The sequence below is a fragment of the Neobacillus solisequens genome, from assembly GCF_051233465.1.
Classification (GTDB): Bacteria; Bacillota; Bacilli; order Bacillales; family Cytobacillaceae; genus Neobacillus.
Genome location: NZ_JBKFGJ010000023.1, coordinates 1 through 57,671 on the forward strand (window position 1 = coordinate 1; position 57,671 = coordinate 57,671).

The following is a 57,671-nucleotide window of genomic DNA, read 5'->3' on the forward strand; positions in this document are numbered from 1 at the left end:
AGGTCAGAGGTGGAAGCGTGGTGACACGTGGAGCTGACTGATACTAATCGATCGAGGACTTAACCAAGTCAATGCGATCTTGTTTTTACCAAGTTTCTTCTACATTATCTAGTTTTGAGAGAATGAAATTTTTAAAATTTCCTCTTGAAAAATTTAAAAAAGACATTATAATAAAATAGTGTCAATTAACTGGTCTGGTAATTATGGCGAGAAGGTCACACCCGTTCCCATACCGAACACGGAAGTTAAGCTTCTCAGCGCCGATGGTAGTTGGGGCATTGCCCCTGTGAGAGTAGGACGCTGCCAGGCCGGTATATATAATTTAATTATTCCGCAGTAGCTCAGTGGTAGAGCTATCGGCTGTTAACCGATCGGTCGTAGGTTCGAGTCCTACCTGCGGAGCCATTTTACTTTTCTATGTATTATAAGCTATGCTTCCATAGCTCAGTAGGTAGAGCACTTCCATGGTAAGGAAGAGGTCAGCGGTTCGAGCCCGCTTGGAAGCTTACCTATATTTATAAAACGGCCCCTTGGTCAAGCGGTTAAGACACCGCCCTTTCACGGCGGTAACACGGGTTCGAATCCCGTAGGGGTCACCATTTCGGAGGATTAGCTCAGCTGGGAGAGCATCTGCCTTACAAGCAGAGGGTCGGCGGTTCGATCCCGTCATCCTCCACCATATTATGCCGGGGTAGCTCAATTGGTAGAGCAACTGACTTGTAATCAGTAGGTTGGGGGTTCAAGTCCTCTCGCCGGCACCATTCTTTTTTTGAATGTGGAGGGGTAGCGAAGTGGCTAAACGCGGCGGACTGTAAATCCGCTCCCTCCGGGTTCGGCGGTTCGAATCCGTCCCCCTCCACCATTTATATTTTTCATCATAATTGGACATGCTATTAATGTTCAGCTATTGGGCTATAGCCAAGCGGTAAGGCATCGCACTTTGACTGCGACATGCGTTGGTTCAAATCCAGCTAGCCCAGCCATTAGAGCCATTAGCTCAGTTGGTAGAGCATCTGACTTTTAATCAGAGGGTCGAAGGTTCGAGTCCTTCATGGCTCATGCGAAAATAAAAACCCTAGGATGGATTGATCCTAGGGTTTTTCCTATTATTTCTGCGGTAGTAGTTCAGTGGTGGAACTCCACCTTGCCAAGGTGCGGGTTCGAATCCGTCTTCCGCTCCACTACAATATATAAAAATACTGCCTTAAGCTGTAAAAAAAGCTTAAGGCTTTTTTGTTTAAAAGGAAAGTAAAAACGTTCCTTTCTAGCATAAATGCAACTACGCCTCAGTATTCGCTTAATAGGCCTGCCCGTCGGCGAGTTTTTCATGTTTATTTAATGAATATTGAGAGGCTATCAAATTTGAATGTTTTCCCTGCAAATTAGAGAAGATTCCCACAAAATTTATAGATAAGTCCCCCCATTTGTCTAAATATTCCCGCATATATATACAAAATTTTGTCGAGTTGAGTCATTTGGTTGAAAGCGGTTAAAATATAGATATTAAGGGCTCTAGGAGGAATTTTTGATGAATAAAAAACTTTCAATTATTGGAATGCCAATGGACCTTGGTCAAATGCGAAGAGGGGTCGATATGGGACCAAGTGCCATCCGTTATGCTGGGATCAATGAAAGGTTAAAGCCATTATTTGATGAGGTCCACGATCTAGGGGACATCCCGATTGGTCGCCCAGAGGTAGCCGTCGATAAGGAGTCTAATTTAAGGAATTTGGATTTAGTTGCTGAGAAAAATACTCTTTTAGCTGAAAAAGTAGACGAAGCGATACAGTCAGGAGCTTTTCCGCTTGTATTAGGGGGAGACCATAGTATTGCGATTGGAACATTGGCTGGTGTAGCGAAACATTACAAGAATCTAGGGGTCATCTGGTATGATGCCCATGGTGATTTAAATACAGCTGAAACAAGCCCATCAGGAAATATTCATGGAATGCCGCTTGCGGTCTGCATTGGTTTAGGACATCCATTATTAACGGACATCGGAGGTTACTCGCCAAAGATTAAGCCTGAAAATGTGGTCATCATCGGAGCGAGATCTCTTGATGAAGGGGAAAGAATCTTAATCAGGGAAAAAGGTATTAAAGTTTATACCATGCATGAAATTGATCGGATGGGCATGACAAAGGTTATGGAAGAAACGATCAATTATCTGAAAGAAAGAACAGATGGGGTTCATTTATCGCTTGATTTGGATGGGCTAGACCCAAGCGAATGCCCTGGAGTAGGAACACCAGTTATGGGAGGAATCAGCTACCGTGAGAGCCATTTGGCAATGGAAATGCTAGAAGAAGCTAAACTGGTCACTTCTGCAGAATTTGTGGAGGTTAATCCAATACTCGATGAAAAAAATAAAACTGCCTCTATTGCAGTTGGGTTAATGGGCTCTTTGTTTGGAGAAAAACTTCTATAATATCGAAGGTGCAGCTGTATAATAAATGCAGCTGCATTCTTTTTATTTGGCATACAAATGTAAAAAACTTTTAGCAATTTTTACTATTTTTTTGATAAAATGATTGGTATTGAGAATTTTTTTCGCCATATTTGAAACTTTTTTGCTAACGGTTCGTATTATCGTATAGCCAGCATTGGAGCTGAGATAATTTCATGGATGCAATTGTTAAAAAGAGAATAAAACAAGTCATAAAAGGTGATCAGGACGCATTTGGAGAAATCGTGGAGATTTATAAAAATAGTGTCTATCAGCTGTGTTACAGGATGCTTGGAAATCGGCATGAAGCTGAGGATATGGCACAGGAAGCGTTTATCCGGGCGTATGTTAATATAAATACATTTAATCAGGATTTAAAATTCTCCACTTGGCTTTTTCGAATTGCTACGAATTTGTGCATCGATCGAATTCGCAAAAAAAAGCCCGATCATTATTTGGATGCTGAAGTAGCTGGGACGGAAGGATTAACGATGTATTCGCAAATACCTTCAGACACGCCGCTGCCGGAAAAGGAGCTGGAAAGTCTCGAACTCCAGGAAACAGTTCAAAAGGAGATTTTAAAATTACCTGAAAAATATCGATCAGCTATCGTATTAAAGTATATTGAGGACATGTCCTTAAACGAAATTAGTGAAATACTCGATCTTCCAGTAGGAACAGTGAAAACCAGAATTCACCGGGGAAGAGAAGCCTTAAGAAAACAATTACGATACGTGTGATAGAGGTGAAATTAGATGTGTCCGGAACAAATCATTGAACTGATGCATGATTATTTGGACGAAGAGATCGAGCCAGATAAGGAGCAAGTATTAAGAGAGCATCTCCAAAACTGTAAAGAGTGTGAAAGCATTTTTAATGAATTAAAGAAATCAATCGCTTTTGTAAAAGGTATGTCCCGTATGCAAGCTCCTCCGGATTTCACGGTAAATGTACTAGCTCGTCTGCCGAAAGAAAAGAAACAGGTTTGGATGCAGCGTTGGTTAAAAAACCACCCATTTCTTGCAGCGGCCTCATTATTTATCTTATTAATGGCTAGCGGTATTTATTCGACATGGAGTCAAGATCAGGAGTTTTCGGTTACGAAGCAAAAGAACTTGATTGTTCAAAACAATACGGTCATTGTTCCTAAAGGTGAAGTGGTCAAAGGCAATGTAGTGGTGCGCAATGGAACCCTGAAAATTGAAGGGGAAATCCAAGGAGATGCTACCGTGATCCATGGTGAAAAATACCTAGCTTCCGCCGGACATGTAACAGGAGATATTGAGGAAGTAAATGAAGTTTTTGACTGGATTTGGTATCATATGAAAAATGCACTAAATATTTTCGATTAAAAGCAAATCGCTCATGATGAGTGATTTGTTTTTTTCATCTGCAACATATAATAAAAACAAGCTGGATTTGTGATATAATGTATTGGTTATGTTTTTACATTTGTTTTTAAAGGAATAGTTACGGAGGAAAAACTATGCCGTTTACCGATTGGGCCTTTTGGAAATATATATCGAGCGCTGTTGATATACTTCTTGTATGGTATGTTATTTATAAATTAATAAATGTGATAAAAGGAACAAAGGCAGTTCAATTATTAAAAGGGATCCTTGTTATTTTGATTGTACGGGTAGCGAGTGATTTTTTTGGATTGACCACCTTAAGCTGGATGATGCAGCAGGTCATCACTTATGGATTTTTGGCGATTATTATTATCTTTCAGCCTGAATTAAGGAGAGCTCTTGAGCAGCTGGGGAGAGGGAAGTTTTTTTCAAGGAGTACGAATCCTGACGATGATGGACAGGAAAAGACCGTCGAAGCAATTATCAAAGCGACGGAGTACATGGCCAAACGTCGAATTGGTGCGCTCATTTCAATTGAGCGTGAGACAGGGATGAGTGACTACATAGAAACGGGAATTCCATTATATTCAAAAATTTCATCTGAATTATTGATCAATATTTTTATCCCGAATACACCGTTGCATGACGGGGCGGTGGTCATTCAAAAGAATAGTGTTGCGGCTGCGGCCTGTTATCTCCCGTTATCAGAAAGCCCGTTTATCTCCAAGGAATTAGGAACACGACATCGGGCTGCCTTAGGTATTAGTGAGGTAACAGATAGTGTGACTGTTGTCGTCTCAGAGGAGACAGGCAGCATTTCGTTAACTAAAAATGGTGAGCTCCATCGTGATTTAGGAGCCGAAGAATTTAAGGAAATTCTTGCAAGGGAATTATTAGATGTAATAAAAACAAAACAGGCTTCTTCAGCTCGTTGGAACTGGAGGGGGAAAAACAATGGATAAGTTAATGGATAATCCATGGTTTATAAAAATACTGGCATTAGTATTGGCTGTTCTCCTATACTCCTCTGTGCCTCATGCAGGGAGTAAGTTTACCGATGTAAACGTACCGAGTGAAGAAACATCTGCTACGATCAAGAATATGCCGGTGAAGGTGTACTATGATACGAAAAACTTGGTGGTTTCAGGGATACCAAATACTGTAAATGTCACCATAAAAGGTCCGATTACTCATGTACAATCGGCAAGAGCTTTAAGGAATTTTGAGGTTTATGTGGATTTGACTAAAGCAAAAATCGGGAAACAAAAGATAAAGATAAAAGTTAGGAATTTGTCTGATAAATTAAGTGCGACGATTAAACCGTCATCTGTGAATGTATCTGTTCAGGAGAAAATATCCAAAGAATATAAAGTGTCTGCAGAATTTAACTCCAATCTCGTGGACGAAGGTTATATTGCCGGGACACCTTCCATCGAACCGAAAAGGGTGAAAATTACCGGGGCAAAAAACCTGATGGATCGAATCGCTTATGTAAAAGCAGTTGTTGACGGCAAAAACAAATTGAAAGAAACAACGACCACAGAGGCTACTGTACAGGTTTTAGACAAAAATTTAAATAAATTAGACGTAGTGGTGGAACCTGGTACAGTCAAAGTAACTATACCAGTAAAATCCAACAGTAAAACGGTCCCAATCGATCTAGTGAAAAAGGGAACTCCCCCATCCGGAATCACAATTGATTCGATCACCCTAGATACAAAAGAAGCGGTGATAACTGGAAGTGAGGACGTTTTAAAAAATACAGAAAGTGTTAGGGTTGAAGTGGATGTCAGCAAAATTTCAGATAGCACCACACTGAATTTACCAGTCATTATTCCAAATGGAATCACAAAGGTCAGCCCGCAAATGGTAAAAGCAACCGTAGTGGTAAATCAACAGGGTGAGAAAACAGTTTCAGGAATACCTATAAAAATTACAGGCTTAGCTGATCAATATAAAGCAGAAATCAATGACCCATCTAATGCGACAGTCAATTTATCGATAAATGGACCTAGCGGATCTGTTGATGATGTGGGTCCAGGCGACTTTAATGTTTTTATCGACTTATCCAATCTTACTGAAGGCAGTCATAATGTAAATATTCAAGTGGAAGGTCCCCCCAATGTGAAATGGAAGGCTGATCAAAGCACAGCAAAAGTTACAATTATAAATAATGCATAAAATGTAGCAATATACATGGTTGAAGGAGCGGATTTTGAAATGGGTAAATATTTTGGTACTGATGGTGTTCGCGGAGTCGCAAACAGCGAATTAACACCTGAACTTGCCTTTAAACTAGGCCGTTTTGGCGGATATGTGTTAACAAAGAATAAACCACGTCCAAAGGTTTTAATTGGACGTGACACACGTATATCAGGACATATGCTTGAAGGAGCTCTTGTAGCGGGTCTGTTATCGATTGGTGCTGAAGTCATGCGTTTGGGTGTTATTTCCACACCGGGCGTATCGTATTTGACAAAGGCCTTGGGAGCCCAGGCTGGCGTTATGATTTCTGCCTCCCATAACCCGGTTGCCGATAATGGGATTAAATTTTTTGGACCTGATGGCTTCAAGCTATCAGATGAACAGGAATTAGAGATAGAAGAGTTAATGGATTTACCTGATGACCAATTACCTAGACCAGTTGGAGCTGATCTTGGTCAAGTAATGGATTATTTTGAAGGCGGCCAAAAATACCTGCAATATTTGAAGAACACTGTTGATGAAGATTTTTCTGGAATCCATATTGCGCTAGACTGTGCACATGGTGCTACTTCTTCCTTAGCAAGCCATTTATTTGCTGATTTGGATGCTGATTTATCTACCATGGGGGCATCACCAAATGGGTTAAACATTAATGCAGGAGTAGGGTCAACACATCCAGAAGCATTGGCTGCTTTAGTAAAAGAAAAAGGCGCTGATGTAGGGTTAGCCTTTGATGGTGATGGAGATCGTTTAATCGCTATAGATGAACAAGGGAACATAGTGGATGGGGACCAAATCCTCTATATTTGTGGAAAGTATATGAAGGAGCATGGCCGCTTAAAACATAATACAGTTGTCTCAACAGTAATGAGTAATCTCGGATTTTATAAAGCGTTGGAGAGCCATGGTATTACCAGTGATCCAACAGCAGTTGGGGATCGATATGTTGTAGAGGAAATGAAGAATAATGGATATAACCTCGGTGGTGAGCAATCCGGGCACATTATTTTCTTGGATTACAACACAACCGGTGATGGGTTGTTAACAGGACTACAATTAGTCAACATCATGAAGGCAACGCAAAAGCCATTATCCGAACTGGCAGGAGAAATGAAAAAGTATCCGCAAAAGCTCGTGAATGTAAGAGTGACGGATAAGCATCATGTGACAGACAATGTGAAGGTTAAAGAAATCATTGAGCAAGTGGAATCAGAAATGAACGGAAATGGACGGATTCTTGTTCGCCCTTCAGGCACAGAACCACTTGTCCGTGTTATGGCCGAAGCAGCAACAGAAGAGCTTTGTGAGAGTTATGTTAGCCGTATTGTCGCTGTTGTAAAAGAAGAAATGGGATTACAAGAATAGAGAATAAAGCTATGCATAAGGGAACATAATGCTTCTCTTATGCATATTTTATTAGGAAAGGTATTTAATTTGCCTTTTTGGGAGTAAACTACACCCAGTCATTTCCTGTTGAAACTACCTCTATTTCCATTTTAATGGTTGACGGACCTTTGTAAATCAGGTAGTATTAACTTGCTTTGTTTTAAACAAAACGAAGCACTCACATCTAATGAAAAGGAGGATAGTAAGAAACAGAACTTTTTAAAAGCGCCAGAACTAACTAAAAGAGAGTTTGGTTAGTTGACGAGGAGGAGGGTTATCGAAATGTTCGGCGGATACCTCCCGGTTGATCGCACAACCGTTGATTTCCACTTTAAAACACAAAGGCAACTTTGTGCACAAAGAGGGGAAAATGCGATACTAACATGTAAGGTATAGACAGATACCTATAAAAAATAGAGATAAGGGGGCAAGTACGCCTCCAAGCTTCCTTGCCCCCTTTAAACAGGGAGGAAACGGAATAAATGTGCGGAATTGTTGGATATATTGGAAATAATGATTCTAAGGAAATTTTGTTAAAAGGCTTAGAAAAGCTTGAATATAGAGGATATGATTCAGCAGGTATTGCTTTGAAAAATGAACAAGGTATTCATGTTTTTAAAGAAAAAGGACGTATTGCTGATTTACGCAGCATTGTGGACGAAAACATTGTTGCTAGCGTAGGAATCGGTCATACCCGCTGGGCCACTCATGGGGTGCCAAGCCAAGTGAATTCACACCCTCATCAAAGTGCCTCAGGCCGCTTTACGCTTGTTCATAACGGCGTCATTGAAAACTATGATTTGTTAAAACGTGAGTACCTCTCTGACGTTTCTTTTAAAAGCGAAACAGATACTGAAGTTATTGTTCAGCTTGTTGAAAAATTCGTTAACGAAGGCCAAAAGGTTTTGGAGGCTTTCCGAAAAACATTATCCCTTTTACATGGTTCATATGCCCTTGCCCTTTTAGACGAACAGGATGGGGAAACCATTTATGTAGCGAAAAATAAAAGCCCGCTATTGGTTGGTTTAGGTGCTGATTTTAACGTTGTCGCGTCTGATGCGATGGCAATGCTACAGGTTACCGATCAATATGTGGAATTAATGGACAAAGAGATTGTCATTGTTGCGAAAAAAGGAGTCGTCATCCAAAATCAAAATGGCGAAGTTATTTCTCGTGCCCCATATAAAGCAGAACTTGATGCCAGTGATATCGAAAAAGGAACGTATCCGCATTATATGTTAAAGGAAATTGACGAGCAGCCTTCTGTATTGCGTAAAATTATTCAAAAGTATCAAAATGAGCAGGGGCAATTAACAATAGACCGTGACATTATTCATGCCGTAAATGAATCTGATCGGATCTATATTATTGCTGCAGGTACATCCTATCACGCAGGATTAGTCGGAAAGCAATTCATTGAAAAATTAGCGAAGGTGCCAGTGGAAGTTCATATCTCCAGTGAATTTGGCTACAATATGCCGTTGCTTTCTGAAAAGCCGTTATTTGTATTCATTTCACAAAGCGGCGAAACAGCAGACAGCCGTGCCGTTTTAGTTCAAGTCAAGGAGATGGGCTATCCAGCATTAACGATCACCAATGTTCCGGGTTCAACTCTATCCCGTGAAGCGGATTATACGCTTTTGCTTCATGCTGGCCCTGAGATTGCCGTTGCCTCAACAAAGGCATATACTGCACAGCTAGCTGTATTGGCTATTTTTGCAGAAGTAACAGCAAAAAGCCGCGGATTAGAAGTGGGCTTTGATTTAATTCATGAACTTGGTTTGGTCGCTAATGCTGTGGATGTTCTATGCGATTCTAAAGAGATCATTGAGATGATCTCCAGAGAGTTCTTATCGGTTACCCGTAATTGCTTCTTTATTGGTCGTGGCATTGATTTCTATGTAGGATTAGAAGGTGCCTTAAAGCTGAAGGAAATTTCCTATATTCAGGCTGAAGGCTTTGCCGGCGGTGAACTAAAGCACGGAACCATTGCCCTAATTGAAGAAGGAACACCGGTAATTGCTTTAGCTACTCAGGAGAATGTTAACCTTAGCATTCGCGGAAACGTAAAAGAAGTCGTTGCCCGCGGTGCGAACCCTTGCATCATTTCGATGAATGGTTTGAACATGGACGAAGACAGTTTCGTCATTCCAGAAGTAAACGAATTATTAACACCACTTATCTCTGTCATTCCATTACAACTGCTTGCATACTACGCAGCTCTGCACCGCGATTGCGATGTTGATAAGCCGCGTAACCTTGCAAAGTCGGTGACTGTGGAGTAGTTTACTCCTTATCTCAAATATTTTTGTTGATTGACAAAAAAGTCGAGTACCGTACAAAAAAGTCGAATACCGTACAAAAAAGTTGAGTACGGTTTTCAAAGTAAGGTATCGCTCAAAGTCATTCAATTATGTATGATTGTTTCATGCGTTGAAATGTGTAGAGAAAAAATTACCGTTCCTTAACTAAAAATAACGGTGCTTAAATAAAATGAACACTCCAAGAACCGAAGTTTTTCTGATCCAATTCAGGAGACCTTCGGTCTTTTTTTTGCCCGAAAAAGGCAGGGAAGGAAGGAGAAAAATGGCATGAAGATAAGCGGGAGAAACCAGTCATATCAACGCATTTGAAAGGATAAAAAAGGAGGAATTGCGGGAGGAAAAGCGAGAAAGAAGGCGGGAAGAATCAATCCTCAACCCTTAATACTACTCTGTTATTATTATGTCGGATTCAGTGAAAAATCGTTACACAAATGAGGAAAAGGCGAGAGAAAAGCGGGAACGTTATTATTCTTTTGCGGGATTTAGAAAAGGGGCGAAAAAAGGCTTGAGGTAAAGTGGGAGAAGGGATTGAAGGGTTTAGGGGGAGGAGGAGAGCGGGAACGTTATTAAAATCGGGGGACATGAAAACCCAAAAGTTGCTAACAATTTTGAAATTGTTTTGCGCATAAAACTTACGAGGGCTTTTCAATGATAAGACTCAATCCAATTATAGGGGTTGAGTCTTTTTTTCTTCAATTTCTTTCAATATTCATGTTGAATGGCAAGATTTTTCGTGACGGACTTGGTAGCAAGTTATCTGGCTTTTACTAGGACATAAGTTGGTAGCTGCCCAGCAAAGTAGGTGCCTTTGTTTTATTGTAGTTTTGAAATAAAGCCGCGATGTTTATAAAAAAGTTGCGAAGCTTTACCCCTTTAGATATGGTTATCTAAAGGGGTATTCTTATAGTTAAAGGAAAAGTATTTCTGAACCAAAAGGTGTATTAGAGAATTGTTTAGTAACAATAGGGTTGTTCAGCAATCGGGCCATATTATGGGGTATAAAATTAGCCTCAATTGAGGTGAACCGTATCATAAGTAAATGAGGTTTTAACGAAAAAACAACAGCACCCTCTAATTTGCTGGAGAGGTGCTGTTTTGTTATTTGAATGGTTTACGTTAATATGCTCCTTTAATTTGAATGGTGGCAGCACCTTTTATTAGAATTGTCCCCTTGGTTTAACAAATGCTTTTTTGTAAATAATATGTTTGTTAAACAATTAATTAAGGGGGACTTGTATGCCACAGGATCGAAAAGCAGAAGTTCAAAACGATGCATACGAAGGAAAAGAGATCATGCCAGATAATCCACAATATCTACCGCGTCACGTGCAAATGGAGTTGCCTCACGAATTTTCTATAAATCCTCTGTTTGCCCGTGAAGGAGAATCAGTCGTTCCGCGCTTTCACATGCATGATAAAGGCATGTTACCAGAAACAGCGTATCAAATCGTCCATGATGAAATTGCTCTTGATGGCAATGCCCGCTTGAATCTTGCAACATTTGTTAGCACATGGATGGAGCCTGCCGCAGAGCACTTATATGCCAAATCATTCGACAAGAACATGATTGACAAGGATGAATATCCACAGACAGCCGAAATTGAGGAGCGGTGTGTCCGCATTTTAGCCAACCTCTGGCATTCGCCCACCCCCCTTACGACTATGGGCGTTTCAACAACTGGATCGTCGGAAGCATGTATGCTCGGGGGGCTTGCGTTAAAGAGACGCTGGCAAAACGCACGCAAAAGCGAAGGGAAGCCGGTGGATCGGCCCAATATTGTGTTTAGTTCTGCTGTTCAAGTCGTTTGGGAAAAATTCGCGAACTATTGGGAGGTTGAACCACGCTATGTGAAGGTTAGCCCAGAGCATCCCCAATTGGATCCTCAGGGGGTCCTCGCTGCCGTGGATGAAAATACGATTGGTGTGGTACCGATTCTCGGTGAGACTTATACCGGGCTTTACGAACCGGTTGCCGCCATTGCGAAAGCGTTGGACGATTTACAGGAGAGAACGGGCCTCGACATTCCCATGCATGTGGATGCGGCTTCGGGGGGATTTATAGCACCGTTTCTTCAACCAGATTTAGTCTGGGATTTTCAATTACCGAGGGTGAAGTCCATCAATGTATCCGGACATAAATATGGATTAGTCTACCCTGGGTTGGGTTGGATAATTTGGCGGGAAGCTGAAGATCTCCCTGAGGATCTAATCTTCCGCGTCTCCTATTTGGGCGGGAACATGCCGACTTTTGCCCTGAATTTCTCTCGTCCTGGCGCACAAGTGCTCCTGCAATATTACAATTACCTGCGTTTGGGGAAAAGTGGGTACTATGATGTCCAAAGGGCTTCTCAGAAAGTCGCTCTTTTTCTTAGCAAGGCGATTCAGAAGATGGAACCGTTCGAACTTTTGTCCGATGGTTCGGATATTCCGGTTTTCGCTTGGCGACTGAAAGATGGTTACACATTAAACTGGAATCTTTATGATTTATCTCGACAATTGCGTGTGTTCGGCTGGCAAGTACCTGCCTATCCATTGCCTCCAGATATGGAAGCGGTCACGATTATGCGCGTTGTGGTTCGAAATGGATTTTCCATGGATCTCGCGCATTTATTTTTGATGCACCTCAAACAGGCCGTTGCCTTTCTGGATTCTCTGGACGGGCCAATGCCACATGATACGAAACGTGATAATGGGTTTCATCACTAAGTAGGGACAGATCCCGTAGCCATTAAGTTGAGCTAACCACCGGTGAAATCAACTATCTTAGATGAATCCCTCCATTAAGAAATTCATTGGAGGGAGTTTTCATGGAGATTAAGTCGACCAATAAGGATATGCTTTATACAGAAGAAAAGTTTATATCTCTTATCGATTGGGGGAACGGGTTAAGCACCCGATCTGATAAATAGACGGAGAAATTCCGCCTATTGACTCGAAAAATATGAAAATGAGTAATTTTACTTTGCATAATCGGAAAACCTCCCTTTATAAACCCTAGAACGAGCTCTATTCTGCATCTAACCGAAAAATCTGCGCTTATTTTACTATCGCTGGTTACTCAATTAAGGACAAGACTTCATATTTAAAGGAAGTGAGAGGGGGGAGGGCGATCCAAGAGAACCTCATTTAGATACCTCACGGTGAACCGTACCTTAAGTAAGTGAGGTAAATTGCCCTAGGTATTTATATAATTTTCCAATGGTTATTTTTATCATGTTAAAATGAATGAGAAACGCAAACAAAGAAAATCGTATATTAGAAGGTGAGGTAGCATATGTCATTAGCCAATGATTTTGATATGTATACTGATGAGATTGAATTGATACAAACTCAAAACCGTGTGGAATGCGATTTGTATTCAATAATCGCCTGTATCATCAGAGAAAGAAAACAAAGTAACAAGATTTCTTTAAGAGATGTTTCTGCGCGACGAAAATCTGAATTTTCAACATCATTTATAGGAAATTCGGGATTTCCAGACTTCGTGATACGAGAAAGAATTAAAAGCAATAACGCAGCTACTCTTGGAGCGATTGAAGTTAAGCGTGTAGGTCAAGATTTAGACAAACATTTAGAACAGGTAAAAGGTCATCTAATTTCCTATAAAAGAGTTATCTATACGAATGGGCTCGAATGGAGGTACTATAAAGGCTCTATTGACAGCCGTCGATGGAAGGTTGAACTTGGAAAAAAAAGCAGTGATGGAAAAATCACATGGGATAACGACAATAATTGGAAAAAATTATTGGAAGAATTAGATAAGATTGAATGGATAGAGTAAGAGTGGTTTTGCGAATTCCAATTTACATATTTCTAAAAACATACGTTTAAAAAAATGAAATTCATAGAATAATAATTATCAAAAGTGATGCTATATTACAACCTCATTTAGCAATGCCACGGTGAACTGTATCATAAATAATATTCAAAATAGTATTATTCAACAATCGGGCGCTTTTCTTTAGTAAGAAGGCGTCTTTTTTATATGCTCTACACAAAAGATTGTGAAGATTTTCACTTAAACTATAGGGTGCGTTAATCTAGGTAGGATTAACGCACTTTTTGTTGAATTCCTTATTGAACAAACGGGGCAGGTTAGTTGAAGAAGGAGTATTTAACTTTAATCTCGAAATATTAGGCATAATAAGCAAAATAACGGAGGAAGAAATGGTTAAAAATGAATTAAATGAGTCTGCATTAGAAATGATTAGACGCTCAAAGATTTCAGCTAGAGTCGCTTCAGTTACAGAAATTAACTTACTCAGGGATGAACTTGGTGAAAACCTACCAGACTGGTTAATTAACTTAATGTCTCAAGTACCTATATGTAGCAGTCAACTTGTTGTTCCCTGTACAGTAGAAGACGAGGAATTTGAGTTATTAATCGATTTTCTGGACCCAAAAGAATTAATTCAGGAAAATAAATCTCTAGTACCTGGATGTGCTGTTTTCAATAAAGGTTATCTCTGTATTGGTGTAGAGAGTGGTATAGGTAATCCTTATGCGATAAATATTAGAGAAGGAAATAATCCACCAGTGTATTTATTGGACCACGAGTATGGTGAAGATACAGAGCAGATTATAAATAATAAGGAAGTTATCGTAGAGAGATTATCGGACCTGTTTTCAATAGCTTTTATTAATGAGGATTAACCCTTTAATGATATGTCAGCCTGAAATTACAATTACATTAAAGTCCTTATACCTCTTACTTTTTCAGAATCTGTTTTGACAAGATGATGAAATTTTTATAATAGACTCAGAACTAATTGCTTGTAATAGAGTTACCGTATTTCCTTGGGATAGCGAACAGTACCTAACAATGTTCACTATCAATACTTCCTTAGTTCTTGATAAGATCCATGACATCTCGTCTCATGGTTTGCTGAGCCAATTCGGTTGGTTTCCCCATACGAACTAGCATTTGAATGACTTTTCCATTTGGTGCATATTCCATATGGATTTTCGTATGCGGTTCCTTCATTTCTGGGTACTCTTCCAACACTTGACTTGGCGGCTGCATCACAAAGCCCATATTATGTGCTTCCAATATGAGACGACTATAGAGCATACCTGCTTTTACCTGATTACTACGGCTATTATCTTTTGTAATAATCATCGCATAGATTGGTGTATGTTCCACGGCAATCTGTGTGGACTTCACAAACAAATCAGCTGATGCTTTCTCATTGTTGATGGAAGGAAATAGGGTGATCATTCCTTGCATCACATTTTTCTTCAATCCTGTAATTCCTTCCCCTTCCAATGAAAATCCATATCTGTACTTGTTCTTTTCATACTCATTCGCCCGAAAAATATTTGCAGATTCTTCATTAATACGATGTACAGCAGACTCAATTTTAGCCCCTTCCATAGCGTATTGACCAAGTCTATCTAAATTCTCTTGATCTGAAAAAATTTCTAATGTCACACCTTTTTCATCAGAGATATCTTGTAGCTTATTTACTTGGGCTTTCGTTAATGTCGTTGTCTTATAGGCTCCTCTGTTTGTATCTGGAAGAAATATGTATGGATAAAGTTCATTTTTTATTGTTTCCACTTTTGTCAGAGAAATTTTTGCAACTGGTTTTGCATCCATGCTTTCTTTTAGGTTCGCTTCATCATAATTGCCGTTTGGAAAAAGAACGATGTCTGTGTGATAGCCTAATTGATCACCTGTCTCTTTCACATATTCTAAAAAAGTCCCTTGTGTCACCATCGTTTGACGAGCATAAGGATCCACTTGTGGAGCTAACCGATTTGAATCGGCATACAGGTAAAAGACATTTGCATCTTTTTGATCCAGACGTACAATCCATGGCTGCATATTATGTCCATTCGCAGCTAGTAAACCATGGGCAGCAAGGCGTACTCTTATATCCTTAAATTGTTGTGAATAGGTAGTCTTCCATGGATCTAAATAATGTTTAGTCGAAAAAATGCCACTTTTTATCATTAAAACAGAGAAAACACCTACGATGATCATGACAAAAGTTAAGAAAAACATAGTCATCATCTTTAATCCTTTCTTTTTCATTTTTCTCGATCACATCCTTAATTTTTAATAGATGTAAGTAGTAATTCAAACGCTTCAGGTATTAGCTCTTCGGAATTTCTATGGTGATAATGTTTGATATAATTAGCTTTCTTCTTCGCTACATTAAAGACTCCAATTGTGGTTGACCATAAAATCACTGCTGTATTTAAAAGATCCAAGTCTTTTCGTATGGAACCTTCCTCCACTCCCTGTTGTAATGTAGTCATCAAAAACCTGAAAATTTTTTCCCCTTCGGCATAGCATTCTTCTCTCGATTGATCGGTGATCCCTTTTTCAAAATCTCGTTCACTCGTTTCATATTCTACAATTGCCTCAAAATAGTTTGGTTGTAACTGGCTAAATGTAAAAAGAGTTGTTCCGATTTGTCTTAATCGTTGCAAAGAATTCCCATCCAGTAATGTGTTGAGGTCTTCTTCTAATACGTTATTTAATAATTTCCATCCTCTAATCATAATTTCAAAATAGAGTTGCTCTTTGCTTTTAAAATAAACGTACACAGTTCGTTTGCTAAACTCTGCTTCTTTCGCTACATCGTCCATGGTCGATGTAGAATATCCCTTTGTAAAAAACACTCGTTCAGCAGCTTCAATAATATCGGTCCTTCGAATTTCCTTTTCCCTTTGTTTTCGTTCAGATAACCCCATTTGCTCAACCCTTTCACTATAATGATATAAAGTATACTATTAGTTTACTTTATATCATCCTGTTGCATAAAACAATACTTATCACCAAAATTGTCCATTTTTTAATCTATTTTTAGTAGACTATGTTCTTTAACTTTATTAGGGTAAATTACGGAATGACAATTAAATCAATTGCGAAAAGGGGAGTTGAAATAAGTGGAAAAACTTATTGCCATTCAATGGAAAAAAGCCATTTGTGATTATTTTATTAAGTATCACAGATGGCTTTTTATTTTAGAATAATCCAGCTTCCCTTGCGGCAGATATACTATTTCTAGCAAACTCTTCTGCGGACATGCCGACATTCTCCCAATGTATATACATTAAACGTGGATTTTCAAACAGCCAATGATTATGAAAGGCCGTTACGATAAGGCCTCTTTTCCGTAATGCGGCAATAAATCGATTAAGTTCCCTTTGGAGAACCACCGATTCACCAAGATTTAGACCATTATTTTCAAAGGATAACATAAACGGAAGTGCAAGCGGTGAACGCGTGCGGCGACCTAAAATAGTCGCATTTAGATCTCGAAGGCGCATTACAGTACACACTGGTGCTGCTGAAACAACCTCGCCGCCAATAATATCGGCCAATCTTTGGCATGTTGAAGCAGTTATATTCCTAACATTACCACGATCGGTACGTGTCATTCGTTTGCTTGACCTATGTCCCGTAGAATGTGAACTAGATTCAATTTCAATATCCATCTGATTGCTAACACTATTGTTTGACTGATGTCCAGTTGTTCTTGATCTGGATTCTAATTCTTCATCCATCTGATTTTTCCTGAAAGAGCTTGTATCAATATCAGGATTAACCATTCCGAACCAATTATCAAAAATGTCTCTTCTTTCCATTAAAATCACCTCCTGTTCTTAAACAAAAAACAAAATTTTAGAAGAAACCTGCTTCTTTTGCAGCTTCAAAACTATTTCTAGCAAACTCAAACGGATCTCCAACGTTCTCCCAATGCATATACATTAACCGTGGTTTTTCAAAAAGCCAGTGGTTATGGAAAGCAGTTACGATAAGACCTCTTCTTTGTAAGGCAGACATTAGAGCATTAGCTTCTTTTTGAAGGAGTACAGTTTCCCCAAGGTTAAGGGTTCTTCCTCTTATATTGTTTTCAAAGGAAAGAGCAAATGGAAGGGCTAATGGGGATTCTGTGCGGCGACCTAAAATCGTAGCATTAATATTTCGAAGGCGCTGAACGACGCATGCTGGCGTTGATGCGATGACCATACCTCCGATAATATCTGCTAATTGTTGGCATGTTGAAGTGCTGATTCCTCCAACTGAATTACGGCTATTATTGCTCCTTGCAGGACGCCATACACCTTGAGGACCTGATCCCCATTCATGATGAAATTCATTTTTCCCCAATTCTATCACCTCCTTGTCCACTGTTCACTTAACATATCAGGAAAAATGGACAAGAGTGTACTATTGACTCGGGACAAATATCTTTTTTTAATTCATTTTTTGAATAATGATGTTTCCTTCAATTTAGATTCCGTTCATTAATTGTTGATCAATTGATGCATATGTTAAATAGGACAGGTTGCTGAGGCAACCCCTTTTTCTTATTCCACGAACAGGGTAAGTTAGTTCAATAAAGAGTTTACATAAATTCACTAATTTTATATCCCTTATTGTAATTTTATGGTAAAATCGTCGGAAACAAGGAACATTCGATAGTTTAAAGGGGATCGAATATGCCTGTAAAAGAAACAATAAACTACTATTCTCCAGTATCTGAATTTCTACCAATAACAGCTGTTGTATTGGCTGTTGGCTTAATTAGTTATTTCATATTCCATTACAGGAGTAAAATCCGAAAATAAGGCTGTCATTTGGGCAGCTTTTCTTATTGAATGAAAAGTGAAGGTTAGTGGAACAAGAGCTAATAGCTTTTTTCAACAATCGGTCCATTTAATGGAGTAATGCTTATGGGGATACTTTGAAAAAATTTAATGAAACATTGGGTAATGGGGGGAGTAAAAGATGCGAAATTTTAAAGGGTATTGTTTATTTATAATTTTCATCTTGTTGTTAACAGGGTTGTAACAGTGTAGAGAAAGAAAAACCGTCATCAAATACGAAAATATCCATTGAGCCATATAACATGAGTGAAAGAGAAAAACTGCTTATTAGCAAGACAGGTGTAGGGCAAATTGAATTTTTCAAGCTGAATGGCACTCTGAAAGAAGATGATCAATTGCAATTTTCGGTGGTCGAGTTTGAAAACGGTAAGTTTAAAAAGGAGTTGCTAAATACTTCGGGTGGGCCGGATACAAAATTTAAAGACAACCTCATTTCTTTTGGAATAAGTAGTTCCGAAGATGAAGACCATTCTTTAAAGCTGTTAACAGGTGTACCATCTGGACTTGCTTCAACAGAGTATTCAAATAAGATGACAATGTCTTCCTTTAGTAAATTGATAGGAGAAAAGGTTACTTTAGAGAAGAATAAACCTGCATATTTAGTAGCTTGGTTAGGCGCAACTAAAAACAGTTTGCGTTCTGTTGAAAGCGAAAATGGCGAATTACCTACAGGTATTGAAGAAGCTGAGGTTGCACTTTTATACAAAGTTTTATGGACCGATAAAGAAAAGAAATAACTTTCTTTTGTTAACAATCGTACGTATCCTTAGAAAGAAGGGTCTATTTGAAATGTCCCTAAAATATAAAGGAATTAGACTTTGTTAAGGCGAAAAAATAGTGAACATTGCACTTAAACTCCCGCAGTTAAATACGATTTTTCTCTCAAATACTCACTTATTCGCAGAATTTTAAAGCACTTGTAATAACATTAGGGGACTATTGAAATAAATTGTTAGGATTTTGGCAACATGAAGGCGTACTTAAATATAGGAGGTAATGAAACCCTATTGATATCCATATATTGTACGTATTCTCCACGCCACCCCTGGAGGTTTTCGCTCCCATGTCTCAACGGGTCAAATGCCCTTTCATTCCTTCGTCATAGGTATTCCAAGTGGTAGATGCCGGTTTTCTAACGGACAGCATACATATCTTTTGACGTTCATGTCATAATTTAACATTATGACTCGGAGTTTTTCAAAGTTTCTAAGACGGGCGAATAAAACGAATAGTATCTATTCTTCACCTTATCAGCAATAACTAAGGTTCTTTTTTATCACTTTTGGATTGAGAGTTATCCCGATTTTCCTTATTCCTTTTCACAAGGTGGGGGTTTTACTGTCACTACCTCAATGCTCCTTTCATAAAGCCTTTTTGAAAGATTTCCTCAGTTATGTCCGGTTGGTTCCATGCCAATAATCGTAGTATCCAAGCCCTTTAAGGCTTTAAAAGGTTAATCCATTGTATTATCTAGCAATCCTTCTTTCATTATTTTCGAACGTTAGAGGATCTCAATAACAATTCCATGGAAGTTTACGGCACAAAGCAACGTGAAACTGTTTTGCTATATCGATTCCGACATGTCTAATCGGAATTCTTCAATTAGTTGATTTTATTTGTCTTACTTTTTAAACTTCATTGTAGAGTTTCTTCTTAAGAATGATTTTGTGTTGTGTGTGTATAATCTTATTACTGAGGGGCTCTATTTTAATCGTGAAAAATAGCTCGCTACAGGAATTCTAACGGTGGGCGTTTAATGGAAGAACCAGTAGCCGTTGTTTTAGCTCCTTTTCTTCTTGAGCTAAGGGTGAAAGAAGGAGTTGCGAAGTAAAACATCTAATAGAGAAAAAAAGGAATATTTTGAACTAATAAGGAGTAACTCATCTTTTTGTTGGACTATTATTTTACTAAAGATACATGATTTAGGGTAGGGGGAGTAAAATGGAGATTTTAGAACTACCGATAGAATTTGAATTTAATGGACAAAAAAATCTAATTTATCCCAGTTTAATTATTACTAACAATGATTTAACGTTAGTAGATACTGGGTACGCAAACTTTTTACCTCTAATTGAAAATGAAATTAAAAAAAGTGGATATGAAATAAAGAATTTAAAGAATATTATTATCACTCACTATGATGATGAACATATTGGTTCCTTATATGATTTTAAAACAGAATTTCCTTGGATTAATATAATAGCTAGTGAGATTGAATCAAAATACATAAGTGGTATGCTGAAAGCGGAGAGATTAGTTCAAGCTGAAGCACTGCTAGATAAATTGCCAATTGAAGAAGTAGAATTTGGCAAATGGTTTATTCGGCAACTTAAGAATTTGAAGCATATATCGGTTGATGAAAAAGTACAAGATGGCAGTAAGATTTTAGATGGAAAATGTACGATTGTAGCAACTCCAGGGCACACATCAGGTCATATTTCATTATACTTTCCTAGTATAAAAACGGTTATTACGGGTGATGCAGCTGTTAATGAGAATGATAAATTGGTTATTGCTAATCCACATTTTTGTTTAAATATTGGGAAAGCAGAAGAGTCCTTAGATAAGATTAAAAATTTAGATGTAAAAACTTTCTATTGTTATCATGGTGGTAAATTATCCTTATAATTGTGTGGAAAACTACTATATCTTAAAGAATATATCAACTTGAATTTTAAAGATGTACTTAAACCACATGAAAATAAGTTCTTTTAGAATTGAAAAAAGCATTAATTAATTCTGTGGTGCAGTTCTGCTGCTGCATGGGTGGCTAACGGGGTGCTTTTCTTTAATAAGGAGTGCTGGTAAATGAAGCAGTTTGATGTGGTAAAAGTATAAAAGGATAAACCTGACGAAGGGTTTTCTAAAGGGAAAATTGGTACTTATTGTCAGCCTTTTAAGTACTTTTATGGTTATATACTCAGGGTGAATAAATGGACAAAATTAGTAAGTTTGCCATTGGTGTTGTGTGGGGGCTTCCTGGAACAGTAGTAATGTTGTTAATTATAGGAATAGCACTGAAACATTCCATTCATCTATTTGCTTCATTAGACCTTGGAAATCGCAGGTTGGCTAATCGTCTATTTTGTTCAAGACTTGATAGTGAAACATCTTATTAACTAATAGGAGAAGTTTGTGAATTAAAGTATTTAAACTATAGGTGAGCTTTAGTTTAACGATCATTATGATGAATCTTTCAAAAACGGGTGCAATTTAGTAGCAAGAATTGTGCTCTTTCTTTATGTTTAGGGCTGTATCGTTGCATACCTAGTATAAAGAAAATGGTATAAGGTTAATTTTTTTATTAAAATAAACGAATTGGTTTTGTGGAAAAGTACCCATACATATAAATGTGTTTTGTTGGATATTTTACAAAAAGGGGGAAGAAGGACTGTTAGAAAGGGATGATAAAGCTTTGACAATAAAAATTCAAAGATTGATTAATGTTGCTATGGTCTTACTATCATGGTTGACGGTACCCTTGTTAGGGTCACGTAACATAAAAAGATTTCTTCCCGCATCCATCCTGATTATCCTTATTGACGGTATTAGCATTCAAATTGGAAAAAAACTAAAATGGTGGGTTTTCTATAATAAACCACAATCATACTTATTTGGGGAATTTCCTTTTAGTATTGGGCCGTTTTTTGCAAGCTCCATGTGGACTCTAAAGTGGACATACGGAAATGTTAAAAAGTTTATTTTATTAAATGCCATTATAAATGGTATATTTGCATTTCCAGTTGCAAGTCTAGCAAGAAAATTTAGGTATTACAGATTGGTTCGACTAAATAATTACCAATTTTTCCTTAATTTCCTTTCGAAGGCATTATTATTGTATGGGATTCAATATCTTCTTGAATTAACAAGGAAAAAGAAATCTAAATTCTTTCACTGATAATAAAGATTTATGTTATATTGACAATCTAATCTTTTTTTATTATTCTTTTTAAAAAGCGTTTATGAATTTAATAAAATTTCGTATAACTCCAATAATTGGTTTGGAGGTCTCTACCAGGAACCGAAATTCCTGATTACGAAGAAAATACAAATCTTGTACTTTCTTCGTAATCAGGAATTTTTTTTATTATTTATGTAATTTAATAACAATATTTGGAGGTCAAAATGAACTTTTTAGAGTTGCCGAAAGTTGAACTTCACTGTCATTTGGATGGAAGCGTTAGGGTTGAGACCGTTATGGATATTGCCCAAAAGGAAGGCCTCCAGTTACCCTCTTTTGATAAAAAGGAGTTGCAAAATGAGCTGATTGCTCCTCTGGATTGTGAATCACTAGAGGAATATTTAAAAAGATTTTCTCTTCCTAATTCGGTTATGCAGTCTAGGGAGAGCTTAAAGAGAATTACCTTTGAGCTTTTTGAGGATGCATCAAGGGAAAATGTAAAATATATGGAGGTCCGATTTGGACCGTTACTTCACACATTAAAAGGATTAGATGTTGAGGAAGTTATTGAGAGTGTCATAGAGGGTATGAAGGAAGCAGAAAGCTGTTACGACATAAAGGGTAATATTATTCTGTCTTGTTTAAGGACAATGTCTGTAGAAAGTGCGTTTGAGGTGGTTGAAAAGGGGAAAAAGTTCCTAGGAAAAGGTGTAGTAGCAATTGACCTATGTGCATCGGAAGAAGAAGGTTTTTGTGAAAGATTCGTAGAACCCATCGCATTAGCCAAAGAATATGGCTACAGAGTCACCATACATGCAGGTGAAACGGGAATCGGTAAAAACGTTCTAGAAGCTATTGAAATGTTAGGGGCTGAAAGAATAGGACACGGAGTATTTATTAAAGATTGCGCTGAAGCTTATAGGGAAGTGAAAGAAAGACAAGTAGTGCTTGAAATGTGTCCAACAAGTAATGTCCAAACAAAAGCTGTTCAGCATTTTTCTGATCATCCGATATATAAGTTTCATAAAGATGGAATAAAAGTGACAATCAGTACGGATAACAGAACCGTTTCTAATACTACAATGTCAAAAGAAATTCATTTAGTTAACAAAGAATTTAACCTAAGCGAAGAGGATTATCGACGAATCTATTCTAATAGCGTTGAAGCATCCTTTGCTGACCAAAAAACGAAGGATTGGTGCCTGGCAAAATTTTAAGGAAATCCGATATTATACGACCATTCAACAAGAATGAAGAGGATACTGAGAAATTGAGAAAGGTCTGCAGCAGTACCTGCACACTGTTTACGGATAGAGGTTTAAAACAGGATGGAAAAGAGTAAGTAAAAAGCATTCGGGTTGTAACTGTTCCATCCCTGAATGCTTTTTTTTGCTTTTATTTAGAGTGTATTTCTTGTACCCGTCCGATCCGTCCATCTGTTAACCTGACTTTGATACCATGGGGATGGGTGCCCGATTTGGTAAGAATATCTTTCACAATGCCCCTGGTGAGCTTTCCCGTTTTTTGATCCGTTTTTAAAACAATATCAACTTCCAAACCTGGTATAATGTCTTTCCGATTTTGTCCGTTCATTAGACACCCATTTTTCTGCGGGTATTGCTTGGTTTTTTCGTTTGCTGGCTTTTCATTTTTTTTGTCGAAAGATCGGCATTCACTTTTCCATTATTTGAGTTCTGGTTCTTTTTGTTTTCAAGCTGCTGTTTCATGGCCTCTTGCAGGCTGATTTTCTTTTTTTGTGTTTGTGATTGATTATTCTCAGTCATAGGAAATTCCTCCTTTTTGAATAGGATAGTTAGTCCAGTATAATTGATTTTTGTCTATTTGTGAAAGAACAAAGAAAGGAATAGGGGCAGAAAATTATGGTTTTTTCGTAAAATAATTTAAAACATGCCTGAACACGTTAAGAATAACCTAGGTGAATGGAAATATACGCTGGATAATTTTGTATGGTATTATAAAAAGATGATTTCATTTAGGGAGAGAGCTTGGATGAAAAATAGAATAGAAACTTTAACAGGTTCAAAACATTTTCAGATAAAAATGGTTGCTGAGGGTGTATATGCAGCCATTTCAGTCCCTGGTACCGGCTCAGTAGGGAATGCCGCAATAATTGACCTAGGGGACTCGACACTTGTGGTTGATACGTTTACAACCATAGATGCTGCCGAAGATTTGGAGAGAGCAGCCATACATCTTACTGGAAAACCAGTTTCTTATGTACTAAACACACATTGGCACAGTGACCATACGAGCGGAAATCAAGTGTTTACCGAAGCACAAATTATTTCCACGTCTGCTACACGTGATATTATGGCAACATATGGAAAGAATAGGTTAGCTCAGCAACGATCAAATCCTGAACCTATTTATAAGGCTATTGAAGAAGTAGAGGATAAAATACAAAAAGAGACTGACGAAAAGTTAAAGAAGGAAATGGAATGGGAAAATACAAGTGATCGCGAGTACATGAAAATGCTCCCTGATTTAGTATATACACTGCCCACTATCACTTTTGATCGTCAGATGAGTATTCATGGCAGAGACAGGACCGTCCATCTCTTGACGTACGGCGGCGGTCACACGCAAAGTGATGCATTCGTGTTCCTGCCCGAAGAAAAAATAGCCGTAATGGGTGATCTAGTGCTCTCAAAACATCATCCTGTAATGATTAATGCGAACCCTAAAGAATGGCTACATATTTTGGAACAGATCGAATTACTTAATATAGAAACAATAGTACCGGGTCATGGTCATATTGGTTCAATGAAAGAACTTCATGAAGTTAAAGGGTACATAAACCATATAGTGGCATTGGTTTCGGAAGCAATTCAAAGTAAGAGAAGCATAGATGATATTTTAGTACCAAAGGCATATCAAGAATGGTACTTTACTACCTATTTTAAGACAAACCTAAAGAAGGTTTTTGATTTCATCACGAAAGCAGCGGATTAAAAAGGGAAAATAAATAATGTTTTTAGGAAGTAACTTTGCGCCCAAATAAGGCGCATTTTTTATTGGACTAATGGGAGTTTAATGAAATGTGGGAAATAAGTAGGTTTAGTAAGAATAAACAATCTCAAAATGAAAAAACTACCACATAAGTAGAACGATTAGGAGGATTTTAATGTTTTGCCTAAATAATGACTTTACTTCTGGTACGTTTCTTGGTTTTCAGCTTTATTCATTGGCAGGAAATCTTTTAGGAAGGACGTGAATGAAATGAAATCTATGCATGACCCACTTACAAGTGCTGAAATGGGGAAACTTTGGGCTACCTATGTAGGAAACAGCATGACCAAACAAATCATTCGTTACTTTCTCCAACACGTTGAAGATGCAGATATTAACAGACTATTGGATAATTCCTTAACGTTAACCAACGACTTTATGGGTCGGATAAAAACCATTTTTGATAAAGAGAACTTTCCTATTCCGGCTGGTTTTACGGATGAGGATGTAAACTTAAATGTGCCAAGATTATTTGAAGATGAATTTTATGTTCATTATTTGCAATATACGTTAAAGGCAGGAATAAGTATTTATAGTCTAGCATTACCATTAGTTTTTCGTAACGATGTGAAAGACTTAGCCCATTATTGTTTGAAATTATCAACGGAATTATTGGAGCAAGTGAAACATATTTTGATTACAAAGAATTTTATAATAAAACCTCCTGTTATTCCTATACCTGACAAAGTAAAATATGTGAAAAAGAATTTTCTAAACGGTTTTTTTGGTCAGGTACGGCCGCTCCATGCATTAGAGATTGCTCATCTTTACGATAATATAGAGAGCAACGTTACAAGCAAGGCGTTAATCCTAGGATTTAGTCAAGTTGCAAAGTCTGATAAAATACGGAAACTGTTTCGAAAAGGTGCAGATATTACAACTAAAACCATTGAACAATATCAGCATCAATTGCAATCTGAAAATTTACCGTCCCCAACATTTCTTGACCATCTAGTTACCGGTACAACCTTTTCACCTTTTTCTGATAAAATAATGCTATTTCATAAAATTGATATGTTTTCCATGAAAATTCGATCATTTGGAAATTCCTTGGCGGTAAATGGAAGGCATGATATTGGTTTTATGTATGTAAGATCATTCATGAGTATTTCTAAATTTGTAGAAGATGCCACCGAGATCATGATTGAGAATGGATGGCTGGAACAGCCACCAGTAGCGGCGGTAGATCATAAAAGTAAGTAGTGTTGCAAGGATAGCTTCTGTGCTAATAATACATACAGCCACTCCTTTATTAGCGATTGAATCAAGTAATAAGTATTCACCTATGTTCGCCCAATGAATATTTTATTGTTAAGGCTTTTTAGGGGGGATCGGAGTGGGATACTTTGTTACTGTTGAATCAGGTGTAAAATTATATGTAGAAGATTTAAATCCCGAGGGTAATAGGACGATCGTGTTTTTACATGGTTGGCCGTTAAGTCATGAACAGTTTGAGTATCAATTTAATGTTCTTCCTGTAATGGGGTACCGTTGTATCGGAATTGACTGGAGAGGATTCGGAAAGTCGGATAAGCCAATAAGCGGCTACAATTTTGACCGATTAGCCGATGATATACGGACGATAGTGGGTGTACTACAATTAGACAATTTTACTCTGGTTGGTCACTCGACAGGTGGGGCAATCGCCATTCGATATGTGTCCCGACATAATGGTTACGGGGTATCCAATCTTGTCCTTGTAGATGCTGCAGCTCCTATAGGCTTTACTACAGAAACGGCAACTAGATTCCTTGCTCAAGCGTTAAATGACCGTCCTAAGTTGATGCAGGATGTGACAGACAGCTTTTTCTTTCAATATATAACAAATTCATTCTCTGAATGGTTTTTTCAATTAGGATTACAAGCAGCTGGTTGGTCTACAGCAGCGATCATTATGACACTAAGGGATGAGAAACTTTATACTGATTTGCAAAAAATAATTGTACCTACCTTAATCATTCACGGCGTTCACGACAAAGTCATTCCATTCTCACAAGCGCAAGAACTAAATCAAAAGGTCATAAATTCACAGCTTGTTCCGTTTCATTACAGTGGTCATGGTCCTTTTTGGGAAGAACGTGACAAATTTAACAAGGTATTAATGCAATTTGTTGGTTGATACTGTACTCTAACGGGAACTTATGATGAACCTAGGCGATTTATTTTGAACCTTATTATTTGAGTCTTTTTTCTGACCAGCCTAAAATCCAATTACCATTAACTTTGAACCGAAAAACTCTGGTCTACTCGATCAGGGTTTTTATTGATTGGAACTTGACTAAAGTTGGCCTGGAAGATCAGAGCCACAGCTTCTAGTTCATGAAAAGACCTTTTATGAATTTATGGTATTTTAAACTATAACTTTTCGGTTCCATTGTTTTAAAAATAAAAATTTGATATAGTATCACCAAGACTTATTAAAGATGTTTAAAAAGTTATAGGTTTAGGTGGTGATGTTGGTGAGTGAATTATTCGCAACTCCAAAAACAATGAAGAAGATCATCCTTAGTGGAATTCGCACTACACTATTGAAACTGGGTAGTGCTACAAAGGTTGAGCTCAGTGATCAATTAGGAATTAGCTTTCCAACCATTAGTAAGTTTTTAGAACAAATGGAGAAGGATGGAGAGATTCTTTTACTTGGCCTTGATGATTCCAGCGGAGGACGAAGGGCGAAACGATACTCCTACAATCCGGATCACATGTTGGGCCTGGCCATCTATTTAGAGAGAACGGAGACACATTATACCGTTTTCAATTGTTTAGGGGAAGTAAAGAAGCAGGGAAAAACATCTAGTGTATTAATAGATAAAGATTTATTAACTACATGTATCGAAGACATTATGGTTCTATATCCCAAAATTAGTGCCTTGGCTATTGGTGTGCCCGGGTCGGTTGAAAATGGCCGGGTCTTTTATATTCCGGGCTATGAGCATTTTCAAGACTTTGATTTGAAGGGTTACTATGAGAATCATTTTTCAATTCCTGTGGTCGTAGAGAATGATATGAATGCTTCTGTTCTTGGATATCACAACAAAAAGGGGAGAAACAAAAATCAATCCCTTGTTTATTTATATTTTGGTCAAAATGGTCCGGGAGCGGGAATATTGATTAATGGAGATGTAGTGAGAGGAAGTACCTTTTTCTCAGGGGAGGTATCATTTGTTCCTCTGTATGATCAGCAAAACTTTATTCAATCCTTGGAAACTGAGGAGTATAGGACGGATGCCATTAGCCGATTGGTAGCTGCGTTTGTTGCAATAATTAATCCTCATACGATCATCTTTTGTGTGGATGAAATGAACAAAGTACAGATCGACCAAATTACTGAAGGGGGTTCGAAGTATATTCCGGCAGAGCACCTTCCTGAGATCACGATGAGTGACTGGAAACAAGACTACCTGCATGGACTACAGAAACTTGGATTGGATCTGATGATTACTGAGGCAAAATGAACTATTCAATAAAGGCGGGGATATCTATGGCTACACTCTTTTTGGTTATCATCTATTTGGCATTTATCAGCTTAGGTTTACCTGATTCCTTGTTGGGCGTTGCATGGCCTGTTATGCACTCCGAATATGGTGCTCCAGTTGAGACGGCCGGTTTGATTTTCATGATGATAGCAGGGATGACGATCATATCCAGCATGGCAAGCGGAGTGATTCTTAAACGATTTAGTACAGGATTGGTCACATTTGTAAGTTGCCTAATGACAGCTGGGGCTTTACTTGGTTTTAGCTTTGCTCCATCCATCGAATGGCTATTTATCTGTGCCATCCCCCTTGGATTAGGGGCTGGTACAGTTGACTCGGGTTTAAACAATTATGTCGCTACCCATTACAAAGCACACCATATGAGCTGGCTTCATTGTTTCTGGGGTGTTGGCGCTACACTTGGACCGATCATTATGGCTCAGTTTATTTCTGGTCACAATTCTTGGAGAAATGGCTATCTTACCATCGCCGGGATTCAATTTGCCTTAGTTGTGATTCTGTTCTTCACGTTGCCATTATGGAATAAGGTTGGAAAAAACAATGCTACCTTTTTAAAAACAGAGTCAGACTCAACAAGCGAATCATTTAATAAGGAAGTTAAACCTGTGAAACCTTTACAGATTAAGGGGGTTAAACTTGCGCTTGCCTCCTTCTTATTTTATTGCGGGGCTGAAGCTACCATGGGCCTTTGGGGAAGTAGTTTCCTCGTAAATGTTAAGGAACTATCTGCAGGGACAGCAGCAAAATGGGTTTCGCTCTATTATGGAGGCATAACGATTGGAAGATTCATTACAGGCTTTATTACGTTAAGGGTCAGCAATCGTACGCTTATTCGAGTGGGGCAAATCATAGCCTTATCTGGTGCGGTACTTTTATTATTGCCATTGCCATTGCCATCCTTTTTTTCACTAGCAGGCTTTATTGTAGTTGGCTTAGGACTGGCACCAATCTTCCCGTGCATGTTACATGAAACCCCAGCAAATTTTGGGAAGGAATCTTCTCAAACCATTATGGGCTATCAAATGGCGGTAGCTTATATGGGCAGTACGTTCCTGCCTCCGCTACTAGGTTTTATTGCCGCACATTCAACAATCAGAATCTTCCCATTTGTTATTGCAAGTTTTATTGCTATAATGCTCTTGGGGTCTGAAAAATTAAATGGTTTCTTAAATATGAAGAGATTATTAAAAAAGAATGAAACATGCTCAAAAGCATTGTAACCATAAGGTAAAAAATTTTGAACCTTACAACAAAGATTAGGAGTGAAATACTTTGTATAAATTAGTTGCTATTGATATGGATGGTACATTGCTTAATGACCGAAAAGAAGTGACAAATGAAGTAAAGGACGCCATTCAGGCTGCAAAAGCTAGAGGGGTGAAAGTGGTCCTTTGTACGGGAAGGCCTATTGTCGGTGTCCATTCATTTATTGAAGATTTAAAACTAAATGAAGAAGATGATTATGTTATTACCTTTAACGGTGCTCTTGTTCAAAATACGCACACGAATGAAGTTGTTTCGCAAACTTCCTTAACATACGGGGACTTAAAGGTATTATACGATTTAAGTAAACAGATTCAATCCCCGCTGCACTTTTTTGATTCAGACAATCTTTATACACCCAATAAAGAGATTAACCGATATACCGTACATGAGGCATATATGAATCAAATACCACTTCATTATCGAACTTTGGATGAGGTTCCTGAGGATATGATGATCCCTAAGGTTATGTTTATTGATGAACCTGAACGGCTAAACAAAGTGATCGCCAACATACCGAATTCATTTAAAGAACAATATACGATGGTCCAAAGTGCCCCGTTCTTTTTAGAAATTCTTCATCCTACCGTCAATAAAGGGAATGCGGTCAAACAACTTGCAGAAAAACTTTCCATTAAAAGAGAGGAAGTGATCTGTATTGGAGATGGCGAAAATGACCTAAGCATGGTGGAATATGCCGGTTGCGGTGTGGCTATGGGGAATGCCGAGCCAAGTGTAAAAAAGGCGGCAGAATTTCAGACATTATCCAATAATGAAAATGGCGTTGCCTATGCGATTGAAAAACTAATACTTAATAAATAGAAAAAACACGTTGGTAATCCGATTGCCAACGTGTTTTTCGTTTTAATTTCTAGATATATTATTTCTAAGCTTTGAAAAATCATGATTTTGGTAATAACTATTTTTTACTAAAACATTTGGCCCCAGACAGGAAACGGCTGGACAGTGACAACTTAATTCCTTGCAAAGGTCTGAATCCTGCCATCTTTCGTAGGCCTCTTGCAGATTAGTAGTTTGAATGTTTCCAAGCGGAGGGGTGTCGCCGAAATCTGTTACAATAATGTCGCCGTCAAAAATATTCACGTTAAGACGGGAGCGACCATCAGGATCATTCCGTACCGTAACATTTTTACTATTGTAGAGCCGTTTCAGTAGATGAAGATCATCATGATTTTGGCTGCATGCATAAAATGGCAGTGTTCCAAACAGCATCCATACCTTTTCATCACGAATATCGAGTAAATGGTGGATAGCTGCCCGAATTTCTTCCAGCGTTAATACTTCAAGAGTACTCGCGAAATCACTTGGATACATTGGATGCACCTCATGACGCTGACAGAGCATTTCGTTCACGATCTGCTTGTGGATTTTTTCGATATGTGGCAAGGTGCGTTTATTTAACATCGTTTCCGCTGAGACCATGACTCCAGCCTTCACTAGTTCTCTGCTGTTTTCAATCATTCTCTCAAAATAGGCTTCTCTTTGTTTAGCGGTTGGTTTTCTATCCATTTGCGCGAAGCCGCCCTCGACAAAATCTTTAATTGTACCCCAATTATGTGAAATATGCAGGACATCTAAATAAGGAACAATGGACTCGTAACGGGCCAAATCAAGGGTAAGATTCGAATTGATTTGGGTGCGCACGCCTCGTTCATGAGCATACTTTAAAATCGGGATGACATAGTTATTTACGGATGAAAGCGAAAGCATGGGCTCTCCGCCTGTGATGCTCAGAGACCGCAGTGTCGGAATTTCATCAAGTCTATGTAAAATCAGCTCGAGCGGGAGGGCATCAGGATCCTTTGTTTTCAAAGTATAACCAACTGCACAGTGCTCGCAGCGCATATTGCATAAAGTAGTCGTAGTGAACTCAATATTCGTCAGTTGCAGCTTGCCATACTGCTCCATATCCAAATAGGCTTCCCAGGGGTCATATTGAGGGGTGATTTTCTTGGTTTTTATCATAATTAACTCCTTAATGATGTTTTTTAAAAAACCATTTTATTATAAAGCATATGGGGGGAGGCTTGCTAATATTAGCTGTTTTCAGGCACAAAAAGAGTACCCTCCCAAAGAAAGGTACTTTTTAGATAATGCTATTTTTTAATTCCTCTTCAACCATGTGGTCCAAACGTTCAATCATTTTGATCGCTCTAGTCTCGTCCATTTTTTTATAATGATGCATCCCGCCTTGTTCTTCATCCATCTCATCCGCTAATTTGACGATTTGCTGCAACGGAGTCCTGTTGATAAATCCTTCAGGCATATAAGAATCTGTATGAAATAATATGGCCAGTGCGATGTCTTTCGCGATAATGGGGTTTTCTCCCAAACGGATCAACAATTTATGTGCCCTTTCCGCTCCTTTTATCGCATGAATATCATTCTTTTTATATAAATCATAATCCCATTTTCCGTTGCTATACCAAGTATAATGCCCCATATCATGCAGCAATGCCGCTTTTGTAGCCAAGTCCACCGAAACATTATATTCTTTGGCCAATTTAAATGCATGATAAGCACAAGCGATGGCATGGACAATTCCAGAACGATCTAAATATTTTCTTGCGATATGATGATTGAAAATTTGAATTAACGTTACTTCTCTCATTTTAATCACCCTCTTAAAAATATTAGTATGTATTATATAACGAATCGTGATTCATTTGTTAAAAAATGTTCTGAAAGTGTGTTAGAAAACTTAACCATTGATAGATTTTTTCCAATGGATAGAATTAGTGTATACTGAAACTAAAAAAGCACGGGGTATTTCCATGAATCGAACTATTTCTGATATTGCCAAAATAGCAGGTGTAGCTAAAAGTACAGTTTCCCGCTATTTAAACGGAGGGTCGGTCAGCGATTCTACTAAAAAGAAAATTGAATTAGTGATCAATGAAACCGGGTATGTTCCGAATACATTTGCACAAAGCCTTAAGGCGAAAAAAACGAATATTATTGGGACGATTGTACCGAGGCTGGATTCATATGCTGCTTCCAATACGTTAATTGGCATTGATGAGGAATTAAGAAACCAAAACTATCAGATGTTGATTGCCAACACAAATCAAGATTTAGAACGGGAGATTGAAAGTTTATACAGCTTCGAGCGCCAAAAGGTCGCCGGCATTATTTTGCTGGCAACAGTAATCACAGAAGCTCATTTAGAGGCGTTTCAAAAGATCCAAATTCCGGTGCTGCTGGTAGGGCAGTACAATGAAAATACTTATAGTCTTATCCATGATGATTATGCTGCAAGTTATGAACTGGCAAAAAATATCTTAGAAAAAGGCCATCGGAAGATTGCTTATTTGGGTGTTACCGAGAAAGATATTGCTGTCGGGGTTAAGCGAAAGCAAGGGTTTAAAGCTGCGGTAAAGGAGTACCCGAATTGTGATGTCCGGTACTATGAAACGGGGTTTAAAATCTTGGATGCGATGAAAGCGGCTGACAGCATATTGGATGACTTCCAGCCTACGATGTTGTTTTGTGCCACCGATAATATTGCTTTAGGAGCATTGAAGGCCTCGTATCTAAAAGGAGTAAACGTACCGAGTGATTTATCAATTGTTGGGTTTGGGGGATATGAAATTACAGAAGTCATACATCCTGCTATTACAACAGCGAAATTCCATTATAAAGAGGCAGGTCATATGGCTGCCCAACAAATTGTTCGACTCGTAAATGGTGAACAGATCCAAAAATTAACACTATCAAGATTTGAAATAATTGAAAGAGAAAGCGTTGACAATCTGACAGATAGTAAAATATAATAAAAGTACGAAACCGGTTCCAATTACTCGGTTTTCTCTTTTATGAACTTTTGGAACCGGTTCCTCACTTGGTATAATCATTTATTTTTTTATCAGATTTTGGAACCGGTTCCTAAAAAGCCGGAAAAGGAGGAAATTCTAAATGAATTACAAGCAAATAGCCAAAGAAGTCCTGGAGGCGCTTGGCGGTAAGGACAATGTTTCAGCTGCCGCTCACTGTGCAACCCGTTTACGATTGGTGCTGCATGATGAGGAAAGGATTGACCAGAAAAAACTAGATGAAATGGATCTAGTGAAGGGGACTTTTTCAACAGGTGGCCAATATCAGATTATTCTTGGTTCGGGAACGGTTAATGAAGTTTATAAGGAATTTACTAAATTAACGGGTTTAACGGAGATGTCCACCAATGAAGTGAAAGAGGCTGGGTCTAATAAATTAAACCCGCTTCAGCGTTTTGTCAAAATGCTTTCAGATATATTTGTTCCTATCATCCCGGCCATTGTGGCTGGTGGTCTGTTAATGGGACTAAATAACGTACTGACTGCTTCAGATTTATTTATTGATGGAAAATCGCTAATTGAGGCCTATCCGCAAATGGCAGATTTGGCGGCATTAATCAATACATTTGCCAATGCGGCCTTTGTCTTCCTTCCTGTGTTGATTGGCTTCTCAGCTACTCAAAGATTTGGTGGCAATGCCTTTCTAGGTGCGGCACTGGGTATGCTGATGGTTCACCCGGATCTTTTAAATGGCTATGGATATGGTACGGCTTTAGCAGATGGGAAGATTCCTGTTTGGAAGATTTTCGGCTTTGAAATTGAAAAGGTTGGCTACCAAGGAACCGTTCTTCCTGTCCTGGCTGCTTCGTACATTTTGGCCAAAACAGAGACCTTCTTAAGAAGACGGATTCCATCCGCTTTAGATAATTTGCTCACACCGTTATTCTCAATTTTTATTACAGGTGTTTTGACCTTTACATTGGTTGGTCCGGTAATGCGTTCAGCTGGTAACTTCTTAACAGATGGTTTGGTTTGGATGTATGATACAACAGGACCTATAGGCGGGGCCATTTTCGGTCTTGTGTATGCTCCAATTGTGGTAACTGGAATGCACCATAGCTTTATTGCGGTTGAAACTCAGTTACTAGCCGATATCGCCAAGACAGGTGGATCATTCATTTTTCCAATTGCAGCCATGTCTAATATTGCGCAAGGTGCAGCCACTATTGCCGTGCTACTAAGAACAAAGGACAGCAAAATAAAAGGTGTAGCCTCTGCTGCAGGGATTTCTGCTTTATTGGGAATCACGGAACCAGCCATGTTTGGGGTTAATTTAAAACTGCGATATCCGTTTATTGGGGCAATTATCGGATCTGCAGCAGGTGCAGCGTTTATATCTATATTTAAAGTTAAGGCAATTGCTCTAGGGGCTGCTGGTCTCCCCGGTATCATTTCCATTAAACCGGGTACCATTACATTTTATATCATCGGGATGGCAATTTCGTTTGCGATCGCTTTCCTCACAACGCTGTTTTTAGCAAAAAGAAACACCCTTAAACAGGATAAGGAATATGTAAAACGAGTTGCGTAGAAGAAAAAATAAGATGGAGGATCTATTTGATTCTCCTTTCTTAGTGAGGTTACAACAATGGAATGGACAAAAGAACGAAGATATACACGATTACATGAAGTGGAACAAGAGGAAATTGCGGAGCTTTCAAAAACGGTCAATGAGAGCCCTTGGAGACAAAGCTATCATATTCAACCTGTCACAGGTTTGTTGAACGACCCAAATGGATTTTCCTTTTTTAATGGAGAGTATCATTTGTTTTATCAGTGGTTTCCGCTTGGGCCGGTTCATGGCTTAAAATATTGGTATCATACCAAATCCAGGGATCTGGTCCATTGGGAAAATATTGGGATTGCCATTGAACCGAAAGATTACTTTGATAGCCACGGAGCCTATTCAGGAAGTGCCATTGAGCATAACGGAGAACTTCATTTAATGTATACGGGTAATACTAGGGATGAAAATTGGGAGAGGCATCCATACCAATGTGTTGCTGTCATGGATCGTAATGGCATGATCTCAAAGAGGGAGAAACCTGTCATTTCCACTCTCCCAAAAGGGTATACAGCCCATTTTCGAGATCCTAAAGTATGGAAATTTGGGGAAACCTTTTATGCCGTCATTGGTGCTCAACGAATAAATGAAACAGGCTGTGTTTTACTGTATAGCTCGCCTAACATGTCTGATTGGAAGTGGGAAGGTGAAATCAAAACAGGGTTGACCTCATTTGGATATATGTGGGAATGCCCTGATTACTTTGAATGGCAGGAAAAAGGGGTCCTTATTTTTTCTCCTCAAGGGCTGCCGCCAAAGGGAGATGAATATCACAATATCTATCAATCTGGTTATATTCTAGGGGAGAAGCTTAATTTTGAGGATAGAAGCTTGATTCATGGTGATTTTAAGGAATTGGATCGAGGCTTTGACTTTTACGCACCACAAACTATGTTGGATTCAATGGGAAGAAGAATCTTAATAGGCTGGATGGGGCTGCCGGAACTTGTTTACCCAACGGATCGGTACGGCTGGGCTCATTGTTTAACCCTTCCAAGGGAAATAACAATTCAAGGAGATCAGCTACTTCAAAAGCCAGTACAGGAATTAGCCTTGTTACGTAGTGAAAAGGTAGAAGCTAAAGTAAATATTGACAATAACACGGTTGAAGTTGCTGGGTTTTGCGGAGAAACCTATGAATTAATGGCTGAATTTACCGAGCCTTCAGCCTTAATGTTTGGTGTCGAGCTTCGTGTAGGGGAAAAAGAAAAAACGATTATTTATTATGACCAAACAAGTAATAAAGTAATCTTTGACAGAACCTATTCCGGGGAGCCTTTCGCTACCCAATATGGAACAGTTAGAAAGTGCCATTTAAATGCTAGTGCACTAAAACTTCATATATTCGTTGACGTTTCATCTGTAGAAGTCTTTGTGAATGATGGAGCAGAAGTGTTCACAGCTAGAATTTTTCCAAAAAAAGATAGTACAGGAATTCGTTTTTTTGCTCAAGATGGGCAAGTGAATCTCAGGGCAACTAAATGGACAATAGACAAGAGGTGAGATGATTGGGAACATTATTCTCTATTGGCGAAGTGTTAATTGACTTTATTCCACAGCAAAAAGGTGTGGCGCTTAAAGATGTATTATCATTTGAGCGGGCACCGGGAGGAGCTCCTGCAAATGTGGCAGCTGCAGTAGCCAAATTTGGTGGACGGTCTGCGCTGATTTCCAAGCTTGGGATCGATGCATTTGGGGATTTCCTTCTCGATGAACTGAACCGGGCCGGAGTAGAGACGGGTTATATCTTGCGGACCAAGGATGCGAATACCGGTCTAGCATTTGTTTCACTGACCGAAAGTGGTGAGCGGGATTTCTCTTTTTATCGAAATCCTTCCGCGGATTTGTTGTTAACAGCAGAAGAAATAGATTCCGGGTGGTTTGGTCCTGGGGACATTCTCCACTTCTGTTCTGTTGATTTAGTTGAAAGTCCTATGAAGCAAGCACATAAGAAAGCTATACAGACTGTTATGGAGAATAAGGGCCTTGTCAGTTTTGATCCGAACGTCAGACTTCCATTGTGGGAAAGTCCGCAAGCGTGCCGAGAGGCTATTCGTGAATTTCTCCCGCTTGCCCATATCGTAAAAGTTTCCGATGAAGAGTTGGAATTTATTACGGGTGAGAGTACGGTTGACGCAGGAATTTCCGCGCTTTTTGTTGGTAATGTAAAAGCGGTTGTTTTTACTAAAGGGGCAGAAGGTGCAGAAATCTATTTAAAGAATGCAAAGCATGCATCTAAAGGGTACTCAGTGCAAGTGGAGGATACAACTGGAGCTGGAGATGCTTTCATTGGCGGCTTTCTTTACAAACTGCTGGAAAGAAAGGCTGTTCCGGGAAATCTAGAAGCTATTTTACAGGAGCATTATGCTGACATTCTGGCATTTGCCAATGGCAGTGGAGCCTTGGCCACAACTGGAAAGGGAGCTATATCCTCTTTACCGACTAAAGAACGAGTACTGAATTTGGTAGTAAATAAAAAGTAAAGTTTACATTCTATTAACCTATAATTTATTGACTATTTACGAAAATCAAACAGTGAATTTATATTACTCCTCTACAATCAAACTTGAAGTTGATTAAAAAGAGGAGTGATTTTTTATGAAAAAGAAAGCAATTGCAAGTGCAGCATTGTCCTTGGCAGTCATGACAGGTTTAGGGTTGAGCCAGATGAATGATGTGAATGCTGCATCTAATGGGAAAAAAGATGTTCACGGGAATGCAAAGAACGTCATTGTATTTGTAGGGGATGGAATGGGGGCTGCCCACCGTGATGCCATCCGATTAGCCTCGGTAGGGTTAAATGGAAATCTGGCAATGGACGATATGCCAGTATCTGGAGAAGTACATACCAGCTCAACATCCGTCATCACTGATTCCGCTGCTGCCGCTACAGCGATGGCTTCGGGCGTAAAAACTTATAATGGAGCAATTGGTGTTGACGCGAATAAAAAGCCAGTCAAGACGATTCTTGAAATGGCGAAAAGCGCAGGAAAATCAACAGGGCTCGTCACAACGAGTCAAATTACGGATGCGACACCTGCAGCATTTGGCGCACATGTTACCGATCGTTCTTTGCAAAGTGACATTGCTAAACAATATTTAGAGAATAGCAAGGTAGACGTATTGCTAGGCGGAGGCGAGGATTTCTGGTATCCTGCAGGGAATCCCGGTGCTTATCAAGACCAGCCTGCTAAGGACCCAACTGAGAAAAGTAAAGGGACACAGGGAAATCTAGTCGAAGAGGCCAAGAAATTAGGGTATAACTATGTCACAAATGAAAGTGAAATGGACAAATCAAAAGGTAGTAAACTCTTAGGCCTTTTTGCAAATGAGGAAATGTTCGAACAGCGTGAAGAGGGTCAAGGGGATCTATATGACCCGGTTGTTTCCTTGCCTAAGATGACAGAAAAAGCAATCGATACTCTTTCTAAAAACAAAAAAGGATTTTTCTTGATGGTAGAAGAAGAAGGAATTGACGAGATGGCCCATGAAAACAATGCTGAAAAAATGCTGAAAGCCGGTCGGGAATTGGATAAATCAGTTGCCGTAGCAAAGGAGTTTGCTAAGAAAAATCCTGATACTTTAGTTCTGGTGGTGGCAGATCATGAATGCGGCGGACTTGCCATTGAAGATGTGAGCAGCACTGACGAATCGGGGGACGGCATATCGAAGGAAGATGGCCCATTTTCTGTGGCAAACAGCAGCGGCAAATTCATCCTTGACTGGACGACCAGCGGACACGGAGGGGTTTCTGTACCATTAACCGCGACTGGAGCTGGAGCAGAGCTATTGGCAGGAACATATGAAAATACGCATATCTTTGATGCTGTTAAAAAAGCTATGAGATTAAAATAACGATTTAAATGGAAAAATGGGGGGGTTGCTGTCTGAATATGCAAACCCTTTTTTTATTCCGATAGTTACTGAGAGATCATAACGACCGTTAAGGAAAAAAGGATATCTGTGGGGTCGTTATGGTGGGGGGGCATAAAGCCCGTACGAATAAAAAGGTAGCACCAAGGTCGTTGGCTTATTGAAGCCCAAACCCGCAAGAATTCCAGAAAAGAGTAGCCAAGAGGGCTTGTTGAAGTCCAAACCCGCAAGAATTCAAGAAAAAGAGTAGCCAAGAGGGCTTATTGAAATCCAAACCCGCAAGAATTCCAGAAAAAGAGTAGCCAAGAGGGCTTATTGAAGTCCAAACTCGCAAGAATTCCAGAAAAAGAGTAGCCAAGAGGGCTTATTGAAGTCCAAACCCGCAAGAATTCCAGAAAAAGAGTAGCCAAGAGGGCTTATTGAAATCCAAACCCGCAAGAATTCCAGAAAAAGAGTAGCCAAGAGGGCTTATTGAAGCCCAAACCCGCAAGAATTCCAGAAAAGAGTATCCAAGAGATCTCATTGGAGCCTAATTCCGCTAGAATTCTAGAAAAATAATAGCCCAATTCCCTCTATTCCCAACCTAAATCCAAAGATGCTTAAAAAGCACAAACCCTATAATCCAATCCCAACTAGGTCTCTAGTCGTAGATAACTTTACACCAGTTGCCCGATGATGATAGAGATATGGAAAACCTATAATAAGAAAGGTAAAATCATCCAACAGATAAACACAGAAAGACACAAAGGGGTACAAAATCGTAACGGAGGGGAAGAGAAAAGATGCAATCGTGGATTAAATTTTCATTAAAGAATGCAGGAGTTATTTTTATAGCTATGTTAATGGTTATAGCAGGAGGGATTTTCTCTGTCAAAACCATGAAGATGGAATCAATGCCGAATGTCGACATTCCTTATATTGTAGTGCAGGTTCCATACATTGGCGCTACACCTGAACAAGGGTTAGAGGATATAGGAAAGCCGCTGGAGTCTACGTTGTCCGGCATAAAAAAACTGGATAATTTGTATATTGAAGCCCACAGTAATGTGGTCGTGGGCATCCTTGAATTCGAGATGAGCAAGGATATGGATGAAGCCGAAAAGGATGTTACCACGGCTGTCGCCTCGATGAAGCTGCCTGAAGGTGCAGAAAAACCAGAAATTTTAAAGGATGGCCCTTCTGCCGCGCCCGTGTTTCAATTTGCTCTTTCATCTGAAACAGCCAGTCAATCAGACCTTACACAATATATCAATGATCACATCAAGCCGGCTTTAACCGGTATAGATGGTGCAGGAGCTATTGATATTTCCGGTGAGACGGAAAAGGAAATCGCAGTTAAATTGGATCCTGAAAAAATGAAAAATTATGGGATTTCATTTGAGACAGTTAAGCAAACCTTTTTAGCTCATCATTTTGCCTTTCCGGCTGGGCAGGTAAATGTAGAGGATAAAACATTAAATGTGCAGGCTGAGTTCAAATTACATTCTGTTAAGGAAGTTGAAAATATTCAAATTCTGTCTCAAGGACCAACTGGTATTCAACATGTAAAATTATCAGACATCGCTTCGGTTTCTTATCACAATAAAAAGGAAACAGTATATACTCGATTAAATCAAGAGCCGGCTGTATTAGTAGAAATGAAAGCACAGCCCGGGTCCAACGCTGTCAAAGTGGTATCGGAGGCTAAGAAAAAGCTAGACGATTTAGAGCTTCCAACTGGTTATCAATTAACAAAATTATATGATACATCTAAGGAAGTAAAATCATCAGTGGATGGAATGCTGCGAGAAGTATTGCTTGGAACCTTGTTTGCCGTGATTGTTACGTTCTTGTTCCTACGTAATATAAGAGCAACAATCGTAGCTGTTCTTTCCATACCATTATCTATCTTAGCATCCATGATTACACTCAAATATTTTGATTACAGTTTAAACATGATGACACTTGCGGGAATAGCCGTAGCTGTTGGGCGTGTTATTGATGACTCGATTGTCGTCATCGAAAATATTTACCGCCGTACTTTAACCAGCGCAAGGCGTGATGAGAGAATGGTGCTAGCGGCAGCGAAAGAAGTAGGTGGTGCGATTACCTCCTCAACGCTGACAACCATTGCTGTATTTGGACCGCTGTCCTTTGTTCCCGGCATCATTGGCCGCTTCTTTGCACCATTTGGCATAACGGTTATTGTGGCCTTGGCTTTCTCGCTTATTGTCTCCTTAACCGTCGTCCCATTATTGGCGAAGCTATTTTTACTGCGAATTAAACATAAAGAAGTTAAAGAAACCCTTTTGGAAAAGTCGTATAAGCACTTATTAACTTGGGTGTTAAATAAAAGGGCAGTCACGATCATCCTAGCCGTCATCATGTTTGCTGGATCTCTTGCATTAGTTCCAATGATTCCGAAGAACTTTTTACCGCAGGAAAAAGCAGTTTCCTACAGATTAACAGGAGATCTACCGGATGGAACATCACTGGATAAAGCAAATAAACTGGCTGTAAAGATGGAAGATATTTTAAAGAATGAGAAGCATGTGAAACATATCCAAACAGTTGTGAATGGCGAACATATACGTTTTTCCATTGATTTAAAGGATGAGATCACGAAAGAACAAGCTAGTGATTTTGAAAAAACCGTAAGAGCACAAGTCGAAAAATTGGATGATCAAATGCAAGTTGCTCTTTCACCTGTCGGAATTGCCGGTACATCCGGGGTGGCCCTAATTGTTGAAGGGGGCAATGCTAAAGATTTAGAGGCTGCAGGAAAGTTGATTACAGAAGAAATTAAGGATATCGATGGCTTGGAAAATGTGAAATCCAACCTCACGGGAGTAAAGGAACAGCTCCAATTGGATATTGATGATCAAAAAGCAGCAGAAAAGGGGTTAAATCCTGTCATGATCGCAGGTCTTGTAAGAGAACTTATTTCCGGCGACCATGTGGCTGACATGCAAGTGGACGGAAAGACAACCAATGTTACCCTATTGTTGAATAGCAATCCTGTAAATTCCATTGACGAAATTATGAGTCAAAAAATCACTAATCCGCTAGGACAGCAATTCAGTCTTTCGGAAGTAGCTGCCCTGAAAAAAGTACCAAGTCCGTCCGCATTATTCCGCTTAAATCAGCAGCCATATGTGGAAGTGACTGGCCGAATCACAACGGATAATTCCTCTGGTGTGCAGGCTGAGGTAGACAAACGCTTGAAAACGTTAGATTTGCCAAAAGGAGTAACCTATCATTCAGAAGGACAGGCGCAAGCCATGAATGAAGGGTTCACTAATATGACAATAGCGATGGCGGTTGCGGTTGTGCTTGTATTTATCGTGATGCTGATCGCATTTGGAAATATGCTCATGCCGGTTGCGATTTTATCGTCATTGCCGTTCTTATTTTCCGGTGGCTTACTGGGATTGTATGTAACAAAACAAGCACTTGGTATGCCAGCGTTAGTTGGATTCCTGATGCTAATCGGAATTGTAGTCACGAACGCTATTGTTTTAATGGAGCGAGTGAAACAGAATGAGAAGAAAGGCATGGAGCTAAAAGCTGCTTTGCTTGAAGCGGGAAAAACACGTTTACGCCCGATTCTTATGACGGCTCTTGCGACGATAGGAGCTCTTCTACCACTGGCTTTATCAACTGAAGGTGGCTTAATTTCACGATCGTTAGCGATTGTGGTTATATCAGGACTATTAACTTCTACGCTCTTAACCTTGGTCATTGTGCCTACAACGTATCATGTGATGACATCAGCAAAAGCAAAATTATTGAAAAGAAACACAGACCAAAAGGTTGAAAAAGTATCAGCATAATAGCTCTAAAGAAATTTATGGTATAACCCACAACAAAATGGATAGGAATAAATATAATAGATAGTAATAATTACAGTTGACGTTTGGAAATTTATGTATTATCATTGTCGTTAATCATTTAGTTCAGGCTATGAAAAGGACATGAATCATGCTTCGCTTTCTTATTAGAGAACAGGGTCACCGGCTGAAAGCCCTGAAGAAAAAAGGATGATTTACCACCTTGGAGCTGTTATGGGGAAATGGGTTAGCCAGAGTATCTATAACCGGGATAACCGTTATCAATTTGAGCGAAAAACGAACTTAGTCGTTTTTTGAAATTAGGGTGGCACCACGACCACACTCGTCCCTATTATTGGGATGGGTGTGGTCTTTTTTTTATAAAAATACCAATTATTATCGCGTTGAAAAGGACACGAATCATTCTTGTTATCTTGTCAGAGAACAGGGTCACCGGCTGAAAGCCCTGAAGAAAAGAGAATGATTTACCACCTTGGAGCTGTTATGGGGAAATGGGTTGACCAGAGTATCTATAACCGGGATGACCGTTATCTTATTGAGCATTAAACATGTATAACGTCGTGTTTAATGGAATTAGGGTGGTACCACGACCGCACTCGTCCCTTCAAGTAGGGATGAGTGCGGTTTTTTTTATTAAGATCTGTTAAACTTGTCTGTTGATTTCCGCTCCAGGTGCTTCGCTTTCCGTGGGCGTTTCGGCGAGCCTCCTCGGCGCTTGCGCCTGCGGGGTCTCTCCAGAACCGTACTCCCACAGGACATTGATTTTCTTCCTAGAATTCGCCCACGCACGAAGGAAATGCGTTAGCATTTTCGAGGAGTCTTCGCATCTTCCGCTCCAATCAACAGAGTGTAAAAATTCAACACTGTTCTTTAACAAAGCTTTTTATTAAAAAAATGAAATTAGGAGGATGAAATTATGTCTAATCATTCAGAAGCGGAAAAAATAAACCATCGTAAGCTTGGTCAAGAGTTAGAACTGTTCACTTCAATCGAAGAAGCTCCAGGAATGCCCTTTATACTGCCAAATGGAATGGTCATCCGGAACGAGCTTGAACATTTTTGGAGAAAAAAACATCAATTAGCAGGTTATCAGGAGATAAAAACTCCTATTATGATGAAGCAAGAGCTATGGGAGCAATCCGGTCATTGGGAACATTATCATGAAAATATGTACTTCTCCAATGTGGATGAACAAAAGTATGCGATTAAGCCAATGAATTGCCCCGGAGCTATTTTAATTTACAACAGTAAACGGAGAAGCTATCGTGAATTGCCGATCCGATTTGCGGAACTTGGATTAGTCCATAGACATGAGCTTTCCGGTTCTTTAAATGGTCTATTAAGAGTTCGTTCCTTTACTCAAGATGATGCACATTTATTTGTTCGAGTGGACCAGATTGAGTCCGAAATCGAAAAGGTTTTGAAATTAATTGATGAGTTTTACTCTCACTTTGGTTTTGATTATAGAGTAGAGCTTTCTACTCGTCCTGAGGAATACATGGGTTCTGAAGAAGTTTGGGATCAGGCGGAGTTAGCCTTGAAATCAGTGTTGAGTAATAGCGAGGTGAATTTTAACATTAACCCCGGCGATGGTGCTTTTTATGGTCCAAAAATTGATTTTCATATCTTAGATTCACTTGGACGAAGCTGGCAGTGTGGTACAGTTCAACTTGATTTTCAAATGCCGGAAAAATTTAATTGTACTTTTGTTGGTGAGGATAATAAGCTTCATCGTCCAGTTATGGTTCATAGGGCTATTTTTGGTTCGGTTGAGCGGTTTATGGCCATATTAATCGAACATTATGCCGGAGAGTTTCCCCTCTGGTTGGCTCCTGTTCAAGCAAAAATCTTACCAATTTCTGATGCCCAAATAGAGTATGCAAATGAAGTTAAGTCTCAAATGGAGTTAGCGGGATTGCGTGTCGAAGTCGATTATAGGGTAGAGAAGATTGGTTTCAAAATTAGGGAGGCTGAAAAACTTAAGATTCCTAATATGCTTATTATTGGTCAAAAAGAGGTCGAGAACCAATCTTTGGCGCTAAGAAAGAGGAAAGCAGGGGACCTTGGTGTCGTGAAAATTCACGAGGTAATGGAACAATTTAATAAAGAAATAAATAATCGTTAGTTTATTACAAAGCCTAACAGGATTCATTCCTATTGGGCTTTTCTTTTTTTATGTTAAAAAATGTGATTTATTGTGAAATATTGAAAAATAATCACACCAAATTCACATAAACACCTTGTTAATAATGTGAATATCGTTTACTCTACTAAAAGAGTAGTGTCAAAAAAAGGGTGGTGCTAAATGTTACCGTTTGAACGACAGCAACAACTATTAATCTGGTTGAAACAGGAAGGTCCGCTTTCTATCACAGAAATCAGCAAACGTTTAAATGTTTCAGAAATGACGGTGTATCGCGACATAAAGGTATTGATGGAGGATCGGAAGGTTGTTAAAACCTCAGGTGGAGTTTCCTTGGCGGAAACAAAGCAAGGATCTTCGACTGCATGCACGTATTGTTTAAAAGAGTCCAATACTCGGCACTCTGTTCAAATCATTACTCATGATTTAAAAATTGAACAACAATGCTGCCCTCACTGTGGATTGATGAGATACAGCGATATTGAAAAAGACGTATCACAAATTATCTGCAGAGACTTTTTGAGTGATACCACCATTAGTGCCAAAATGGCTTTTTATGTTTTGGATTCAGATTTTAATTTGAACTGTTGCCAACCGCAAGTGTTAGCTTTCGGTTCATTAAAACATGCTGAACAATTTCAAAAGGGGTTTGGAGGAGTATTACTGCCATTTGAAAAAGCTATAAAAGAAATCAAGCAGCGAATGAATGGGCAAAAGGGATGTGGCTGTCACAAATGAGACGTTATCTTTTTCTATTCATTTCAGTAATAGTAGTTTTTCTATTTTTAAACCCCGCGTATACATCGGCTCATGCTTATATCATAAAATCGGAACCATCCGAAAATGAGATTCTCGATCAAGCTCCAAACCGGGTTTCCATTCAGTTCGATGAAACCATTCAACCAACGTTTCATTCTATCAAAGTATTTGATTCGGATGGGAAACAAGTGGATCAGAAGAATGGAAGAATTGATCCCCATCATGCCTCAATCATTGGAGCTGACTTGGAAAGCAATCTTCCAAATGGAACTTACACCGTTCAATGGAAAGTGGTGTCGGGTGATGGACACCCCGTTGAAGGAATCATTCCCTTCCAAATCGGTGAGGGGGAAAATAACCATATCGTTAATCAGAAGTCAAAGGGCTATACTCCTGGAATAGATTTAATGATTATTCGCTGGCTTCAATACATAAGCAATGCCATTCTTGTTGGGATGTTGTCTGTTACCCTATTCATTGTGCCTAAAGATTTGGTCGAGAACCTGAGGGTTCAGAAGGTCTTTAGTAAATTAACTACTTATTCACTCGCTATACTATGTGTCAGCATTTTATTGGGGTTGCCTCTGCAAACCACGATTGAATCTGGTTTATCATGGGGAGAGGTTTTTCATGCCGATGTAATGAGGAAAATGCTAACGAGCAGTGTGTATGGGAATGTGTGGATTTTCCAAGTGTTAACCCTAATCGTCCTGTGTGCTGCAGCGACTTTCTTAGAGAAACCATTAAGGGGCTGGATTTCTCTGATTCTGGGAATTGCATTGCTTGGGATGAAGGCTTTTACCAGCCATGCAGGATCGACTGAAAATGTGTTTCTTTCCGTAGGGATGGATTTTCTTCATCTAGGGTCCTCCTCCATTTGGATTGGAAGTTTAGTTGCCTTGATTGCCTTAAATCCATTTGCCAGAAATGCAGAAACTAAGCCATTATATATGAAATCCATCCGAACGTTTTCAAGATTCGGGGTAGTCATCGTGTTGGTTTTATCACTGACGGGAGTTTACGGGAGTTTCGTATATATTCCAACCTTCCGTTCACTTTTCCAAACGGATTACGGGAGAATCTTATTGGGTAAGGTGTTTCTCCTTATTGTAATGCTAGTGTTTGCAGCAGTAAATTTTTCAATAGGCAAGCGAAATCGTGACCAAGGACTCAATAAAACAATATGGGGGGAATTGGTCTCTGGTCTCATCGTATTGGTACTATCTGTCATCTTAACGAATCTGCCAACGGCTGCTGCATCCCCCGGACCCATAAATGAAACAAAGAATGTACATGGCGATACGATTACTTTTGCAGCAACACCCAACGTAATCGGTAAAAACACCTTTGCCGTCACATTAAAAGATCGTCATGGACGTTCTATAAATAATGTCGAACAGGTAACCCTTACTTTCCACTCCCTGGACATGGAAATGGGTGAAGCTACATTACCCTTAAAAAAGGGCAAGGATGGCAAATATGAAGCTAGTGGCATGCATTTCAATATGGCTGGTCGTTGGGAAGTAAAAGTTCACGCCCTGACTAAAGATTTAGAGGCAGTAGACGCTGTTTTTAACGTGATTGTAGGCAGTCAGTAAAATAATAATAGAGGAGATTTATAGACCATGAAAAAGATTTTTAAAGTATTTTTACCAACTTTTTTAGGATTATTTTTATTTTCAAGTGTGGCTAGTGCCCATGTAACTGTAATACCTAATACATCAACTACTGGGGCCTGGGAAACCTATACGGTTAAAGTTCCGGTTGAAAAAGATGTGCCTACTACAAAATTTACTTTAAAAGCACCAGCTGGGTTGGAAATTATGTCCTATCAGCCTGTGCCAGGCTGGAATTATTCCACGGACAAAGATGAGAATGGAAAAGTGAAATCTATTACATTTGAAGCAACTGGAGAAGGCATCTTGCCTGGTCAATTCCAACAGTTTACTTTTGTCGGGAAGAATCCTGATAAAGCTGGAGAAGTAGCTTGGGATGCATTCCAATTTTATAAAGATGGCAGCATTGTTGAATGGACAGGGAACGAAGGGTCAGACTCTCCGCATTCGGTCACAAATATAGTTTCTGGAACGTCAACGGACCATCATGCGGCCTCCGGTTCTGCTCAGCATGAGGAAAAAGAGCAGGTAGGATCAACTAAAGCAGAAACAAAATCGGAATCTTTACCGCTTATTTTATCTATTGTTTCGGTATTATTATCGTTAGTTGCCTTGATTGTCGCTTTCCGAAAAAAATAAACCTTCTAACATAAACGAGAAATCTACCTTAGGTAGACTTCTCGTTTTTTTTATTGACTATTATTAGATTTTGTTCAGCAAAATGAATTTTTATTAATATATAAAGAATACTAATTTTAATATCCTTCTCTATGTAAAAGGAGATTTTAATGAAAGTAGAAATTTGGATTCTTATTATATCTATCATTATTACCATCATATTATTATGGAAATTTATTCCGAGAAATAAGATATTAGATGCTCATATTAGTTTTTTATTTATGCAGGTTCTAACATGGCTATTTGGATCGATTGTGTCAGAAGAAAAGTTAATCGTGTACCCAGTTCGTTTTATGGAGTATGCCTATAGGGTGAGTTTTACTTTTGAATATTTTATTTTCCCAGCGGTAAGTGCCATATATAACGTAAATTTCCATCGTTTGAATAATGTAAAATATAAGGTTGGCTACATGTTCTTCTTTCCATCGATCATTTCGGGTACAGAGGCTATCTTGGAGAAATACACGGATGTCATCAAATACATTCATTGGGCTTGGTATTGGTCCTGGATTACTATTTTTATCACTCTGCAACTTTCATATTGGTATTATCTTTGGTTTATGAAAAAAATGAAGGTGAAATTCACTATAGAAAATGAGGATTCTAGTTCTATGGAGGGAGATGAAAAAGGGCTCTGATAAAAGTGAAATAGTTGGGGGAACACCAAATTTTAAATAAAAAATAGCAAGGGATGAAATCTTGTGATCTATATCTACAATGATTATGGCGGAACGCATACAACCTCTTTAGCTGCAGCCTATCACTTGAAACAATTGCCACAATCAGAAAGAACCTTAACTTCGGACGAAATCCTAAACGTAAACTTTTTTAATAAATTAACAAAAAAGGATTTCGGAAAACTTATTTTTCACGGAATCGATGATGAAGGCCATTCAGTATATACCATAGGGCGGAAACGGAACAAACTAGTTGTTCCTGCAATGAAGGAAATGATCTTACTAATGCAAGAGAAATTCCATGTGGATGAAAAAATAGTATTTTCCAATACCTCACCGACGGTTCCATTAGTAATGTCATTTGGAGGTTTTTTTTCAAGGGGCCTGAAGATTGACTTTATTGGTGTACCTTTATTAGTAAAAGGTGCCAAGCAGTGCTGTGATAATATTTTTCGCCTGGTTGAAAACACGAAGCATGTTGGAAAAACTTCCTTTAATGAAAAGGTCATTATATTAGAAAATGAAATGTTCAAGTAATTTCGTTTTAGATAAAAAAAGTGTCCTATAATTAGAACACTTCAAAAATTGTCACGCCGCCTTTAGCGTTACGCCAATTTTTAATTAGTCTAAGGCATGAAACCAGTTTCAGTGCAAGGGAAACTTTTAGAAGTGAAGGGGGTTATGACTATGTATATACCCTCAATGAATGACTATTTAGATATTATCCTGGCCAAGCCAAGGAATGTCATTCATCCTCTTAATGAAAGACAAAATATGAGTGGTCCAGCCAAGGAATGTCGTTCATCCCCTTGATGAAAGACAAAATATGAGTGGCCCAGCCAAGGAATGTCATTCATCCCCTTGATGAAGGACAAAAATCCTCTTGATGAAAGACAAAATATGAGTGGTCCAGCCAAAGAATGTCATTCATCCCCTTGATGAAAGACAAAATATGAGTGGTTCAGCCAAGGAATGTCATTCATCCTCTTGATGAAAGACAAAATATGAGTGGTCCAGCCAAGGAATGTCATTCATCCTCTTGATGAAAGACAAAATATGGGTGGTCCAGCCAAGGAATGTCATTCATCCTCTTGATGAAAGACAAAATATGAGTGGCCCAGCCAAGGAATGTCGTTCATCCCCTTGATGAAAGACAAAATATGAGTGGCCCAGCCAAGGAATGTCATTCATCCTCTTGATGAAAGACAAAATATGAGTAGCCCAGCCAAGGAATGTCGTTCATCCCCTTGATGAAGGACAAAATATGAGTGGCCCAGCCAAGGAATGTCATTCATCCTCTTGATGAAAGACAAAATATGAGTGGTCCAGCCAAAGATTGTCATTCATCCCCTTGATGAAAGACAAAATATAAGTGGCCCAGCCAAAGATTGTCATTCATCCCCTTGATGAAAGACAAAATATAAGTGGCCCAGCCAAGGAATGTCATTCACCCCCTGAAAAAGGCTCTCGTTTTTGTAAATTTTTTCTATTTTGGCCATTGACCTGAAAAGCGTTTCATACATTACACTCAAAACAAATGTATGGGGTGAGGTGGAGGGGTCTATGAACTTTCATAACAAGATCTTTGTTTGTACCACTGGTGGGAATTACGGAGATATTAGAAATGAAACAGCCTTTTACTTTAAGCAATATGGTAAAATTGTTCGGGCAACCTATAATGGCGGTAATATTTTATATGGTGAACTGATAGGTTTGGTCAATGATGAAGATATCCAGCATGTTACTTTTAATCATGTAACAAATAATTTACAATTAACTGGAGGTAGGTGTACGTTCACACCTGAAACACCAATTGATGCAAGTCTTACATTACATGGAGCGTGGCTCACAGCCGATGCAGTTGAAGATCGGATTGTTCTTGAAGAATTGTAAATCGATGGTGCACCCAAGATTGTTTTTTGATAGGTGATTCCATGACTAATATTAAAGATCTGGCAAGAATGGCTGGAGTTTCAGTTACAACCGTTTCCAGGGTGTTAAATCATCATCCTTATGTGAAGGAAGAAAAAAGGCAGGCAGTTTTAGAAGCAATTAGAGTCAGTAATTATCATAAAAATATTAATGCAGTTCACTTAAGCAAAGGTAAAACACAGCTGATGGGTGTCGTCATTCCAGTTTCAGATCATCCTTATTTTGCCCAGCTACTAAAGGGAATTGCCAAGCAAGCATTGGAACACAATTATAAATTGGTCCTTTTTCAAACAGATTTCAAGGAAAGCAGGGAAATGGAAGCATTAGAAATGTTAAAGCTTAAGCAAATTGATTCTTTGATAATTTGCTCACGAGCCTGCGATTTGTCCATGATTGAAAACCATTTACCGTTTGGTACCATTGTACTAGGAGAAAATATGAACGGCAAAAAAATATCCTCTACTTCTGTTAACCACTATAAAATTTTTACAGATGCTTTAGAGTACTTGTATCAAAAAGGGCATAAACGAATTGGCTATTGCATCGGTAGAAGATGGAGTACCAACAGCCAAAACCGGGAGCGTGCCTACAGAGATTTTCTTGAGAAATATAATCTTCCGGACATCCCTGAATATATTATGGATCAATGTCTTTATTTTGAGCATGGCGAAAAAGTGATAAGACAAATAAAAAAAATGGATGTTCCGCCAACAGCGCTGCTGGTTACAAGTGATCAAGTTGCAGCTGGGATTGTCATCTGTTGTCAAAGAGAACAAATAGCTATTCCGAACGAACTCGCGATCATTGGATTTGATAATGAACCTATTGCTAAAATGATGGATATTACCACGATCGAGGTTCCACTTGAGGAAATGGGGAAAAATCTGTTTCTTCAAGCAATAAACGAAGAAATATCACACAAAGAATTATCCGTTAGATTCATTGAAAGAGGAACGGTTTAACGGACCAAGCTAGTAATGAGATTTCTTGCTTAATAGGAAGGTTCATTTCATTCATAAGAGCATCTGGAAAGGCAGATTTTTTTCAGATATAATGAGGTGGAACCAAAAACTACTAAAGTATTGAGGTAAATGGATATGAAAAATTTTGAAACGGAGAACTCTGTCCCTTTTTATCGGCAATTAAAGGACCTCATTGCAGATGAAATAGAGAATGGCAATCTGCAGCATGGGGATAAGCTTCCTTCCGAGCGTGAGTTGGCGGAAAGATATAAAATTAGCCGCATGACGGCAAGGCATGCTCTCTCACTGCTGGAAAGAGAAGGGTATGTAGAACGAATTGTAGGTGCCGGGACGTTTGTGACAAACCGGAAAATTGAAATGGATTTTACTTTTAACAGTTTTTCCAAAGCAATGCTTGATATTGGTATGATGCCGACTACGAAAACCATCTCGATGGATATTGTTCCAGCCAAATCCTCAGTTGCTAAATCACTTGGGATTGAGACGGGTGAAGAGTTGTTCTCGTTGAAACGATTAAGAATGGCGGATGAAATTCCGGTAGCCATTGAATTGTCACAGATTCCATACAAGTATTGTAAGGGCATTGAAAAATATATGAATGATAATGTTTCCTTATACGAAGTGCTAGAGGAAGTTTACTCCATTAAACTCCTTAGAGCCACCCAATATACCAGAATTGTCATTAGTGATGAAATAGAGAGCCGTATGCTAAAAGTTCAAAATGAGAGTGCCTGTATTTTATTGGAAACCGTAGCTTATGATGATCAGGAAAGACGGATTGAATACTCGCAGTCAGTTACTCGGGGAGATATTGTCCGATTTTATACAGATTTATCATTTTAGTAAAATACTAAAAAAAGCGCTTGCTTTTTAATAGGGGGAGGATTATACTGAGTTCATAAATGGTATATACCGTTTTTAGTGGTATATGCCACTGGTAATGGTATATACCGATTAATATGGTATATACCATAGAGTTACATAAGGAGGAAGTAAGATGTTTAATTTTGATGAAGCGAACTTTTTAAAAGTAACGAGAGGAGCTGTCCAGTTACGAAGTCAAATTGAAGATGTGGTTGATTCTGTTACAGCGAAAGGTTATAAGAATCTATTTTTACTTGGGTCAGGCGGTTCGATCGCCATCATGTATCCGTTTGAGTATATGTTAAAAACGAATTCTACTATTCCGGTTTTTGCAGAGATCGCGGCTGAGTTTGTGCTATATGACCATAAGCATTTTGGTCCTGATTCGTTGGTAATCCTTTCTTCCCTTTCCGGCACTACAAAGGAAACGGTACAAGCAGCAAAATATTGCAAAGAAAAGGGTGCAACAACTATAGGCCTAGTAGGAGAACTGGGAACACCGCTTGCTGAGCTATCAGATTACTGTTTAGTCAATTACTCAGAAAACGATACAGCTTCTGACTCTATTTACCTCCAGCTGTATATGCTTATTTTTAAATTAATGGAAGCCAATGGTGATTTTCCTCAATACAAGCAATTTGCTGATGAGCTTGAAAAAATGCCACATGTGTTGCTTGATGTAAAGCAACAAACAGAAAGTCAAGCAGAGCAGTTTGCCAAGCTTTATAAAGACGAAACCTATCATATGTTGGTTGGTTCCGGAAGTGTTTGGGGAGAGACGTACTCTTATGCTATGTGTGTTCTGGAGGAGATGCAATGGATTCGAACTAAGTCTATCCACGCTGCAGAATTTTTCCATGGAACATTAGAATTAGTTGAGCGGGATACAAGTGTCATCCTCATGACTGGCGAAGATGAAAGCCGACCATTAATGGACCGCGTAGAGCGTTTTGTCAGCAACTACACAGATAAATTAAGCATTTTTGATACAAAAAAATATGAACTAAAAGGGATTAGCGAACAGTTCCGTAAATTCCTATCACCAATGATCATTGCTTCTTTATTTGAACGAGTGAGCACCTACTTAGAAAAGGAAAGAAATCATCCATTATCAACTAGAAGATATTATCGAAAAGTAGAATATTAAAATAGTTGAGGGGATTCTTTAAAATGACCCGGCAGAATCCCCTGCTAATTTGGAGGAGACCAGAATTGAAAGTTGTTGGATTTGGTGATAATGTCGTTGATCAATATCAGCATACGGGAATGATGTATCCTGGCGGAAATGCCGTTAACTTTGCGGTTTATGCCAAACAATTGGGCATACCTTCTGCCTACCTTGGTGTATTTGGAAATGATGTGATTGCTGATCATATCAAAGATGCTTTAACAAAGTTAGAGATTGATTTGTCGAATTGTATAGTTAAACAAGGTGAGAGTGGTTTCTGTTTAGTGAATCTTGTAGAAGGTGACCGAGTATTTGTAGACTGGAACGAGGGTGGGATTTCTACAAAAGAGCCGATGATTTTGGGAGAAACGGAACTTAATTATCTAAGCCAATTCGCTTTAATTCATTCAGGATGTTTTGCCAAAGCGGAAACAGAATTAAAGAAGCTTTCACACTTAGAGGCTTTAGTAAGCTTTGATTTTGCAGACGAAGAGCCATTTCATCAAGAGGACTATTTAAAGGAGGTTTGCCCGCACATTGATTTTGCATTATTTTCTTGCACGGGGCAGCCTTTGGACAGTATAAAAACATTGCTTCAAAAAGTAATAGATTTGGGAACCACCTATGCATTAGCTACTATGGGTACTGACGGTTCAGTTTTCTTTGATGGACAGGATTTTTATGAAGGAGTAGTGGAACTGGTTGAACCGGTAGATACAATGGGAGCAGGCGATTCCTTTGTTACGGCCTTCCTCATTCACTTATTGCAAAATGGATGGAAGAAACATGTAAAGGTACCCCCAAATGTTATAAAGGACGCATTTAAAAAGGCGGCAAAGTTTTCCGCGAACAATTGCCTTCGAGAAGGTGCCTTTGGATTTGGTGGAAAGTTTGAATAAAAATGTCATCTGCTATAAAAAATTCTTTTGGGGTGAACTGAACTTATGAAATCCAATGTAGTAATCGAAACGGAATTGTACGAGAAGAACCAGGAACCTATAACACCAAACACTCCCAAGAAAAACTCCTTATTTAGTGAAAGAAATAAAAAGATTCTAGGCTATGCTTTTTTGATTGCTTCCTTCGTTATTAGCGGAATTTTTGCCCCTGAAGGAGCCAAATATTATGCCGGTTGGAGTATGCTCCCAGCTGTTGCCATCTTTCTATTTGTTATTTTGACAAAAAGCTTAATTGAAGGATTTTTATGGTCAGGCATGCTTGCTGTGTTCATTAAATATAAGTTTAATTTCTTTGTTGAATATCAGGATCATGTTTTGAAAACGATTACAAACGCTGACACAGCTTATCTTGCGGTAGTTTTCTTATTGCTGGGAATTGTCATTGAGATGCTAAGGAAAAGTGGAGCTGCTGCTTATTTTGCAAGAGTAGTGGCAAAAAAGGCAAAGAACTCCAGGTTTTCACTTTTCTTTCAATGGATTTTAAGTTGGGTTTTAAGTGTAGACGATTATCTTCAAGCCTTCGTGATCGGTGCAAGTATGGGACCTGTTAATGATGAATTTAAGGTACCAAGAGAGCAAACGGCATATACCATCAGAGCTACCGCAGTACATACCTCTAGTATTATACCGATTGGTTCTTGGGTAGTTTTTTGTGCATCCCTCCTGGAACAAAATAAATTTGCCGCGGCCGGAACTGGTGTTTCGGAATATATGAAAGTCGTTCCGTTTATGTTTTATTCCAGTATTTCGCTGATCATTGCCCTATTGGTAACAATGGGCTGGTTTCCAAAGCTCGGTTTGATAAAAAAGGCTTATAAGCGCGTGGAAAAGGGCGGTTCAGTATTTCCGCCGGCTAAGGGTACTGGGGCAAGTGATGTGGTTGAGGAAGAAATGCCTGAGCCTAAAAAAGGCGTTAATATGTTAACTTTCTTAATCCCTATTGTGGCCTTAATTGGTGCGTGTATTTATTTTGATTTTAATATGCAATATGGAATTGGGCTTGCCGTTATGATATCAGGAGCATTATTCCTTATTCAGGGAATCTTCAAAATGGAGGACATCTTTAATATCGTTTTTGAAGGATTTAACAGTATGGTTCAAATGACGTTCCTATTCATTATTGGGATCACCATGTCCACTATGATTTCAGATTTGGGTTTCACAAAGTTTATTGTTGGAGCAACCCATAATATCGTGGATCCACATCTGCTTCCAGTTGCATTGTTCCTACTATTTTGTGGTACCGAATTCCTAGTAACTTTTAACTGGACACTTTATATGATGGTGCTTCCATCTGTCATTGGGCTTGCTGCTGCTACAGGAGCAAATCCATACCTATGTTTAGGTGCCCTTTTCTGCGCCGGTTTGTTTGGAAGTAATGCAAGTTTTGCCTCTGATGCTGGGATGTGTACCGCTGCCGCCACAAAACTTGACTTGTATGAGCACAATGTGTCGGGACTTCCTTATCACTTTATCTCATTTGGAATTGCCGCCGTCTTGTATTTAGTAGCCGGTTATATTTTCTAAAAAAGGAGCCATAAAAATGAACATGACGGAAAGTAAATATGCGGATCTAATCTTAGTTTCTAATTGTATTTTTTCGGCTAAACCAGATGATGAAGCGCCTGTCCCTGGCATTGTGGCGATAACAGGAAATAAAATTGCTGCGGTTGCGAGTAAAAGCGAGATAGGAAAATGGGCAGGTCCGGAAACAACCATTTATGAGTTAGGTGATCAGTTGGTTTGTCCAGGATTTCTGGATAACCATGTTTTCTTTACAGGATATGCCTGGACCAGGGCAGGAGTAGATTGTTCCGGTGCTTCCAGTAGTTTAGAAGTCTTAGAGATGATTAAAAGCTATTCCAAAACCATTCCGCAGGGAAAAACGTTGGTGGGTCATGGACTAAATGTGGATGGATGGTCTGAACATGAAAAAACAGGGCGTCTATTGGATGAAGCATTTGGCGATCGGCCTGTAGCGATCTTCACACCAGCTCGTGATTTTTGCTTCATGAATCGGGCCGCGGAAGAGAAATACGGTTTCACAAAAGATGAATGTTACGCAGAAGCTTGTTGGAAGTTATTAAAAGAAATTTTAAGTGATCGTGAGCAAATGGCAGAGGAATACAGGGAGTTTAGCCACCTTTTAGCATCGAGAGGAATTACTTCTATAAAAGAAATTGGGTTTGATGACTATTCCGGGTTTTCCGATATTCTTGCTAATTTTGCGGAAACGGGGGAGTTAATACATCGAGTGAATCTAGTCTCCCAGCCCGTTGCGGAAGAAATCAATTTTACCTATGGAGAGTCCTGCCGTGAAAGATTCACAGGTGATTCGATTAAGTTCATGGGCTATAATCTAATGGTTGATGGGGAAATTGCCTCCTTCAATGGTGACATGCTGGAACCTTATACGAACAAACCTGATACCTGTAATCAATCACCAGTGAACTACGAGGCTATAGGTAAAAGTGTTCTAGAAGCAGATCGTAGAGGATTTCGCTGTGCCCTTCATGCTGAAGGTGACGCAGCTGTTCGAAAATCCATTGATATGTTTGAAAACTGCAGGGAAATCAATGGAAAAAGGGATGCCAGACATACAATCATTGATCTCGAAATGATTCATCCGATTGATATCAAAAGAATGGCTGACTTGGATATTACCGCAACAAATTATGTGCAGATAATGAATGGAACGGGCCGATATGAAGATTTTTATGGACCAAGCTTTGTAGGTGAACA

General features: G+C 39.0%; 48 protein-coding genes, 8 tRNA genes, 1 rRNA gene, 1 pseudogene, 1 riboswitch and 2 other annotated features (1 of these 61 running past the window's edge). Of the genes and pseudogenes, 49 read left to right on the forward strand and 9 right to left on the reverse strand.

What is annotated here, in order from left to right:
* Positions 1–193 precede the first annotated feature (193 nt).
* The 19 genes from rrf to ACI3K6_RS20950 all read left to right on the forward strand — a co-directional run bounded on the left by rrf (position 194) and on the right by ACI3K6_RS20950 (position 14,366).
* Positions 194–309, forward strand: a 5S ribosomal RNA gene (gene rrf / locus ACI3K6_RS20860).
* Positions 310–330: 21 nt separating this feature from the next.
* A tRNA-Asn gene (locus tag ACI3K6_RS20865) sits at positions 331–405 on the forward strand.
* Positions 406–433: 28 nt separating this feature from the next.
* A tRNA-Thr gene (locus ACI3K6_RS20870) sits at positions 434–506 on the forward strand.
* An 18-nt stretch (positions 507–524) separates the two neighbouring features.
* Positions 525–599: transfer RNA gene (locus ACI3K6_RS20875), tRNA-Glu, on the forward strand.
* Positions 600–603: 4 nt separating this feature from the next.
* A tRNA-Val gene (locus tag ACI3K6_RS20880) sits at positions 604–679 on the forward strand.
* 6 nt (positions 680–685) lie between these two features.
* A tRNA-Thr gene (locus ACI3K6_RS20885) sits at positions 686–761 on the forward strand.
* A gap of 16 nt (positions 762–777) precedes the next feature.
* Positions 778–862, forward strand: a tRNA-Tyr gene (locus ACI3K6_RS20890).
* Positions 863–908: 46 nt separating this feature from the next.
* Positions 909–983 (forward strand) — tRNA-Gln (locus ACI3K6_RS20895).
* A 3-nt stretch (positions 984–986) separates the two neighbouring features.
* Positions 987–1,059 (forward strand) — tRNA-Lys (locus ACI3K6_RS20900).
* Between the two features lie 469 nt (positions 1,060–1,528).
* Positions 1,529–2,428, forward strand: coding sequence for an arginase (gene rocF / locus ACI3K6_RS20905; RefSeq protein ID WP_435556355.1), 900 nt, complete (start codon positions 1,529–1,531; stop codon positions 2,426–2,428).
* A 194-nt stretch (positions 2,429–2,622) separates the two neighbouring features.
* A complete protein-coding gene (sigW, locus tag ACI3K6_RS20910) occupies positions 2,623–3,186 on the forward strand; it encodes an RNA polymerase sigma factor SigW (protein WP_335477626.1) in 564 nt (187 codons plus the stop codon).
* A gap of 15 nt (positions 3,187–3,201) precedes the next feature.
* Complete coding sequence (locus ACI3K6_RS20915; protein ID WP_435556356.1) at positions 3,202–3,798, forward strand: anti-sigma factor family protein; 597 nt, start codon at positions 3,202–3,204, stop codon at positions 3,796–3,798.
* Positions 3,799–3,932: 134 nt separating this feature from the next.
* A complete protein-coding gene (gene cdaA, locus ACI3K6_RS20920; protein ID WP_335477630.1) occupies positions 3,933–4,760 on the forward strand; it encodes a diadenylate cyclase CdaA in 828 nt (275 codons plus the stop codon).
* Complete coding sequence (locus ACI3K6_RS20925) at positions 4,753–5,979, forward strand: CdaR family protein (RefSeq protein ID WP_435556357.1); 1,227 nt, start codon at positions 4,753–4,755, stop codon at positions 5,977–5,979. Before cdaA ends, ACI3K6_RS20925 begins: the two co-directional genes overlap by 8 nt.
* Positions 5,980–6,018: 39 nt before the next feature.
* On the forward strand, positions 6,019–7,368 hold the full coding sequence (glmM, locus tag ACI3K6_RS20930) for a phosphoglucosamine mutase (RefSeq protein ID WP_435556358.1): 1,350 nt from the start codon (positions 6,019–6,021) through the stop codon (positions 7,366–7,368).
* A 503-nt stretch (positions 7,369–7,871) separates the two neighbouring features.
* Positions 7,872–9,674: a glutamine--fructose-6-phosphate transaminase (isomerizing) gene (gene glmS / locus ACI3K6_RS20935; RefSeq protein ID WP_435556359.1), complete on the forward strand. Its 1,803-nt coding sequence runs from the start codon at positions 7,872–7,874 to the stop codon at positions 9,672–9,674.
* Positions 9,675–10,949: 1,275 nt separating this feature from the next.
* On the forward strand, positions 10,950–12,419 hold the full coding sequence (locus tag ACI3K6_RS20940) for a glutamate decarboxylase (RefSeq protein WP_435556360.1): 1,470 nt from the start codon (positions 10,950–10,952) through the stop codon (positions 12,417–12,419).
* 568 nt (positions 12,420–12,987) lie between these two features.
* Positions 12,988–13,494, forward strand: a complete 507-nt coding sequence (locus tag ACI3K6_RS20945) for a hypothetical protein (protein WP_435556361.1) — start codon at positions 12,988–12,990, stop codon at positions 13,492–13,494.
* Positions 13,495–13,880: 386 nt separating this feature from the next.
* A complete protein-coding gene (locus tag ACI3K6_RS20950; RefSeq protein WP_435556362.1) occupies positions 13,881–14,366 on the forward strand; it encodes an SMI1/KNR4 family protein in 486 nt (161 codons plus the stop codon).
* 190 nt (positions 14,367–14,556) lie between these two features.
* Here ACI3K6_RS20950 and ACI3K6_RS20955 read toward each other — a convergent pair whose 3' ends face one another.
* The 4 genes from ACI3K6_RS20955 to ACI3K6_RS20970 form a co-directional block, all read right to left on the reverse strand.
* On the reverse strand, positions 14,557–15,750 hold the full coding sequence (locus ACI3K6_RS20955; protein WP_435556363.1) for an Acg family FMN-binding oxidoreductase: 1,194 nt from the start codon (positions 15,748–15,750) through the stop codon (positions 14,557–14,559).
* A gap of 17 nt (positions 15,751–15,767) precedes the next feature.
* Positions 15,768–16,415 carry a TetR/AcrR family transcriptional regulator gene (locus ACI3K6_RS20960; RefSeq protein ID WP_435556364.1) on the reverse strand — a complete coding sequence of 216 codons (648 nt, stop codon included), beginning with the start codon at positions 16,413–16,415 and terminating at the stop codon, positions 15,768–15,770.
* A gap of 273 nt (positions 16,416–16,688) precedes the next feature.
* Positions 16,689–17,312 (reverse strand): DUF1259 domain-containing protein, encoded by a 624-nt coding sequence (locus ACI3K6_RS20965; RefSeq protein ID WP_435556365.1) that lies wholly within the window; start codon positions 17,310–17,312, stop codon positions 16,689–16,691.
* A 37-nt stretch (positions 17,313–17,349) separates the two neighbouring features.
* Entirely contained in the window at positions 17,350–17,838 is a 489-nt protein-coding gene (locus ACI3K6_RS20970; RefSeq protein WP_435556366.1) for a DUF1259 domain-containing protein, read from the reverse strand.
* 742 nt (positions 17,839–18,580) lie between these two features.
* Here ACI3K6_RS20970 and ACI3K6_RS20975 point away from each other — a divergent pair.
* Positions 18,581–19,075: a hypothetical protein gene (locus ACI3K6_RS20975; protein ID WP_435556367.1), complete on the forward strand. Its 495-nt coding sequence runs from the start codon at positions 18,581–18,583 to the stop codon at positions 19,073–19,075.
* Between the two features lie 408 nt (positions 19,076–19,483).
* Here the strand turns inward: ACI3K6_RS20975 and ACI3K6_RS20980 are convergent.
* Positions 19,484–19,933: pseudogene (locus tag ACI3K6_RS20980) on the reverse strand (IS110 family transposase); the annotation flags it as partial.
* 346 nt (positions 19,934–20,279) lie between these two features.
* Here ACI3K6_RS20980 and ACI3K6_RS20985 point away from each other — a divergent pair.
* The 3 genes from ACI3K6_RS20985 to add all read left to right on the forward strand — a co-directional run bounded on the left by ACI3K6_RS20985 (position 20,280) and on the right by add (position 23,456).
* Positions 20,280–20,966 carry an MBL fold metallo-hydrolase gene (locus ACI3K6_RS20985; RefSeq protein WP_435556368.1) on the forward strand — a complete coding sequence of 229 codons (687 nt, stop codon included), beginning with the start codon at positions 20,280–20,282 and terminating at the stop codon, positions 20,964–20,966.
* A 305-nt stretch (positions 20,967–21,271) separates the two neighbouring features.
* Positions 21,272–21,457, forward strand: a complete 186-nt coding sequence (locus ACI3K6_RS20990) for a hypothetical protein (protein WP_435556369.1) — start codon at positions 21,272–21,274, stop codon at positions 21,455–21,457.
* 840 nt (positions 21,458–22,297) lie between these two features.
* Positions 22,298–22,395, forward strand: a riboswitch (purine riboswitch).
* Between the two features lie 68 nt (positions 22,396–22,463).
* A complete protein-coding gene (gene add, locus ACI3K6_RS20995) occupies positions 22,464–23,456 on the forward strand; it encodes an adenosine deaminase (protein ID WP_435556370.1) in 993 nt (330 codons plus the stop codon).
* 178 nt (positions 23,457–23,634) lie between these two features.
* Here the strand turns inward: add and ACI3K6_RS21000 are convergent, their stop codons facing one another.
* Entirely contained in the window at positions 23,635–23,832 is a 198-nt protein-coding gene (locus tag ACI3K6_RS21000) for a YwbE family protein (RefSeq protein WP_335477656.1), read from the reverse strand.
* Complete coding sequence (locus ACI3K6_RS21005) at positions 23,832–24,023, reverse strand: hypothetical protein (protein WP_435556371.1); 192 nt, start codon at positions 24,021–24,023, stop codon at positions 23,832–23,834. The genes ACI3K6_RS21000 and ACI3K6_RS21005 overlap by 1 nt, the downstream gene beginning before the upstream one ends.
* 226 nt (positions 24,024–24,249) lie before the next feature.
* Between ACI3K6_RS21005 and ACI3K6_RS21010 the strand changes: the two genes are divergently transcribed.
* From ACI3K6_RS21010 to yidA, 6 genes are all read left to right on the forward strand, one after another.
* Positions 24,250–25,212 (forward strand): MBL fold metallo-hydrolase, encoded by a 963-nt coding sequence (locus tag ACI3K6_RS21010; RefSeq protein ID WP_435556372.1) that lies wholly within the window; start codon positions 24,250–24,252, stop codon positions 25,210–25,212.
* Between the two features lie 267 nt (positions 25,213–25,479).
* Positions 25,480–26,472, forward strand: a complete 993-nt coding sequence (locus ACI3K6_RS21015; protein ID WP_435556373.1) for a DUF3231 family protein — start codon at positions 25,480–25,482, stop codon at positions 26,470–26,472.
* Positions 26,473–26,605: 133 nt separating this feature from the next.
* Positions 26,606–27,388, forward strand: a complete 783-nt coding sequence (locus ACI3K6_RS21020) for an alpha/beta fold hydrolase (RefSeq protein ID WP_435556374.1) — start codon at positions 26,606–26,608, stop codon at positions 27,386–27,388.
* Between the two features lie 340 nt (positions 27,389–27,728).
* Positions 27,729–28,724 carry an ROK family transcriptional regulator gene (locus ACI3K6_RS21025; RefSeq protein WP_435556375.1) on the forward strand — a complete coding sequence of 332 codons (996 nt, stop codon included), beginning with the start codon at positions 27,729–27,731 and terminating at the stop codon, positions 28,722–28,724.
* Positions 28,725–28,750: 26 nt separating this feature from the next.
* Positions 28,751–29,986, forward strand: a complete 1,236-nt coding sequence (locus tag ACI3K6_RS21030; RefSeq protein ID WP_435556376.1) for an MFS transporter — start codon at positions 28,751–28,753, stop codon at positions 29,984–29,986.
* A 52-nt stretch (positions 29,987–30,038) separates the two neighbouring features.
* Positions 30,039–30,851 (forward strand): sugar-phosphatase, encoded by an 813-nt coding sequence (gene yidA / locus ACI3K6_RS21035; protein ID WP_335477670.1) that lies wholly within the window; start codon positions 30,039–30,041, stop codon positions 30,849–30,851.
* A 42-nt stretch (positions 30,852–30,893) separates the two neighbouring features.
* On the opposite strand, the gene yfkAB is transcribed toward yidA, so the two are convergent.
* On the reverse strand, positions 30,894–32,015 hold the full coding sequence (gene yfkAB, locus ACI3K6_RS21040; protein WP_435556377.1) for a radical SAM/CxCxxxxC motif protein YfkAB: 1,122 nt from the start codon (positions 32,013–32,015) through the stop codon (positions 30,894–30,896).
* Between the two features lie 121 nt (positions 32,016–32,136).
* Positions 32,137–32,661, reverse strand: coding sequence for an HD domain-containing protein (locus ACI3K6_RS21045; RefSeq protein ID WP_335477674.1), 525 nt, complete (start codon positions 32,659–32,661; stop codon positions 32,137–32,139).
* Positions 32,662–32,788: 127 nt separating this feature from the next.
* Between ACI3K6_RS21045 and ACI3K6_RS21050 the strand changes: the two genes are divergently transcribed.
* From ACI3K6_RS21050 to ACI3K6_RS21145, 20 genes are all read left to right on the forward strand, one after another.
* On the forward strand, positions 32,789–33,823 hold the full coding sequence (locus ACI3K6_RS21050) for a LacI family DNA-binding transcriptional regulator (RefSeq protein WP_435556378.1): 1,035 nt from the start codon (positions 32,789–32,791) through the stop codon (positions 33,821–33,823).
* A 142-nt stretch (positions 33,824–33,965) separates the two neighbouring features.
* Positions 33,966–35,414: a sucrose-specific PTS transporter subunit IIBC gene (locus ACI3K6_RS21055; protein ID WP_435556379.1), complete on the forward strand. Its 1,449-nt coding sequence runs from the start codon at positions 33,966–33,968 to the stop codon at positions 35,412–35,414.
* A 57-nt stretch (positions 35,415–35,471) separates the two neighbouring features.
* The gene (locus tag ACI3K6_RS21060; RefSeq protein WP_435556380.1) at positions 35,472–36,950 is read left to right on the forward strand and encodes a glycoside hydrolase family 32 protein; all 1,479 of its coding nucleotides are present in this window, start codon (positions 35,472–35,474) and stop codon (positions 36,948–36,950) included.
* 5 nt (positions 36,951–36,955) lie between these two features.
* A complete protein-coding gene (locus tag ACI3K6_RS21065; RefSeq protein WP_435556381.1) occupies positions 36,956–37,930 on the forward strand; it encodes a carbohydrate kinase family protein in 975 nt (324 codons plus the stop codon).
* A 115-nt stretch (positions 37,931–38,045) separates the two neighbouring features.
* Complete coding sequence (locus ACI3K6_RS21070) at positions 38,046–39,302, forward strand: alkaline phosphatase (RefSeq protein WP_435556382.1); 1,257 nt, start codon at positions 38,046–38,048, stop codon at positions 39,300–39,302.
* An 800-nt stretch (positions 39,303–40,102) separates the two neighbouring features.
* Complete coding sequence (locus ACI3K6_RS21075; protein ID WP_435556383.1) at positions 40,103–43,132, forward strand: efflux RND transporter permease subunit; 3,030 nt, start codon at positions 40,103–40,105, stop codon at positions 43,130–43,132.
* 121 nt (positions 43,133–43,253) lie between these two features.
* Positions 43,254–43,483 (forward strand) — a binding site (T-box leader).
* Between the two features lie 41 nt (positions 43,484–43,524).
* Positions 43,525–43,757: a binding site (T-box leader), on the forward strand.
* A gap of 309 nt (positions 43,758–44,066) precedes the next feature.
* On the forward strand, positions 44,067–45,275 hold the full coding sequence (gene thrS, locus ACI3K6_RS21080) for a threonine--tRNA ligase (RefSeq protein WP_435556384.1): 1,209 nt from the start codon (positions 44,067–44,069) through the stop codon (positions 45,273–45,275).
* A gap of 180 nt (positions 45,276–45,455) precedes the next feature.
* Positions 45,456–46,031 (forward strand): DeoR family transcriptional regulator, encoded by a 576-nt coding sequence (locus ACI3K6_RS21085; RefSeq protein WP_435556385.1) that lies wholly within the window; start codon positions 45,456–45,458, stop codon positions 46,029–46,031.
* A complete protein-coding gene (locus tag ACI3K6_RS21090) occupies positions 46,028–47,650 on the forward strand; it encodes a copper resistance protein CopC (RefSeq protein WP_435556386.1) in 1,623 nt (540 codons plus the stop codon). The genes ACI3K6_RS21085 and ACI3K6_RS21090 overlap by 4 nt, the downstream gene beginning before the upstream one ends.
* Positions 47,651–47,677: 27 nt before the next feature.
* Positions 47,678–48,307, forward strand: a complete 630-nt coding sequence (locus ACI3K6_RS21095) for a YcnI family copper-binding membrane protein (protein WP_435556387.1) — start codon at positions 47,678–47,680, stop codon at positions 48,305–48,307.
* Positions 48,308–48,456: 149 nt separating this feature from the next.
* On the forward strand, positions 48,457–48,984 hold the full coding sequence (locus ACI3K6_RS21100; RefSeq protein WP_435556388.1) for a CBO0543 family protein: 528 nt from the start codon (positions 48,457–48,459) through the stop codon (positions 48,982–48,984).
* Between the two features lie 63 nt (positions 48,985–49,047).
* Positions 49,048–49,560 carry a DUF3189 family protein gene (locus ACI3K6_RS21105; protein WP_435556389.1) on the forward strand — a complete coding sequence of 171 codons (513 nt, stop codon included), beginning with the start codon at positions 49,048–49,050 and terminating at the stop codon, positions 49,558–49,560.
* 150 nt (positions 49,561–49,710) lie between these two features.
* Entirely contained in the window at positions 49,711–49,836 is a 126-nt protein-coding gene (locus ACI3K6_RS21110; RefSeq protein WP_435556390.1) for a hypothetical protein, read from the forward strand.
* Between the two features lie 750 nt (positions 49,837–50,586).
* Positions 50,587–50,916 carry an avidin-fold protein gene (locus tag ACI3K6_RS21115; RefSeq protein WP_435556391.1) on the forward strand — a complete coding sequence of 110 codons (330 nt, stop codon included), beginning with the start codon at positions 50,587–50,589 and terminating at the stop codon, positions 50,914–50,916.
* A gap of 41 nt (positions 50,917–50,957) precedes the next feature.
* Complete coding sequence (locus tag ACI3K6_RS21120) at positions 50,958–51,917, forward strand: LacI family DNA-binding transcriptional regulator (protein ID WP_435556392.1); 960 nt, start codon at positions 50,958–50,960, stop codon at positions 51,915–51,917.
* A gap of 135 nt (positions 51,918–52,052) precedes the next feature.
* Positions 52,053–52,781 carry a GntR family transcriptional regulator gene (locus ACI3K6_RS21125; protein WP_335480485.1) on the forward strand — a complete coding sequence of 243 codons (729 nt, stop codon included), beginning with the start codon at positions 52,053–52,055 and terminating at the stop codon, positions 52,779–52,781.
* A 154-nt stretch (positions 52,782–52,935) separates the two neighbouring features.
* On the forward strand, positions 52,936–53,949 hold the full coding sequence (locus ACI3K6_RS21130; protein ID WP_435556393.1) for an SIS domain-containing protein: 1,014 nt from the start codon (positions 52,936–52,938) through the stop codon (positions 53,947–53,949).
* A 65-nt stretch (positions 53,950–54,014) separates the two neighbouring features.
* The gene (locus tag ACI3K6_RS21135; protein WP_435556394.1) at positions 54,015–54,869 is read left to right on the forward strand and encodes a PfkB family carbohydrate kinase; all 855 of its coding nucleotides are present in this window, start codon (positions 54,015–54,017) and stop codon (positions 54,867–54,869) included.
* A 45-nt stretch (positions 54,870–54,914) separates the two neighbouring features.
* Entirely contained in the window at positions 54,915–56,456 is a 1,542-nt protein-coding gene (locus ACI3K6_RS21140) for a Na+/H+ antiporter NhaC family protein (RefSeq protein WP_435556395.1), read from the forward strand.
* Between the two features lie 16 nt (positions 56,457–56,472).
* A protein-coding gene (locus ACI3K6_RS21145; protein WP_435556396.1) for an amidohydrolase crosses the window boundary here: on the forward strand, positions 56,473–57,671 show its 5' portion. 385 nt of this gene lie beyond the right edge of the window; the window shows 1,199 of its 1,584 coding nt (coding positions 1–1,199); the start codon lies at positions 56,473–56,475; its stop codon lies beyond the right edge, outside the window.

Coding starts and splice junctions, on each gene's coding strand:
- rocF (WP_435556355.1), top strand. CDS start 1,529: ATGAATAAAAAACTTTCAATTATTGGAATGCCAATGGACCTTGGTCAA.
- sigW (WP_335477626.1), top strand. CDS start 2,623: ATGGATGCAATTGTTAAAAAGAGAATAAAACAAGTCATAAAAGGTGAT.
- ACI3K6_RS20915 (WP_435556356.1), top strand. CDS start 3,202: ATGTGTCCGGAACAAATCATTGAACTGATGCATGATTATTTGGACGAA.
- cdaA (WP_335477630.1), top strand. CDS start 3,933: ATGCCGTTTACCGATTGGGCCTTTTGGAAATATATATCGAGCGCTGTT.
- ACI3K6_RS20925 (WP_435556357.1), top strand. CDS start 4,753: ATGGATAAGTTAATGGATAATCCATGGTTTATAAAAATACTGGCATTA.
- glmM (WP_435556358.1), top strand. CDS start 6,019: ATGGGTAAATATTTTGGTACTGATGGTGTTCGCGGAGTCGCAAACAGC.
- glmS (WP_435556359.1), top strand. CDS start 7,872: ATGTGCGGAATTGTTGGATATATTGGAAATAATGATTCTAAGGAAATT.
- ACI3K6_RS20940 (WP_435556360.1), top strand. CDS start 10,950: ATGCCACAGGATCGAAAAGCAGAAGTTCAAAACGATGCATACGAAGGA.
- ACI3K6_RS20945 (WP_435556361.1), top strand. CDS start 12,988: ATGTCATTAGCCAATGATTTTGATATGTATACTGATGAGATTGAATTG.
- ACI3K6_RS20950 (WP_435556362.1), top strand. CDS start 13,881: ATGGTTAAAAATGAATTAAATGAGTCTGCATTAGAAATGATTAGACGC.
- ACI3K6_RS20955 (WP_435556363.1), bottom strand. CDS start 15,750: ATGAAAAAGAAAGGATTAAAGATGATGACTATGTTTTTCTTAACTTTT.
- ACI3K6_RS20960 (WP_435556364.1), bottom strand. CDS start 16,415: ATGGGGTTATCTGAACGAAAACAAAGGGAAAAGGAAATTCGAAGGACC.
- ACI3K6_RS20965 (WP_435556365.1), bottom strand. CDS start 17,312: ATGGAAAGAAGAGACATTTTTGATAATTGGTTCGGAATGGTTAATCCT.
- ACI3K6_RS20975 (WP_435556367.1), top strand. CDS start 18,581: ATGAGTGAAAGAGAAAAACTGCTTATTAGCAAGACAGGTGTAGGGCAA.
- ACI3K6_RS20985 (WP_435556368.1), top strand. CDS start 20,280: ATGGAGATTTTAGAACTACCGATAGAATTTGAATTTAATGGACAAAAA.
- ACI3K6_RS20990 (WP_435556369.1), top strand. CDS start 21,272: ATGGACAAAATTAGTAAGTTTGCCATTGGTGTTGTGTGGGGGCTTCCT.
- add (WP_435556370.1), top strand. CDS start 22,464: ATGAACTTTTTAGAGTTGCCGAAAGTTGAACTTCACTGTCATTTGGAT.
- ACI3K6_RS21000 (WP_335477656.1), bottom strand. CDS start 23,832: ATGAACGGACAAAATCGGAAAGACATTATACCAGGTTTGGAAGTTGAT.
- ACI3K6_RS21005 (WP_435556371.1), bottom strand. CDS start 24,023: ATGACTGAGAATAATCAATCACAAACACAAAAAAAGAAAATCAGCCTG.
- ACI3K6_RS21010 (WP_435556372.1), top strand. CDS start 24,250: ATGAAAAATAGAATAGAAACTTTAACAGGTTCAAAACATTTTCAGATA.
- ACI3K6_RS21015 (WP_435556373.1), top strand. CDS start 25,480: ATGAAATCTATGCATGACCCACTTACAAGTGCTGAAATGGGGAAACTT.
- ACI3K6_RS21030 (WP_435556376.1), top strand. CDS start 28,751: ATGGCTACACTCTTTTTGGTTATCATCTATTTGGCATTTATCAGCTTA.
- yfkAB (WP_435556377.1), bottom strand. CDS start 32,015: ATGATAAAAACCAAGAAAATCACCCCTCAATATGACCCCTGGGAAGCC.
- ACI3K6_RS21045 (WP_335477674.1), bottom strand. CDS start 32,661: ATGAGAGAAGTAACGTTAATTCAAATTTTCAATCATCATATCGCAAGA.
- ACI3K6_RS21055 (WP_435556379.1), top strand. CDS start 33,966: ATGAATTACAAGCAAATAGCCAAAGAAGTCCTGGAGGCGCTTGGCGGT.
- ACI3K6_RS21060 (WP_435556380.1), top strand. CDS start 35,472: ATGGAATGGACAAAAGAACGAAGATATACACGATTACATGAAGTGGAA.
- ACI3K6_RS21070 (WP_435556382.1), top strand. CDS start 38,046: ATGAAAAAGAAAGCAATTGCAAGTGCAGCATTGTCCTTGGCAGTCATG.
- ACI3K6_RS21075 (WP_435556383.1), top strand. CDS start 40,103: ATGCAATCGTGGATTAAATTTTCATTAAAGAATGCAGGAGTTATTTTT.
- thrS (WP_435556384.1), top strand. CDS start 44,067: ATGTCTAATCATTCAGAAGCGGAAAAAATAAACCATCGTAAGCTTGGT.
- ACI3K6_RS21085 (WP_435556385.1), top strand. CDS start 45,456: ATGTTACCGTTTGAACGACAGCAACAACTATTAATCTGGTTGAAACAG.
- ACI3K6_RS21090 (WP_435556386.1), top strand. CDS start 46,028: ATGAGACGTTATCTTTTTCTATTCATTTCAGTAATAGTAGTTTTTCTA.
- ACI3K6_RS21095 (WP_435556387.1), top strand. CDS start 47,678: ATGAAAAAGATTTTTAAAGTATTTTTACCAACTTTTTTAGGATTATTT.
- ACI3K6_RS21100 (WP_435556388.1), top strand. CDS start 48,457: ATGAAAGTAGAAATTTGGATTCTTATTATATCTATCATTATTACCATC.
- ACI3K6_RS21110 (WP_435556390.1), top strand. CDS start 49,711: ATGTATATACCCTCAATGAATGACTATTTAGATATTATCCTGGCCAAG.
- ACI3K6_RS21115 (WP_435556391.1), top strand. CDS start 50,587: ATGAACTTTCATAACAAGATCTTTGTTTGTACCACTGGTGGGAATTAC.
- ACI3K6_RS21120 (WP_435556392.1), top strand. CDS start 50,958: ATGACTAATATTAAAGATCTGGCAAGAATGGCTGGAGTTTCAGTTACA.
- ACI3K6_RS21125 (WP_335480485.1), top strand. CDS start 52,053: ATGAAAAATTTTGAAACGGAGAACTCTGTCCCTTTTTATCGGCAATTA.
- ACI3K6_RS21130 (WP_435556393.1), top strand. CDS start 52,936: ATGTTTAATTTTGATGAAGCGAACTTTTTAAAAGTAACGAGAGGAGCT.
- ACI3K6_RS21140 (WP_435556395.1), top strand. CDS start 54,915: ATGAAATCCAATGTAGTAATCGAAACGGAATTGTACGAGAAGAACCAG.